This window comes from Spirillospora sp. NPDC048824, assembly GCF_043198455.1.
GTDB lineage: Bacteria > Actinomycetota > Actinomycetes > Streptosporangiales > Streptosporangiaceae > Spirillospora.
Window position 1 is genome coordinate 165,524 of sequence record NZ_JBICUS010000006.1, and the last position, 55,059, is coordinate 220,582.

55 protein-coding genes and 1 riboswitch (2 of these 56 only partly in view) are annotated in these 55,059 nt (G+C 70.9%); of the genes, 27 read left to right on the forward strand and 28 right to left on the reverse strand.

Going from position 1 to position 55,059, the window contains the following annotated elements:
• The 3 genes from ACGFIS_RS13985 to ACGFIS_RS13995 all read left to right on the forward strand — a co-directional run.
• Nucleotides 1-368, forward strand: the 3' portion of a protein-coding gene (locus ACGFIS_RS13985; RefSeq protein WP_392911808.1) for an ATP-binding protein. Its footprint begins 31 nt before the window's first position; 368 of the gene's 399 nt are visible here — the last part of the coding sequence; its start codon lies off the left edge, out of view; its stop codon occupies nt 366-368.
• The gene (locus ACGFIS_RS13990) at nt 347-742 is read left to right on the forward strand and encodes a hypothetical protein (RefSeq protein ID WP_392911810.1); all 396 of its coding nucleotides are present in this window, start codon (nt 347-349) and stop codon (nt 740-742) included. The genes ACGFIS_RS13985 and ACGFIS_RS13990 overlap by 22 nt, the downstream gene beginning before the upstream one ends.
• A 449-nt stretch (nt 743-1,191) precedes the next feature.
• Nucleotides 1,192-1,923: a hypothetical protein gene (locus ACGFIS_RS13995; protein WP_392970972.1), complete on the forward strand. Its 732-nt coding sequence runs from the start codon at nt 1,192-1,194 to the stop codon at nt 1,921-1,923.
• On the opposite strand, the gene ACGFIS_RS14000 is transcribed toward ACGFIS_RS13995, so the two are convergent.
• Nucleotides 1,924-2,238, reverse strand: a complete 315-nt coding sequence (locus tag ACGFIS_RS14000) for a helix-turn-helix domain-containing protein (protein WP_392911080.1) — start codon at nt 2,236-2,238, stop codon at nt 1,924-1,926.
• A gap of 79 nt (nt 2,239-2,317) precedes the next feature.
• Between ACGFIS_RS14000 and ACGFIS_RS14005 the strand changes: the two genes are divergently transcribed.
• Both ACGFIS_RS14005 and ACGFIS_RS14010 read left to right on the forward strand, forming a co-directional pair.
• Nucleotides 2,318-2,413: a hypothetical protein gene (locus ACGFIS_RS14005; RefSeq protein ID WP_392911082.1), complete on the forward strand. Its 96-nt coding sequence runs from the start codon at nt 2,318-2,320 to the stop codon at nt 2,411-2,413.
• 12 nt (nt 2,414-2,425) lie between these two features.
• Entirely contained in the window at nt 2,426-5,500 is a 3,075-nt protein-coding gene (locus ACGFIS_RS14010; RefSeq protein ID WP_392970975.1) for a BTAD domain-containing putative transcriptional regulator, read from the forward strand.
• On the opposite strand, the gene ACGFIS_RS14015 is transcribed toward ACGFIS_RS14010, so the two are convergent.
• From ACGFIS_RS14015 to ACGFIS_RS14025, 3 genes are all read right to left on the reverse strand, one after another.
• A complete protein-coding gene (locus ACGFIS_RS14015) occupies nt 5,482-6,303 on the reverse strand; it encodes an ABC transporter permease (protein WP_392911087.1) in 822 nt (273 codons plus the stop codon). The two genes, ACGFIS_RS14010 and ACGFIS_RS14015, sit on opposite strands and share 19 nt — an antisense overlap.
• A complete protein-coding gene (locus ACGFIS_RS14020) occupies nt 6,300-7,259 on the reverse strand; it encodes an ATP-binding cassette domain-containing protein (RefSeq protein WP_392911089.1) in 960 nt (319 codons plus the stop codon). The genes ACGFIS_RS14015 and ACGFIS_RS14020 overlap by 4 nt, the downstream gene beginning before the upstream one ends.
• Nucleotides 7,260-7,428: 169 nt before the next feature.
• Entirely contained in the window at nt 7,429-7,584 is a 156-nt protein-coding gene (locus ACGFIS_RS14025) for a hypothetical protein (protein ID WP_392970978.1), read from the reverse strand.
• Between the two features lie 316 nt (nt 7,585-7,900).
• Between ACGFIS_RS14025 and ACGFIS_RS14030 the strand changes: the two genes are divergently transcribed.
• A complete protein-coding gene (locus tag ACGFIS_RS14030) occupies nt 7,901-8,593 on the forward strand; it encodes a hypothetical protein (RefSeq protein ID WP_392911093.1) in 693 nt (230 codons plus the stop codon).
• Between the two features lie 81 nt (nt 8,594-8,674).
• Here ACGFIS_RS14030 and ACGFIS_RS14035 read toward each other — a convergent pair whose 3' ends face one another.
• A complete protein-coding gene (locus ACGFIS_RS14035) occupies nt 8,675-9,988 on the reverse strand; it encodes a phosphotransferase family protein (protein WP_392970981.1) in 1,314 nt (437 codons plus the stop codon).
• 102 nt (nt 9,989-10,090) lie between these two features.
• A complete protein-coding gene (locus tag ACGFIS_RS14040; protein ID WP_392911097.1) occupies nt 10,091-10,717 on the reverse strand; it encodes a TetR/AcrR family transcriptional regulator in 627 nt (208 codons plus the stop codon).
• A 174-nt stretch (nt 10,718-10,891) separates the two neighbouring features.
• Between ACGFIS_RS14040 and ACGFIS_RS14045 the strand changes: the two genes are divergently transcribed.
• From ACGFIS_RS14045 to ACGFIS_RS14065, 5 genes are all read left to right on the forward strand, one after another.
• A complete protein-coding gene (locus tag ACGFIS_RS14045; protein WP_392911099.1) occupies nt 10,892-11,473 on the forward strand; it encodes a VOC family protein in 582 nt (193 codons plus the stop codon).
• Complete coding sequence (locus ACGFIS_RS14050) at nt 11,457-12,098, forward strand: carboxymuconolactone decarboxylase family protein (protein WP_392970984.1); 642 nt, start codon at nt 11,457-11,459, stop codon at nt 12,096-12,098. Before ACGFIS_RS14045 ends, ACGFIS_RS14050 begins: the two co-directional genes overlap by 17 nt.
• Nucleotides 12,098-13,252: an acyl-CoA dehydrogenase family protein gene (locus ACGFIS_RS14055; protein WP_392970987.1), complete on the forward strand. Its 1,155-nt coding sequence runs from the start codon at nt 12,098-12,100 to the stop codon at nt 13,250-13,252. Before ACGFIS_RS14050 ends, ACGFIS_RS14055 begins: the two co-directional genes overlap by 1 nt.
• A gap of 120 nt (nt 13,253-13,372) precedes the next feature.
• Nucleotides 13,373-13,750 carry a hypothetical protein gene (locus tag ACGFIS_RS14060; protein WP_392911105.1) on the forward strand — a complete coding sequence of 126 codons (378 nt, stop codon included), beginning with the start codon at nt 13,373-13,375 and terminating at the stop codon, nt 13,748-13,750.
• Nucleotides 13,751-13,884: 134 nt separating this feature from the next.
• Nucleotides 13,885-14,325, forward strand: coding sequence for an ATP-binding protein (locus tag ACGFIS_RS14065; RefSeq protein ID WP_392911107.1), 441 nt, complete (start codon nt 13,885-13,887; stop codon nt 14,323-14,325).
• Between the two features lie 52 nt (nt 14,326-14,377).
• On the opposite strand, the gene ACGFIS_RS14070 is transcribed toward ACGFIS_RS14065, so the two are convergent.
• The 3 genes from ACGFIS_RS14070 to ACGFIS_RS14080 form a co-directional block, all read right to left on the reverse strand.
• Nucleotides 14,378-15,049, reverse strand: coding sequence for a choice-of-anchor P family protein (locus ACGFIS_RS14070; protein WP_392911110.1), 672 nt, complete (start codon nt 15,047-15,049; stop codon nt 14,378-14,380).
• A 42-nt stretch (nt 15,050-15,091) separates the two neighbouring features.
• On the reverse strand, nt 15,092-15,907 hold the full coding sequence (locus tag ACGFIS_RS14075) for a L,D-transpeptidase (protein WP_392911112.1): 816 nt from the start codon (nt 15,905-15,907) through the stop codon (nt 15,092-15,094).
• Between the two features lie 171 nt (nt 15,908-16,078).
• On the reverse strand, nt 16,079-16,630 hold the full coding sequence (locus tag ACGFIS_RS14080) for a MarR family winged helix-turn-helix transcriptional regulator (protein ID WP_392911114.1): 552 nt from the start codon (nt 16,628-16,630) through the stop codon (nt 16,079-16,081).
• A gap of 23 nt (nt 16,631-16,653) precedes the next feature.
• Here ACGFIS_RS14080 and ACGFIS_RS14085 point away from each other — a divergent pair, with 23 nt between their 5' ends.
• Nucleotides 16,654-17,838, forward strand: a complete 1,185-nt coding sequence (locus tag ACGFIS_RS14085; RefSeq protein WP_392911116.1) for a PP2C family protein-serine/threonine phosphatase — start codon at nt 16,654-16,656, stop codon at nt 17,836-17,838.
• Here the strand turns inward: ACGFIS_RS14085 and ACGFIS_RS14090 are convergent.
• From ACGFIS_RS14090 to ACGFIS_RS14105, 4 genes are all read right to left on the reverse strand, one after another.
• Entirely contained in the window at nt 17,822-18,259 is a 438-nt protein-coding gene (locus tag ACGFIS_RS14090; protein ID WP_392911118.1) for a response regulator, read from the reverse strand. The two genes, ACGFIS_RS14085 and ACGFIS_RS14090, sit on opposite strands and share 17 nt — an antisense overlap.
• Before the next feature lie 48 nt (nt 18,260-18,307).
• Complete coding sequence (locus ACGFIS_RS14095; RefSeq protein WP_392911121.1) at nt 18,308-19,945, reverse strand: ATP-binding protein; 1,638 nt, start codon at nt 19,943-19,945, stop codon at nt 18,308-18,310.
• A gap of 122 nt (nt 19,946-20,067) precedes the next feature.
• The gene (locus ACGFIS_RS14100; RefSeq protein WP_392911127.1) at nt 20,068-21,267 is read right to left on the reverse strand and encodes a PP2C family protein-serine/threonine phosphatase; all 1,200 of its coding nucleotides are present in this window, start codon (nt 21,265-21,267) and stop codon (nt 20,068-20,070) included.
• A 141-nt stretch (nt 21,268-21,408) separates the two neighbouring features.
• Complete coding sequence (locus ACGFIS_RS14105; RefSeq protein WP_392911130.1) at nt 21,409-21,960, reverse strand: CGNR zinc finger domain-containing protein; 552 nt, start codon at nt 21,958-21,960, stop codon at nt 21,409-21,411.
• Between the two features lie 85 nt (nt 21,961-22,045).
• Here ACGFIS_RS14105 and ACGFIS_RS14110 point away from each other — a divergent pair, with 85 nt between their 5' ends.
• Together ACGFIS_RS14110 and ACGFIS_RS14115 are read left to right on the forward strand one after the other, a co-directional pair.
• On the forward strand, nt 22,046-22,951 hold the full coding sequence (locus ACGFIS_RS14110; RefSeq protein WP_392911133.1) for an alpha/beta fold hydrolase: 906 nt from the start codon (nt 22,046-22,048) through the stop codon (nt 22,949-22,951).
• Nucleotides 22,952-23,014: 63 nt separating this feature from the next.
• Nucleotides 23,015-23,302 (forward strand): RNA polymerase sigma factor, encoded by a 288-nt coding sequence (locus ACGFIS_RS14115; protein WP_392911135.1) that lies wholly within the window; start codon nt 23,015-23,017, stop codon nt 23,300-23,302.
• Nucleotides 23,303-23,383: 81 nt separating this feature from the next.
• On the opposite strand, the gene ACGFIS_RS14120 is transcribed toward ACGFIS_RS14115, so the two are convergent.
• Nucleotides 23,384-23,695 (reverse strand): hypothetical protein, encoded by a 312-nt coding sequence (locus ACGFIS_RS14120; RefSeq protein WP_392911137.1) that lies wholly within the window; start codon nt 23,693-23,695, stop codon nt 23,384-23,386.
• 422 nt (nt 23,696-24,117) lie between these two features.
• On the opposite strand from ACGFIS_RS14120, the gene ACGFIS_RS14125 reads away from it, so the two are divergent.
• Both ACGFIS_RS14125 and ACGFIS_RS14130 read left to right on the forward strand, forming a co-directional pair.
• On the forward strand, nt 24,118-26,205 hold the full coding sequence (locus tag ACGFIS_RS14125; protein WP_392911139.1) for an RNA degradosome polyphosphate kinase: 2,088 nt from the start codon (nt 24,118-24,120) through the stop codon (nt 26,203-26,205).
• A complete protein-coding gene (locus tag ACGFIS_RS14130; protein WP_392911141.1) occupies nt 26,198-27,121 on the forward strand; it encodes an NUDIX domain-containing protein in 924 nt (307 codons plus the stop codon). The genes ACGFIS_RS14125 and ACGFIS_RS14130 overlap by 8 nt, the downstream gene beginning before the upstream one ends.
• Here the strand turns inward: ACGFIS_RS14130 and ACGFIS_RS14135 are convergent.
• Nucleotides 27,087-28,586, reverse strand: coding sequence for a CHAD domain-containing protein (locus ACGFIS_RS14135; protein ID WP_392911143.1), 1,500 nt, complete (start codon nt 28,584-28,586; stop codon nt 27,087-27,089). The two genes, ACGFIS_RS14130 and ACGFIS_RS14135, sit on opposite strands and share 35 nt — an antisense overlap.
• Nucleotides 28,587-28,909: 323 nt before the next feature.
• Complete coding sequence (locus ACGFIS_RS14140) at nt 28,910-29,368, reverse strand: GNAT family N-acetyltransferase (RefSeq protein ID WP_392911445.1); 459 nt, start codon at nt 29,366-29,368, stop codon at nt 28,910-28,912.
• A gap of 154 nt (nt 29,369-29,522) precedes the next feature.
• Between ACGFIS_RS14140 and ACGFIS_RS14145 the strand changes: the two genes are divergently transcribed.
• Both ACGFIS_RS14145 and ACGFIS_RS14150 read left to right on the forward strand, forming a co-directional pair.
• The gene (locus ACGFIS_RS14145) at nt 29,523-29,852 is read left to right on the forward strand and encodes a WhiB family transcriptional regulator (protein WP_392911145.1); all 330 of its coding nucleotides are present in this window, start codon (nt 29,523-29,525) and stop codon (nt 29,850-29,852) included.
• 129 nt (nt 29,853-29,981) lie between these two features.
• Nucleotides 29,982-30,569 (forward strand): rhomboid family intramembrane serine protease, encoded by a 588-nt coding sequence (locus ACGFIS_RS14150; protein WP_392911147.1) that lies wholly within the window; start codon nt 29,982-29,984, stop codon nt 30,567-30,569.
• Between the two features lie 19 nt (nt 30,570-30,588).
• Here the strand turns inward: ACGFIS_RS14150 and ACGFIS_RS14155 are convergent, their stop codons facing one another.
• The 5 genes from ACGFIS_RS14155 to ACGFIS_RS14175 all read right to left on the reverse strand — a co-directional run bounded on the left by ACGFIS_RS14155 (nt 30,589) and on the right by ACGFIS_RS14175 (nt 35,726).
• The gene (locus ACGFIS_RS14155) at nt 30,589-31,335 is read right to left on the reverse strand and encodes an SDR family oxidoreductase (RefSeq protein WP_392911149.1); all 747 of its coding nucleotides are present in this window, start codon (nt 31,333-31,335) and stop codon (nt 30,589-30,591) included.
• A gap of 74 nt (nt 31,336-31,409) precedes the next feature.
• A complete protein-coding gene (locus tag ACGFIS_RS14160) occupies nt 31,410-32,879 on the reverse strand; it encodes a hypothetical protein (RefSeq protein ID WP_392911151.1) in 1,470 nt (489 codons plus the stop codon).
• An 81-nt stretch (nt 32,880-32,960) separates the two neighbouring features.
• The gene (locus ACGFIS_RS14165) at nt 32,961-33,746 is read right to left on the reverse strand and encodes a sporulation protein (protein WP_392911153.1); all 786 of its coding nucleotides are present in this window, start codon (nt 33,744-33,746) and stop codon (nt 32,961-32,963) included.
• Between the two features lie 139 nt (nt 33,747-33,885).
• Nucleotides 33,886-34,212 (reverse strand): DMT family transporter, encoded by a 327-nt coding sequence (locus ACGFIS_RS14170; protein WP_392911155.1) that lies wholly within the window; start codon nt 34,210-34,212, stop codon nt 33,886-33,888.
• Nucleotides 34,213-34,244: 32 nt separating this feature from the next.
• Nucleotides 34,245-34,307: riboswitch (guanidine-III (ykkC-III) riboswitch) on the reverse strand.
• 81 nt (nt 34,308-34,388) lie between these two features.
• Nucleotides 34,389-35,726 (reverse strand): UDP-glucose dehydrogenase family protein, encoded by a 1,338-nt coding sequence (locus ACGFIS_RS14175; protein ID WP_392911157.1) that lies wholly within the window; start codon nt 35,724-35,726, stop codon nt 34,389-34,391.
• Between the two features lie 301 nt (nt 35,727-36,027).
• On the opposite strand from ACGFIS_RS14175, the gene ACGFIS_RS14180 reads away from it, so the two are divergent.
• Complete coding sequence (locus ACGFIS_RS14180) at nt 36,028-37,863, forward strand: acyl-CoA dehydrogenase (RefSeq protein ID WP_392911159.1); 1,836 nt, start codon at nt 36,028-36,030, stop codon at nt 37,861-37,863.
• A 56-nt stretch (nt 37,864-37,919) separates the two neighbouring features.
• Here ACGFIS_RS14180 and ACGFIS_RS14185 read toward each other — a convergent pair whose 3' ends face one another.
• Together ACGFIS_RS14185 and ACGFIS_RS14190 are read right to left on the reverse strand one after the other, a co-directional pair.
• Nucleotides 37,920-39,812 carry a heavy metal translocating P-type ATPase gene (locus tag ACGFIS_RS14185; protein ID WP_392911162.1) on the reverse strand — a complete coding sequence of 631 codons (1,893 nt, stop codon included), beginning with the start codon at nt 39,810-39,812 and terminating at the stop codon, nt 37,920-37,922.
• A gap of 134 nt (nt 39,813-39,946) precedes the next feature.
• Nucleotides 39,947-40,630, reverse strand: a complete 684-nt coding sequence (locus ACGFIS_RS14190; RefSeq protein WP_392911164.1) for a Crp/Fnr family transcriptional regulator — start codon at nt 40,628-40,630, stop codon at nt 39,947-39,949.
• Nucleotides 40,631-40,764: 134 nt separating this feature from the next.
• On the opposite strand from ACGFIS_RS14190, the gene ACGFIS_RS14195 reads away from it, so the two are divergent.
• Nucleotides 40,765-41,001: a heavy-metal-associated domain-containing protein gene (locus ACGFIS_RS14195; RefSeq protein ID WP_392911166.1), complete on the forward strand. Its 237-nt coding sequence runs from the start codon at nt 40,765-40,767 to the stop codon at nt 40,999-41,001.
• Nucleotides 41,002-41,079: 78 nt separating this feature from the next.
• Here ACGFIS_RS14195 and ACGFIS_RS14200 read toward each other — a convergent pair whose 3' ends face one another.
• Nucleotides 41,080-42,933 carry a class I SAM-dependent methyltransferase gene (locus ACGFIS_RS14200; protein WP_392911168.1) on the reverse strand — a complete coding sequence of 618 codons (1,854 nt, stop codon included), beginning with the start codon at nt 42,931-42,933 and terminating at the stop codon, nt 41,080-41,082.
• Nucleotides 42,934-43,283: 350 nt separating this feature from the next.
• Here ACGFIS_RS14200 and ACGFIS_RS14205 point away from each other — a divergent pair, with 350 nt between their 5' ends.
• The 3 genes from ACGFIS_RS14205 (at nt 43,284) to ACGFIS_RS14215 (ending at nt 45,308) form a co-directional block, all read left to right on the forward strand.
• Nucleotides 43,284-44,714: an OmpA family protein gene (locus tag ACGFIS_RS14205; protein ID WP_392911170.1), complete on the forward strand. Its 1,431-nt coding sequence runs from the start codon at nt 43,284-43,286 to the stop codon at nt 44,712-44,714.
• A 17-nt stretch (nt 44,715-44,731) separates the two neighbouring features.
• Complete coding sequence (locus ACGFIS_RS14210) at nt 44,732-44,968, forward strand: hypothetical protein (RefSeq protein ID WP_392911172.1); 237 nt, start codon at nt 44,732-44,734, stop codon at nt 44,966-44,968.
• 88 nt (nt 44,969-45,056) lie between these two features.
• Nucleotides 45,057-45,308 (forward strand): DUF6458 family protein, encoded by a 252-nt coding sequence (locus tag ACGFIS_RS14215; RefSeq protein WP_392911174.1) that lies wholly within the window; start codon nt 45,057-45,059, stop codon nt 45,306-45,308.
• 73 nt (nt 45,309-45,381) lie between these two features.
• Here ACGFIS_RS14215 and ACGFIS_RS14220 read toward each other — a convergent pair whose 3' ends face one another.
• The 4 genes from ACGFIS_RS14220 to ACGFIS_RS14235 all read right to left on the reverse strand — a co-directional run bounded on the left by ACGFIS_RS14220 (nt 45,382) and on the right by ACGFIS_RS14235 (nt 50,754).
• Complete coding sequence (locus tag ACGFIS_RS14220; RefSeq protein WP_392911176.1) at nt 45,382-46,842, reverse strand: dihydrolipoamide acetyltransferase family protein; 1,461 nt, start codon at nt 46,840-46,842, stop codon at nt 45,382-45,384.
• Nucleotides 46,814-47,791, reverse strand: a complete 978-nt coding sequence (locus ACGFIS_RS14225) for an alpha-ketoacid dehydrogenase subunit beta (protein WP_392911178.1) — start codon at nt 47,789-47,791, stop codon at nt 46,814-46,816. Before ACGFIS_RS14225 ends, ACGFIS_RS14220 begins: the two co-directional genes overlap by 29 nt.
• Nucleotides 47,788-48,918: a pyruvate dehydrogenase (acetyl-transferring) E1 component subunit alpha gene (gene pdhA / locus ACGFIS_RS14230; RefSeq protein WP_392911180.1), complete on the reverse strand. Its 1,131-nt coding sequence runs from the start codon at nt 48,916-48,918 to the stop codon at nt 47,788-47,790. Before pdhA ends, ACGFIS_RS14225 begins: the two co-directional genes overlap by 4 nt.
• A gap of 216 nt (nt 48,919-49,134) precedes the next feature.
• On the reverse strand, nt 49,135-50,754 hold the full coding sequence (locus ACGFIS_RS14235; protein ID WP_392911182.1) for a hypothetical protein: 1,620 nt from the start codon (nt 50,752-50,754) through the stop codon (nt 49,135-49,137).
• A 95-nt stretch (nt 50,755-50,849) separates the two neighbouring features.
• On the opposite strand from ACGFIS_RS14235, the gene purS reads away from it, so the two are divergent.
• The 4 genes from purS to purL form a co-directional block, all read left to right on the forward strand.
• Nucleotides 50,850-51,092: a phosphoribosylformylglycinamidine synthase subunit PurS gene (gene purS / locus ACGFIS_RS14240; RefSeq protein WP_392911184.1), complete on the forward strand. Its 243-nt coding sequence runs from the start codon at nt 50,850-50,852 to the stop codon at nt 51,090-51,092.
• A gap of 199 nt (nt 51,093-51,291) precedes the next feature.
• Complete coding sequence (locus tag ACGFIS_RS14245; RefSeq protein ID WP_392911187.1) at nt 51,292-51,732, forward strand: ATP-binding protein; 441 nt, start codon at nt 51,292-51,294, stop codon at nt 51,730-51,732.
• 100 nt (nt 51,733-51,832) lie between these two features.
• Nucleotides 51,833-52,513: a phosphoribosylformylglycinamidine synthase subunit PurQ gene (gene purQ / locus ACGFIS_RS14250; RefSeq protein WP_392911189.1), complete on the forward strand. Its 681-nt coding sequence runs from the start codon at nt 51,833-51,835 to the stop codon at nt 52,511-52,513.
• Nucleotides 52,510-55,059, forward strand: partial view of a phosphoribosylformylglycinamidine synthase subunit PurL gene (gene purL / locus ACGFIS_RS14255; protein WP_392911191.1) — the 5' portion only. The gene runs 912 nt beyond the window's last position; only the first 2,550 of its 3,462 coding nucleotides appear in the window; it begins with the start codon at nt 52,510-52,512; its stop codon lies beyond the right edge, outside the window. The genes purQ and purL overlap by 4 nt, the downstream gene beginning before the upstream one ends.

Genomic DNA, 55,059 nt, shown 5'->3' on the forward strand with positions numbered 1-55,059 from the left:
CGGCGCTTGTCCTGGAGCCGAATGATCGGGCGCCCGCGTTGGCGCGGCGCTACCTGACCGAGCGGTTTCGTGAACTCGGGCACGCCGACGACTTCGTCGGCCGCCTCGTCGTTACCGAGCTGGTTACCAACAGCTACCAGCACGTGGGATTCGGGCACATCGTCGTCCGCATCCAGCCCGACCCAGGCGAGCCTCTCAGCGTCATCGAGGTGTGCGACGAGGGGCCGGAACTCCCCGTCATCGGACATGCGGACGACGACGCCGTCACCGGACGCGGCCTTCTGCTCGTGGCCGAACTCGTCCACGACTGGGGCGCCCGCCCGCTCGAGGAGGAAGGCAAGGTGACATGGGCTCGCTGCGCCCGCTGAACGTCCAGCATCACGTCCTTCGGTGGCGGACCTTGCGCGGGCGTTCCACTGCGATCCGCTACCTGGACCTGCTCACCGTTGCGGCCCAGGCCAAGCGATACCGGTGCGTCAAGCTCTATCAGGCCGACGACCTGCCCACCCGTCCGCCCGTCCTGTGGGTGTTCGCATTCGGGGTGGACGATCATGTCCGGGTCGCCGTCACCGTCCACGCCGTCCCCGGTGGCACCTGGGGCTACTACCAGGCCGGACGTGGCAAGCATGGCTACCTGGCGCCCTGCGGCGACACCAAGTACGCCGCCGATCAGGTCGACGGCCTCCTCAAACACCGCATGTACCCCGCTACCTGGAGCGCGCCACCGGAGGTATCACGGTGAACGTCGCCTCTCCCGGTGTCCGGTTGGAGCACCTGGGACTGGACGTCGACATTGACCGGGCGCTTGACGACCTGCGCCGCTCCTTCCCCAGCGTGTGCTTTTGGTACGGGGATTTCAGCGGCTCGCTTTGGGCGCTGCTTCCCGACCGGCTTGTCGAAGCCAGGACCGCCGACGACCTGGCTCGCCAACTCCGCGCCGCTCTCGCGCCGCGTCCCCAGGCGATGTGCCGTCCTGGACCGGCCACTCGCAGGCCGGACGGTAGTTGGGCCACCCCGTCTCGGCGCTCCGTCCGCCGGCGCCGTCGCAATTTCGGGCTCCTCTTGAGCGCGGTGTTCCGTTTCGCGGCGAGCACCTGTTGAGAACCGCGTGCGTTCACCGGCAGGTAGAGTTGCCGACTCTCGTCGAATGCTCTGGGGGACGGAACAGTGGGCGGAAACGGGGAAGCGGGCTTGCGGCAACAGTTCCACGACGCCTCTGGTCCGGGTGACGCATGGCTTTCACCACGCCTGCAGATGACCTTCCGGCCCGCGGCGTCGCCGATCCGCGATCCGCTTGCGAAACTGGGTGGGCAACCGGTGTGGTCGGACGGTTGCCACTGGCCGTTGTCCGCCGCGTACGGCACCCCCATGATGTTCGTCGGCCAGTTCCCGGTCCCGGGTGTTGAGAAGCGGATGGCCTACCTGTTCGTCACCGATAACGACGGCACCGTGTCCTCTTTTAAGGCCGAGGGCGGGGAGAACGCACTGCTTGTCCAGCCCGGTGGCCGGATCCCCGAGTTCCTGACCGTCACCGACGCGGAGACCGGTCCCTCGCTATGGCGGCGCGGCGCGAGTTGGGACGAACACGTGCCGGTCGAGCTGCTCATCGCGACGTCCCTGCTGGATCCGGCCGAGGAATGGGTGCTGGAAGAAGAGATCGCCCAATGGGAAGCCGAACGTCGCGGCGAATTCATTGATCTTCCGGATACCGAGGTCTTCTCGCCGCGCAGTTACATCGGAGGCAGGCCCAACTTCTGGCAACCCCGGATAGAGGTGCCGTCGCCATGGCGATTCTTCTTCCAGATCCACGGCATGGAGGGATGGGACGGCGAGCCGTACGCGCTGAACTTCGGCGGTGGCACCGGCTACGCGTTTGTGAGCCCTGACGCGTGCGAGGGGCGCTTCTACTGGGACTGCGTGTGATCAGTCGAAAGCACGATCGTGAACCGCCCGAACTCTGCCGATGACAGGTAGGCCGCCGAGGGCCTCGACGTAGCGGGCAACGGCGTCGACGGTGGAGACCTCGCCCCGCTCGATCTGGGACACGCGGCTCTTGGTCACACCCATCCGGTCGGCCACCTCGCTTTGCGACAGGCCGATGGCCTTGCGCCGCTCCGCGAGCCGGTGCCCATCGATGTACGCCTGATTGCGCCTGCGGGCCTCGGCCACACCCTGCTCGCCACCGGCGCCCGCAACGACATCGGCTCGCACATCGCTCCACTTGGGAAAGTTCGTCATCGTTCCCGCCCCTTCACGCTCTCTAGCTCCACATCATCCACACCTCGGAGGCCCACGGGCCGGGATAGACGCCGGTGTCATGCGAGCCGCCGAGGGCCTGGCTCGCCGGGTCATCGGCATGGGGCACGGGAAGGACGGGTTCGTCCGCGTCACCGAACTCCTGTGCCGCCGCTGACACTATGTACGTATGCGGGTTGAGGTCCTTGGGCCGTTGGTCGTGACGGACCGGGGTGAGGACGTCGTGGTCGGCGGGGCACGGTTGCGGGTGCTGCTGATCAGGCTGGCGCTGGAGGCGGGGCGGACGGTCACCGTCGACGCCCTCGTTGAGGCGGTCTGGCCGGACGGCGGGCCGGGGGATCGGGTGCATGCGTTGCAGGCGCTCGTTTCGCGGTTGCGGCGGTGCCTGCCTGCGGGACGGTTGACGTCGGTACCCGGGGGCTACGCCTTGGACGCCGAGGCCGTCGACGCCTCGGAGTTCGAGCGGCTCGCCAGGGACGGCGGCAGGACGCTGAGGGAAGGGGACGCGAAGCTCGCGGTCTCGCAGTTGCGGGAAGCCCTCCGCCTTTGGCGCGGGGACGCCCTGGCGGATGCGGCCGGTGTGCCGTTCGCGGACGCGGCGGCCGTCCGGCTGGAGGCGCTGCGGGTGTCGGCGATCGAGGACCGGGTGTCCGCCGAGCTCGCCGTCGGCGCCGAGCCGGGACCCCTGGTGGCGGAGCTGGAAGAGTTGGCGACGTCGCATCCGTTGCGTGAGCGGGTGCGCGCCCTGCAGGTCGAGGCGCTGCACCGGGCGGGGCGGTCCGCCGAGGCGCTGGCGCTGTTCGAGGAGTTCAGGGGCGTCCTGGCGGAGGAGCTGGGCACCGATCCGGGGCGCGAGCTGCAGGACGCCTACCTGGCCGTGCTGCGGGCCGTCCCCCGGCAGCGGGCGCGGGGGAATCTGCGGGTGCCGCCGACCAGCTTCGTCGGCCGGGAGGACGAGCGCGCGTGGATCGCGCGGCGGCTCTGGGAAGGGCGGCTCGTCACGCTCGTCGGGGCCGGGGGGTCGGGAAAGACGCGGCTCGCGACCACGGTCGGGGCGGAGCTGGCCGGGCGGTTCCCAGGCGGGGTGTGGCTGGTGGAGCTCGCGGCGGTCGATGATCCCGAAGAGGTGCCCCGGGCCGTGGCGGACGTGCTCGGCCTGCGGGACGGCACCAAACTCGTCGAGGCGCTGTCCGCCGACGACACGCTGATCGTCCTGGACAACTGCGAGCACGTCGTGGAGGCGGCGGCCCGCCTGGTGGACGACCTGCTCGGCACCTGCCCCAGCCTGCGCGTCCTCGCGACGAGCCGGGAACGTCTCGGCGTCGGCGGTGAGGCGCTGTGCCCGGTGCCGCCGCTGGACGTCCCCGAGGAGGGCGAGTCCGGTATGGCGTCCTCGTCGGTCGAGCTGTTCGCCGAACGCGCCCAGGTCGTCCGGCCCGGGTTCACGGTCACCGGGGACAACGTCGCGACGATCGGCGAGATCTGCCGCCGCCTGGACGGCCTGCCGCTGGCGATCGAACTGGCCGCGGCCCGGATGCGTTCGATGTCGCTGGACCAGCTGGCCGCCCGCCTCGACGACCGGTTCCGCCTGCTGACCGGCGGAAACCGTGCGGCCCTGTCCCGGCACCGGACGCTGCGCGCCGTCGTCGCGTGGAGCTTCAACCTGCTGGACGACACCGAACGCCGGTTCGCCGCCCGGCTGTCGGTGTTCCCCGGCACGATCACCCCGGAGAGCGCCGCCCGCGTGACCGGCCACCCGGACGCCCTCGACGTCCTGGACTCCCTCGCCGACCGGTCGCTGCTCCAGGTCGTCGAAGGTGCCGAGCCGAGGTTCCGGATGCTGGAGACGATCCGCGAGTACGGGAGGGAGCGGCTGGCCGAGGCGGGGGAGACCGGCGAGGTCCGCGCAGCGCACCTCGCGTGCTTCCTGGACCTCGCGGAACGGGCCGAGCCGCATCTCCGCCGCCCCGAGCAGCCGGAGTGGTTCTTCCTCCTCGCGGCGGAACGCGACAACCTCGTCGCCGCGCTGCACCACGCCGTGGAGGCGGGCGACGGCGGGTCGGCCGTCCGCCTGGGTGCGGCGCTGGCCACGTTCTGGATGATCCTGGGCGACCACGCCGAGGCGGCCCGCAGGCTGCGGCTCGCGCTGGAGGCACCGCGCCCGGAACCCGTCCCGGAGGACGCGGAGGCGGTCGCGCTGGGCGGTTACCTGTTCAACACCGTCATGGCCGGCGGCGGCGCGCGTGACGACCCGTTCATCGGCGAGAAGGGCCGGGACTCGGCGCATCCTCTCGCCGCGTTGATCGATCCCGCCATCGCGCTGCTCACCGACGACACCGCGCGTGGTGTGGCGGCGATCGATCGCCGGTTGCCCGAGCGCGACCCGTGGACGAGGGCGATGCTGCATCTGATGCGGGCGATGCTCAACGGCAACAGCGGCGAAATGGACGAGGCCTACGCCGACATCGCCGTCGCCCAGGCCGGATTCCGCGAAGCCGGGGAACGGGTCGGCCTCTCACTCGCGCTCGTCTTCATGGCCGAGGGGCGGACCGTCAGGGGAGAGTTCGGCGAGGCCGTCGCCGCGCTGGAGGAATCGATCGAGCTGCTGCGCGAACTGGGCCAGGACAATGGCGCCGTCATGCAGCGGGTCATGCTCGCGGTGACCCGCGCCCGGTTGGGCGACGTGCAGCGGGCGCGGGACGAACTCGCCGCGATGATCGTCCCGGGGGCCGGCACCCCGTCCCGCCACCTGGTGTCCGTGCGGCTCGCCCTGGGCGACCTCGCCCGCCACGCCGGTTCCGTGGACGAGGCGCTTGAGCACTACGCGGCCGCCGGACGTGAACTCGACCGCGTCCCGTCCTATCCGCAGTACCGCTCGCTGCTGGAGACGGCGCGGGGGCAGATGGCGATCGACCGCGACGACCCGGACGCGGCGCGGCGGCACCTGCGCAACGCCCTCACCCTCGCCGTCGACGCGCCCGACATCCCGATCGCGGCCGTCGCCGGCTACGCGATCGCCCGGCTGCGGGCCGCCGCCGACCCGGAGACCGCGGCGGAGATCCTCGGCGCCGTGTCCGTCCTGCGCGGCGCACCCAACGCGCACAACCCCGACGTCGTGCTCGTGACCCGGCCGCTGAGCCGGGCGCTGGGCGAGCACGCCTACCGGGCCGCCCATGCCCGCGGCGGACGACTGGACGTCCCCGGCGCGCTCGCCCTGCTGGACGATCAGCTCCGGCGCCGGTAGGTGTACACGGCCAGGGGGCAGAACACGACGAGGAACACCGCCGACCACAGCAGCGTCATCGCCGCCGGATCGGCGACCGGGCCGCCGGTCAGCAGTCCCCGCGACGCGTCCACGGCGTCGCTGACCGGGTTGACCTCGACCCACGCCTGCAGCCACCCCGGCAGCGTGTCCGCCGGGACGACCATGTTCGTGCCGAACGCCAGCGGGAAGATCCCGAGGAACGCCACCGTCTGCACGACGACCTCCTCCTTGATCAGGACCCCGATGAGGACGTTGATCCAGCCCAGCGAGAAGCCCAGCGCCGTCGCCAGCGCGGCCGCCGCCACCGCCGACAGCGGGTCGGTCTCCACCCGGAAACCCAGCACGTAGCCCGTGGCGAACAGCACGGCCGCCGCGACGACGTAGCGGATCAGGTCGCCGAGCACGTTGCCGACGAGCGGCACGGAACGTCCGATCGGCAGGCTGCGGAACCGGTCGAACACGCCCTTCTTGACGTCGGTGTTGATGCTGAGCCCGGTGGACAGCATCCCCACCAGCAGCATGGTCATCACCAGCACGCCGGGGAAGATGTAGCGCAGGTACTCCTGCGTGGACCCGGACACCGCGCCGCCGAACAGGTACACGAACAGCAGCAGGAAGATGATCGGCATGAACAGCGCGTCGAGGAGCAGCCCGGGGTTGCGCCTGGTCTTGGTCAGGCTCCGTCCCGCGAGCAGGAGGCTGTGCCGCACCAGCCGGTGACGGCGCCTCGGACGTGCCTCATCCCGCACGGCCAGGCCGGATTCGAGAACGATGTCGCTCATGCCGCCGCCTCCTCTTCTTCCGTGCGGTGGCCGGTCAGGGTGAAGAACACCTCGTCGAGGCTGGGCAGCCGGAGCGACAGCTCCGTGGCGCCGATTCCGGCGGCGTCCAGGCGCCGGACGGCCTCGGCGAACACGTGCTCCCCGTCCCCGGTGACCGGCACGCTGATCACGTCCCTGCGCAGCGACTCGGCCTCCCGTCCCGACACCGCGTTCAAGATCGCGGCGACTTCGATGAGCCGCGCCGGGTCACGCGGCCGCACCGTGATCGTCTGGCCGCCCGCGATCCGCTTCAGCTCGGCGGGCGTGCCGGCCGCGATGACCGTTCCCCGGTCGATGACGGTGATCTCGTCGGCGAGCGCGTCCGCCTCCTCCAGGTACTGCGTGGTCAGCAGGACAGTCCCGCCGCCGTCGGTCATCGACCGGATCAGCCGCCACGCCTCCTCCCGCTTGCCCGGATCGAGGCCGGTCGTCGGCTCGTCCAGGAAGATCACGGCGGGTCTGCCGATCATGCTCGCGGCCAGGTCGAGCCGGCGCCGCATCCCGCCGGAGTAGGTGGAGACGCGGCGCCCGGCGTCCCCGGTCAGCTCGAACCGCTCCAGCAGATCCGCCGCCCGGGCCTGCGCCTCCGTCTTGCGCATGTCGAGCAGCCGCGCGATGAGGACGAGGTTCTCCGTCGCGGTGAGGTCCTCGTCGACCGACGCGTACTGCCCCGTCAGCCCGATCAGTTCCCGTACCTTGGCCGCGTCCCGGACCACGTCCAGGCCGCACACTTCGGCCCTTCCCGCATCGGGCCGCAGCAGCGTCGCCAGGACCCGGACCGCAGTCGTTTTCCCGGCGCCATTGGGCCCGAGGACGCCGAGTACCGTCCCCGGCCGCGCGGCCAGTTCCACCCCCGCGAGCGCGGTCGTCTTCCCGAATCGTTTGACCAGGCCATCGGCCTGAAACGCGTAACTCATGCCCCGAGGCTGCCGCCCCCCGCTCACAAACCCCTCACACGGCACGAATCACCTGGTCAGGCAGGGAGGGGAATGATCGCCCCCCGCGAAAAGAGGCCCCTGGGCACATCAAGCAAACGAATCCGGCGGCGGCCCTCCCCCTGGCCGCCGCCGGACTATCACCGGATCATCACTTCAGGTCGAACTTGACCTTCTGCCCGTCCGACGATGTGACCCTGATCTGGACGCCCCCGACCTCGGCGCTCTGCCCCACGGGGATCTCGGTCGGCGCCGAACCGCCCGCCGACACCGTCATTCCCCGGTCGGTGATCTCTGTGACCGTCACGTTCGTGTCGTTGATATCGAGAGTCTGACCGGCACCGGACACGGTCACGTGACACTCGCCATTGCTGCACGAGTACGAGTTGCTCTGGCATCCGCTGAGCGTCAGCGCACCCGCGACCACGAGAACGGCCAGAACCGGGACGGAACGGAGCAAAGTGCCCTCCTCCTGTTGAACACGGTGTCAAAGGAATAGATGCACCAAACCACCTTTTGGTTCGCCGCCCGAACGATGAACCGTCCTGTCCAGATCGCGCCGGTCACAGGCCGGCGAACCGATCACGAGGCCGTTCGTCGGTCGCGACTGCTTGAATGCGGCCATGACCGCCACAGATCTCGCCCACCGGCTCCCCTCCATCGCGGCCGTCCGGACGCTGAGCCGGTCCTTCGCCGTCCTGGACGCGATCCTGAGCCCGAACGGCCACGCCACCTACACCTTCGACAGCCGGTGGGCCGGACACCAGGAACTCGCCTCGATGGACAACGGCAGCGGCGACGAGTACTCGATCGTCTTCACCCCCGCCGGCGCCTTCATCCGCGGGTTCGACCACGAGTCCCCGATGAGCCCTTACGCCGACGAGGACTACGAGCTCTGGCCCGGCCTGGTCGAGTCGATCCCGGAGCAGTTCGCCGAGCAGGCCACCGAACCGGCCTTCTGCCATCACGGGGACACCGAACCGTTCCTGGCGGCCACGGTCTGCCTGTGGCGCCTGCATGACGATTCGGCCTGGCGAACCGGAGACATCGAGTTCCCACCGCAGGAGCAGAGCACAGACCCCGACGGATCAGACTGGCTGTTCGGCCTCCTGGCCGAGGGCACTCCGGAGGCCTACCGCGCCTACGCCACCGACTACTTCGAGGTCTCCCTCGACTCCGCCGCCGTCGGGGAGGTCTTCGAACACCGCCCCCTGACCACCGACCTCGTCCGGCGCATCAACCCGCACACCGACCTCGCCTCCCTGACCGAAACACTCGACACCATCGGCTACCCCTTCACCGAGGTGCGTGCATAGTCAGCGCGGACGGGGCCGAGTCGACGCCTTTCCAAGTTCGTCATTCGATAGTGAACTTGACTGTCCGGCCGTCCACGGAGCTTAGCCGGGTAGGGAGAGGTGGGCGGGGTTGGCGACGGTGAGTTTGTCGATGATCGAGGCGCGTACCGCGGCCACGACGTCGTCCCGCCGGTCGTCGAGGGTGGCTTCGCGGATGGCCGTGGCCAGGTCGGCGTCGGTTTCGCAGTCCAGCTTCCGCAGGCGGTCGAGGTGCGCGGCCTTGTGGGTTTCGCCCAGGAGGAGTTCCCGGCGGGCTATGCCGAGGGCCGCCGCGGCCACGCGGGCGTGGAAGCGGAGGCGGTCGTCGGGCTGCTCGGCCTGGATCAGGAACGCGGCGACGGCGTCTATGAGGGTGGACGCGCCAGGGCGGTCATGGGGCGCGTTGTCCGGGGTGGGGGCCGTTTTCAGCGGGTCTTGGACGGTCATCGGTTCGGTGAGGCCCAACGCCAGGAAGAGGTCGTGTTCCTGTTCGCAGACCTTCCGGCCCAGGACGGCGTACTCGATGGACAGGTCGGTGCCGCTGAGGTAGCGCTCGGCCTGGTGGCGGCACAGGATCGTCCAGCGGAGGGTGCCGTAGACCTCCCACCAGTGGAGTTCCTCAGGGGTCGGCGGGGTGCCGCCGGCGGCGGCGTAGCCGTCCAGGAGGTCTTCGCGGGGGCCGAAGCCGCCGACGGGGTGAGGGGAGCCGAAGCGCCACGCCTTCACGCACAGCCAGCCGAGGTCTTCGGCCGGGTCGCCGGTGTGGGCGAGTTCCCAGTCCAGGACGCCGGTCACGCCGGACGGGTCGATCATCAGGTTGCCGTTGCGGAAGTCGCCGTGGACGACCGTGCGGCGGCCGGACGCGGGCGGGCGGTTCTCGTGCAGCCACCGCAAGGCCAGTTCGACGGCGGGACGCGGTTCGTCGAACTCCTCGTAGTAGGCGGTGAGCGCGGTGAGCGGGTCGTCGTCGGGCAGGCCCGGGACGGGTGACATCGTGTGGAGCCGGGCGAGGATGGCGCCGAGGTCGCGGGCGAGGCGGCCCCGGACGGGTGCGAGGCGCTCGTCCCGGAGCAGGCGGCGTGGGATCGTCTCGCCGGACAGGCGTTCCATGATCAGGTAGGGGGAGCCGTCCAGGTCGGGGCCGTGGTCGACCAGGTGGGGGACGGGGACGCCCGCGGACGCGGCGGAGGCCAGGAGGGCGGCCTCGCGGGCCATCGCCTCGGGGTCGGGGGACGCGGGCGGGTCGCGGCGCAGGATCAGCGGGCGGCCGTCCGCGTCGAACGACCAGGTTTCGCGGCTCGCCCCGCCCGACAGGCGGACCAGATCCGACACGGCCGCGCCGAGGCGTGCGGCGAGCGCGGCGTCCAGCCCGGTCATGCGCGGGCCCGCAGGGTGTCTTCGACGTTGAAACGGTCGGCGAGTTCCACGAGTCTCCCTTGAGGTCGGCGGCGGCAAGGCGGCAGGGGCGAGGCGGCGGGGTCAGGTCGGCAGGCCGAGGGCACGGATGCTGAGGGTGTCGAGGGTGTCCAGGAGGCGGTCCGTGTGGGCGTCCTCGTCGCCCTGGACGAGCCACAGGTACAGCGAGTGGTCGACCATCGCGGCGAGCGCGCGGGCGGTCATCTCCGGGTCGACGTCGGACGGGACGATCCCGGCGCTCTGCCAGCGTTCGATGGCCTTGGCGGAGCGGCTCCAGGACACGGCACGGTGCTTGCGGCGCATCTCCTGGAACTCCACGTTGAACGTGGCGACCTGCTCGATGATCGCCATCATCCTCGCGTTGCGCCGGTACGCCTCGTAGTAGGCGCGGTTGACGCGGCGGATGCGCGCGGCGGGGGACGGGCCGGTGACCGGGACGAGGTCGCGGTCGATCATGTCCTGGAAGAGCCGGTCCGCGACCTCCAGGAACACCGCCTCCTTGGACGGGAAGTAGGTGTAGAAGGAGCCGTAGGCCACCTTGGCGTGCCGGGTGATGTGCGCGACGCGGGTCTCGAGGAAGCCGCGCTCCTCGAACACTTCCCGCGCGGCGGCGATGACGCGTTCCCGGGTCCGGGCGCCGCGCTCGGTGCGCGGCCCCTGCTGACCTCCTGGATCATCCCCGCTCCGCATGGCCGTGGATCCTTTCGCCCGGGTTGACAGACCGACGTTCGCAGGCAGAGTATCCGAGCATCCGAATAAATTGATATGACTGTCAAGTCAACTCTGGGAACCGTGATGGGTGACCGCGCGGCGTCGCGGGCAAGGTCCTGAACACGATCTTCGCCTCGTCCATAGGGAGGTCTCATGACCGGCGGGAACACCGAGTTCGAGCTCGGTGGCATCAACCACCTGGCGCTGGTGTCGTCCGACATGAAGCGCACCATCGACTTCTACTCCGGCGTCCTCGGCATGCCGCTCATCAAGACCCTGGACCTGCCGGCCGGCATGGGCCAGCACTTCTTCTTCGACTGCGGCGGCGGCGACTGCGTCGCGTTCTTCTGGTTCCCCGACGCCCCCGACGGCGTCCCCGGGATCTCCGCGCCGAAGGGCCGCCCCGAGGAGGGCGAGCTGATCAGCGCGGTCGGGTCGATGAACCATGTCGCGTTCCACGTCCCGACCGACAAGTTCGACGACTACCGCCGCCGGCTGAAGGAGAAGGGCGTCAAGGTCAGCCCGGTCCTGAACCACGACGACAGCGAGTTCGGCGTCTCCCGCGACGTGAACGAGGGCGTGTTCGTCCGGTCGTTCTACTTCCAGGACCCGGACGGGATCCTCCTCGAATTCGCCTGCTGGACGCGCACGTTCGGCGACTCCGACGTCTCCCACGAGCCCAAGACCGCCGCCGACCGCACCATTGCCAAGGAGAAGCATGCCGCGACTGCGTGAAGTTCCCCGCGCCGAGGTCACCGACGAACAGATCCTCTTCTTCTACGACCGTCTGTTCGGCCCCGACCGCGACCCGGCCGTCGACCACGGCACCGCGACCGGCTCGCCCGGTGACTGGTGGACGGTCTTCGCGCAGTCCCCGGACGTGTTCCGGCACGCCGTCAAGGGCTTCGCGCTGTACCGGAACGCCGAACTGGACCCCGTCCTCCGCGAACTCGGCCAATGCCGGGCCGGGTGGGCGCGCGGGAGTCAGTTCGTCTTCTCGCAGCACTGCAAGCAGATGCGGGCGCTCGGCATGGCCGAGGAGAAGATCGAGGCGATCCCGCACTGGCAGACGGCCGACTGCTACTCGCCGCTGGAACGCGCCGTCCTCGCCTACACCGACGGGCTCGTCCTGGACAGCGGCCGGGTGGCCGACGCGGTCTTCGACGTCCTCAAGGAGCACCTGTCCGACAAGGAGATCCTCCAGCTCACCTACATCACCTGCATGTACGACATGCACGCGACGATGTCGCGGGCGCTGCGGCTGGAGTTCGACGACCGTCCGGAGCCGATCGTCGAGGTCGCGGCGCCCGAGGGCTACGGCGACCGCGACATCTCCGCCGACCTGACCGGGGACCGCTGATGCTGTTCCCCGTGCCGGACCGGGTCCGGGACGTCCGCGACGCCGTCCACGCGTTCATGACCGAACGCGTTGAGCCCGCCGAACCCGCCCTCAACGGCGGCGACCGCGAGAAACTCGGGGAGCTTCAGCGGGAGGCCAAGGACGCCGGCCTCTGGGCGCTCGGCCACCCCGCCGAACTCGGCGGCGGGGGCCTGCCCTTTCTCGACTACGTCTACGTCAACGAGGTGCAGGGACGCTCCGAATGGGGCCAGCTCGCCCTCGGCACGTTCACCCTCCAGGACTCGCTCATGCTGCACAAGTACGCGAGTCCGAGCTGGCGTGAGCGCTACCTGGCGCCGCTGGTCGCGGGCGAGGTGTGGCCGAGCTTCGCGATGACCGAACCCGACTTCGCCGGCTCCGACCCGACCCAGCTGCAGACGAAGGCCGTCCTGGACGGCGACCACTGGGTCATCAGCGGCCGCAAATGGTTCACGACGGGCGCGGCGAACGCCGCCTACACCACCGTCATGTGCCGCACCGAGCCCGAGGGGACGGCCCCGCACCGCTCCTTCAGCATGATCGTCGTGCCGACGGACACGCCCGGTTACCGCATCGTCCGGGAGACGCCCGTCCTCGGCATGAACGGCGGGCACTACGAGGTCGCCTACGACGACGTGCGCGTCCCCGCCGAGAACCTGCTCGGCCCGCGCGGCGACGGCTTCGTCATCGCCCAGGACCGCCTCGGCCCCGGACGGATCTTCCACTGCATGCGCTGGCTCGGCCAGGCGCAGCGGGCATTCGAGCTCATGTGCGCCCGCCTCGGCACCCGCGTCGCCTTCGGTGAGCCACTCGCCGCCAAGCAGCTCATGCAGCAGCACGTCTTCGACTCCTACACCGAGATCCAGGCGTCCCGGCTGCTGACCCTCCAGGCCGCCGAGCGGATCGACGCGGGCGACCAGGCACGCATCGAGATCGGAACCATCAAGGTCGCCGGCGCCCGGATGCTGCACAACGTCGTCGACCGCGCCATCCAGGTCCACGGCGCCGCGGGCCTGACCGACGACACGCCCCTCTCCCGGATGTACCGCCACGCCCGCGAAGCCCGCCTCTACGACGGCCCGGACGAGGTCCACATCCAGAGCACGGCCCGCCGCATCCTCCACAAGATGACCTGAGGCCAGGCCGACTCGCGTCCCAGCTCACCCGGTGGGCCGGTCCGGCGTCCAAGGTCAAGAACGCGTCATTGACGTCAGGGTGGCTTGACGTCCGAGGTCCATGATGTTGAGACTTGGGGCATGGTCACTCCGGATGGAATCGAACGGGACATCACGCTGACGACTGCGGCGGGGCGGTACGACGAGCTGTGGCTGCGGGACGCGGTCGGGGAGGAGCCGCTCCGGCGGGAGGAGGTGCTGGAGATGCTCGCGCTCGGGGAGGTGATCGCGCGGAAGGCGGTGTACGGGCGGCAGCTCGCGGTGCGGTCGGCGCGGTCGGCCGGGGCGTCGTGGACGCAGATCGGGGCGGCGCTCGGGGTCAGCAAGCAGGCTGCGTGGGAGGCGCACGGCCGGTGGATCGACGACCAGGCCGAGCAGCATCGGCGCAGTGACCACCAGGGGCTGGACGAGGAGCAGATCGCGGCGGCGCGGCGGCTCGCCGGGCGCGCGGACGAGTAGGCCCGGTGAGCAAGCGGGCGGACGCGGAAGTCGCGGGGAAAGGGCGTCCCGGTGGCCCGTGTTTTTCTGGTGGCTTGAGTTTCTTCTGAAGATCAGCGGGAAATCTGGCTGCTAGAGGAACGGAGGCGATTGGCATGGAGGTCGTTCTCGAAATGACCCTGCCGAGGAACGCCGAGAGCGCTCCGCTGGTACGGCACACGCTCGATGCCTCGCTGCGCGGGCTCGGGGTCGCCTCCGAGATCCGTGCCGATATCGCGCTCGCTCTGGGTGAGGCGTGCGCGAACGTCATCCAGCACGCCGAGAACGGAATGGAATATGAGGTCCGGGCGCGGATGGACGGGGCGAGATGCGTCGTGGAGGTCATCGACGGGGGCGCGGCGAACGGCGTCGGCGTCGCGGTGGCCGGCGACGAGGCCGACGGGGCCGGCGGGTGGGAGAGCGCCGTGACCGCGCCGCTGGCCGAGCACGGGCGGGGACTTCAGCTCATGCGGGCGTTCACGGAGGAACTGCACATCGCCGATCGCGTCCACCGTGAGGGCGCGATCGTGCATTTCGAGAAGTCGCTGGCGAGCTGACGGCGACGGCCCGGAGGGGGTACCCGCCGGGCCGCCGCGTCGAGGACGTTCGTCAGCCGGTGACCGGAAGGTCGTGCTCGACCGGCGTCGGGGCGGGCGCCTCGGACGGGGTCTCGGACGGGCCGGCCTGGCCGCAGGTGGCGGACGCGATCCTGACCGTCGCGGGCTTGCCGGGCAGTGGCACCTGGAGTTCCATCGCGGTGACGCCGAGCCGGCCGTCGGCCATGCGCTGCTGCTTGTTGAGGATCAGCGAGGCGCGGCCGAGGCCTTCGATGTCGACGGGGACGGTGGTGTTGGGCGGCGGCGAGGCGTCCAGGCGCTTGCCGGCGATGACGGCGCGGGCGAGGTGGGCCGAGCCCCGGCCGCCGTCGCATCGCGCGGAGACCGCGCTGGCCATGAGCTTCGCGGCCGGGACGGCGACCCGCGCGACGGTCGAGCGGGCACGGGCGGCGGACGCGGTGACGTCCAGCGCGGACGCCTGGACGAGCTTGGTGTGGTTCTCGCGCAGCAGGCTCTTGCTGACCTCGCCGGTGGTGGACGAGACGGCGGGCACCGGTGGGACGGAGACCGGTCCGGCGACCGTCAGCCCGTACGCGGAGCCTTCGGAGCCGTGCGGGGCGGCGGCGAGGGCCGTGGTCGCGGCGGTGGCCGTGACGGGGGCCAGCAGTCCGGTGGCGAGCAGTCCGGTGGCGGTGAGCCGTCCGACGGCAGTGCTGTAACGCATGATGGTTCTCCGATTCTTGGGATCTGAGGCGTGTCCGGCAGGTCAGCCGTTGATGAACACCAGGGACCCGAGCGGGACCCGTGACAGGGCGTCGAGCGCGTCCTCCGGCACCCGAACGCAGCCGTGCGTGACGGCCTTGCCGAACACGGAGGCGTCGGGCCAGCCGTGCAGGGCGACGGTGCCGGGACCGCCGCCGAAGGTGTCGAGGGTGGCCGAGTGGGTGCCGAGCGGCAGGACGATCGGGCTCGGCGACGTCTTCTTCCGGGCGAGCGTGGCCATGAGGAACGTCCGCCCGGACGGTGTCGGGGTGTTCGCGCCGCCGATCGCGACCTTCCACCGGCCGACCTGCCGCGCGGACTTGAGCAGCGTGAGCTGACGTTCGGCGAGGTCGACGCGGATGGCGTAGGACGTGTGCGCGGTCCGCAGCGGCCCCGCACCGGAGATCCAGCCGCTCGCCCGGTTGGGACGGCTCGGCAGGAGCACCCGCCGCCAGCCGCCCGAGGTCTCCACCACGGGGACCCAGGTGGGGCCGCCCAGCTGCTCGGTGGGAAGGGTGGCGACGCGGCGCCCGTCCGGCCGGTCGTGCACCGGAACCGGTTTGGCCGGGTGCAGGACCAGGCCGTCGGTGGCGCCGTCCGGCGCCGGGTCCCTCGGGGCACCGGAGACGGTGGTGAACGTGGTGGCCTCGGGGACCTTGGACGCCGCGGCCTCGCCGCCCGCCGCGTCCCCGCCCTTCGCCGCCGCGCTGGGCGACGCACCGCCGCATCCGCCGAGCAGCAGCGCGGCGGCCGCCGCCGGGATCAGGCCGGCGGCGGTGACGGCGCGGCGGGAATGCCGCGGGACATTTGTGGTCGCCATGAGGCGCGATATTAGCGGGACAGGGGGCGCCCACATCGAGAATGGCGGAAAATTGACGCGGAGTCGCTCGCGGAAATGGCGATATTCTCCGACTTTCTAGAAATTCTGCCAAGTCTCGGATTATCCGGCAAACCGGATCATTGCGGCGGTTCGGGCAGGCGTGGAGGGGGATCAGGCGGGCATGGAAAAGGAACCGCCGTCGGCCCCCGGCTTCGAGGCCGCCTCATGGAACTCGCCGAGCCCCCACAGCAGCGCCGCCCGCGCGGGCGCCGGCATCGACGCCAGCACCCGGGCCAGGTCCTCGCGCCGCCGCAGCCGGACCCGGTCGAGCAGCGCCTGCCCGTCCGCGCTCAGCCGCACCGTGACCTCGCGCCGGTCCCGGCCGGAGTCGCGGGTCAGCAGCCCGGACGCCTCCAGCCGGTCGCACAGCCGGCTCGCCGAGGACACCAGCGCGCCGAGCTCCTCCGCCAGCCGGCTGACGTTGACCGGCCCGCGCTCCACCACGAACAGCGCGCGCAACTGTGTCGACGGAACGGGTACATCGGGGGCACTGTGCGCACGCGACCAGACGTTCATCAGGGTGGAGGCCGCGTCATCGAGCGCGGCCGCGGACTCCGCGGCGTCCTCACCCGACGTGGCCACCATGCCCTCCACTGTTACATACGACGTCGCCGACGGCATCCGCAGCTGCCACAGGGCCGTCCAGTTCTCCAGGTGGCGCACGCTCCTACCAGGCGAGGAAGCCGATGCATGACGAACCAGCGGACAAAGAGTTCCAGGCCATCGCGCAGGGCATCTGGGCGGCTGCCCCGCACGAGCTCATCGACATCGCGAACGGGCTCATCGGACGGTACGCGAACGGGGTCGACGCCGAAGTCATGCTCATCGACTACCGGCAGGCGTTCCTCGTCCCGACCGGCCCGGGGCACGAGGACGTCCCGGTCGACAACACCGCCCCCGGACGCGCGTTCGCTTCACGGCAGACCGTCCGGGAACGGCAGGACGAGGACGGCGGCCGCCGCGTCCACGTGCCCCTGACCGTGCACGGCGAACGCCTCGGCGTGCTCAGCGTCCGCCTCCCGGACGGTGCCCCGCCCTGGCTGGAGGAGTTCGCCGCCGTCCTCGCCCGCGCCATCAAGATCGCGGACCAGGGCACCGACCTGTTCCGCCGCATCCGGCGGCGGACGCGGCTGACCCTCGCGGCCGAGATGCAGTGGGACCTGCTGCCCGCCCTGTCCTGCGACGGCGCCGAGTTCCACCTCGCCGGGCAGCTCGAACCCGCGTACGCGGTGTGGGGCGACAACTTCGACTGGGCCGCGTCCGGGGAGCGGCTGACGCTGACGGTCAGCAACGGGATGGGGTCGGGGACGGACGCGGCGGCGCTCACCCACCTCGCGATCAGCGCGCTGCGCAACGCGCGGCGGTCCGGCGCGGGCATCGCCGAGCAGGCCGCGCTCGCCGACCAGACGGTCTTCGCGCGGCACCGCGGCGAACGGCACGTGGACACGCTTCTGCTGGACTTCGAGCTCGCCACCGGGCGCGTCAGGGTGACCGACGCGGGTTCGCCGAGGATTCTCCGCATGCGGGGGAGCGCGACCGACGGCGTCGGGTTCGAGGCGCAGATGCCGCTCGGGATGTTCGGCGACACCCGGTACGTGACGGAGGAGTTCGCCGCCGAGCCGGGCGACCGCCTGGTCATCGTGAGCGACGGGGTGCACACCGCCTTGTCGCCGGCGGGCGAGCCGTATGGAGAGTCCGCGCTGATCCAGGCCCTGCGCGCCACCCGGCTGCAGGAGCCGCCGGAGGCCGTCCGCACCATGGTCCGGCATTTCGTCGCCTACCACGAGGAGACCGAACCGGCCGACGACGCGGTGATCGTCTGCATCGACTGGGCCGGACGCGGTGAACCGCCGGTCAGCGCGGAAGCTTGACCACCGTCACGAAGAAGTCGTCGATCCGGCGGACGACGGAGATGAACTGCTCGAAGTCGACCGGCTTGGTGACGTAGGCGTTGGCGTGCAGGTTGTAGCTGCGCAGGATGTCCTCGTCGGCCTCGGACGTGGTGAGCACGACCACGGGGATGCGGCGCAGGTCCTCGTCGTTCTTGATCTCCTGGAGCACCTCCCGGCCGTCCTTGCGCGGCAGGTTGAGGTCGAGAAGTACCAGGTCGGGACGCGGGACGTCCGCGTACTCGCCGTCCCGGCGCAGGAACGCCATGGCCTGCTCGCCGTCGTTGACGACGTGCAGGGTGTTGTTGACCTTGTTGTGCTCGAACGCCTCGACGGTCAGCAGGACGTCGCCGGGATCGTCCTCGACGAGCAGGACCTCGATGGGGTGCGGACCGTTAGGCATGTGCGTGTCCTTGCTCGGTGTCTCGGGTGTGGCGCGGCGATGTCATCGCTATGCGTCCGTGCCGGGTTTCGCGTGTGTTCGTGCGGGGTCGGCGGGCAGCGTCCAGTGGAAGACGGTGCCGGGGTCGCCGTCGCCGTCGCCGGTGCCGGGGCCGAGCCAGATCCGGCCGCCGTGGAACTCGACGATCTTCTTGCAGAGGGCCAGGCCGATGCCGGTACCGGCGTACGCCTCGCGCGGATGGAGCCGCTGGAAGATCAGGAAGATCCGGTCGGCGTAGCGGGGCTCGATGCCGATGCCGTTGTCGGCGCAGCGGAACTCCCACTCGTCCCCGGTCCGCCGGACGTCGATGGTGACGCGGGGCGGCGCGTCCTCGCGGCGGAACTTGATCGCGTTGCCGAGGAGGTTCTGGAAGAGTTGCGTGAGCTGCGTGCGGTCGCCGCGCACACGCGGCAGGTCCCCGACGTCGACCTCGGCGCCGGTCTCCTCCCGCAGGGCCGCGACGTTGTCCAGGGCTTGCTGGACGACCTCGTTCAGATCGACCGATTCCTCCGGACGCGACATCCGGCCGACCCGGGAGAAGCTCAGCAGGTCGTTGATGAGCGCCTGCATGCGCTTCGCGCCGTCGACGGCGAACGCGATGTACTGCCGCCCCCGCTCGTCCAGCTCGTCGCCGTACCGGCGTTCGATCATCTGGCAGAAGCTCGCCACCTTGCGCAGCGGCTCCTGCAGGTCGTGGCTCGCGACGTAGGCGAACTGCTCCAGTTCGGAGTTGGAGCGGCGCAGCTCCTCGGTCTGCTCATCGAGCTGCCGGGTCTTCTCGACGGTGGCCCGCCATTCGTCGATGATCCGGTCGCGCATCGCGTCGATGATCACCGCGAGTTCGTTGATCTCCGCCGGGCCGGGGACGTCCAGCGGATGTGCGAAGTCGCCCTGGGCCACCGCGCGGACCCGTGCGGTCAGCGAGGACATCGGGGTCAGCACGGTCCGGCGGATCAGCACGGCGAGCGCGAGCGCGGCCGCCACGACCAGGGCCAGCGCGGTGACCGTCGACCACAGCATCGTCCTCGCGCGGGCACGGAGCGTGTCGGCGGCCCGGTCGTGCAGCCGGGTGATCCCGGCCTGCAGCGGGGACATGTCGCCCCGCGCCTGGTTGAGCAGCTGCCGTGCCTGCCGGCTCTCGACACGGCCGAGGCCCTGGGCGCCCGGCCCGGCCGCGACGTCGTCGGCGAACGCGGTCCGCCATGCCCGTGAATCCGCGACCGCCTTGTCCAGGAGACGAAGGACGTCCCCGCTGCCCGGCACGTCCGCCAGAAGTTCGTGCATCCTGGCGGCGGACGTCCGTTCCCGCCGGACCGCCTCCCGGTACTCGGTGAGCTGCTCCTGGCCGCCGTCCAGCGCGTAGTCGCGGATGGCCCCGTCCTGGGTCGTGAGCGCGGACGAGAGCCGGAACTGCTCCAGCGCCGCCGGGTCGACCTTGTTGACGAGGACGTCCCGCGCCTGGTTGTTCTCGTGCAGCGCCGCCCCGGCCTGCGCGAACGCGAGGAGAAGCAGCAGCCCGAGGACGACCGAACCCCAACGGTAGATCTGGACGAGCCGCATGCGGCTCATCCCGTGCGCCTCCGGGAGATCCGCCGCCGGCAGTACGACGGCCGGCCCGGCGATCCTCGGCTTCCGCCCGGTCTCCACGACCGGCGGCGGCTCCGCGGGCAGTGGGGAAGACCCGCCCGCGCGGGATCCGCCCACGGGAGATCGGCCCACGGGAGATCGGCCCGCGGGAGGCTTGTCCGGGCCGGGGCGGTCCGCGGTCATCAGCCGCCGCCCCGGCTCAGCAGGAGCACGGCCAGGTCGTCGGACAGGACGTCCCCGTTCAGCCGCTCGGCTTCGGCGATGAGCCCGTCGACGAGCACGTCACCGCGCTGGCCGTCCCCGTGCGCGGTCGTCGCCAGCTCCACCAGGCCGGCCAGGTCGAGGTGCTCGCCGTCGTCGCCGGCGTACCCCTCGATCAGCCCGTCGGTGTAGAGCAGCAGCCCCCACGAGTCGCCGAGGTCGAGGTCGACCGCGGGCCAGTCCGCGCCGGGGATCAGCCCGAGCGCGGGGCCGCGCGGCTCGTCCGGGATCGGCTCGACGCCGCCCGGGCCGAAGAACAGCGGGCACGGATGCCCGGCCCGGTACAGCTTGGCGCCGCGCCGGTCGGGGGCGATGGTCAGCATGCACACGGTCGTGAAGATCTCATCGCCCCACCGCTCGTGTTCCAGGACGGCGTCGAGCGTGTCGAGGAGCCGCGGCCCGGTGTGCCCGGCGAGGACGAGCGTGCGCCACGCCATGCGGAGCCGCACCCCGAGGGACGCCTCGTCCGCGCCGTGCCCGCTGACGTCGCCGATGACCACGTGGACGGTGCCGTCCTCGGTCTCCACGGTGTCGTGGAAGTCGCCGCCGAGCAGCGCCCGGTCGCGTCCCGGCCGGTACCGGGTGTGGTGGCGCAGGGTCGTGTCCTTGAGGATCGGGACGGGCAGCAGCCCGCGCTCCAAGCGGGCGTTCTCCCGGCTCAGCGCGCGCGCCTCCACCAGTTGCCGCTCGGACTCGTCGGCGCGCTTGCGCTCGATCGCATAGCTGATCGCCCGGGTGAGCAGCGCACTGTCCACGTCCTGTTTGACGAGGTAGTCCTGGGCGCCGGCGGCGACGGCCTCGACGCCGACGTGGGCGTCGTCGAGACCGGTCAGCACGAGGACGGCGATGGACGGCGCGTGGGCGTGCATCTGGCGCAGCGCGTCGAGGCCCCGCGCGTCCGGCAGCGACAGGTCGACGATGACGCACTGGATGTCGGGCCGCAGCGCGTCGAGGGCCTCCCTGAGCGTGGTGGCGACGGTGATCCGCACGCCGGGCTGGGCTTCGGCCAGCAGTTCCTCGAACAGGAACGCGTCGCCGGGGTCGTCCTCGACGAGAAGCAGGTGGGGGGAGCCGGCCACGCCGAGGAGCCGCTCCGCGCCGCGACTGTGCATCGCGGTCATGAATCAGCCCCCTTGGCACGACCATTGAGCATGGCAGACGGGCGGTTGTTTGCCATCGAGCAAATGTTAAGGGCACTCGACTGATGTGGTGCACCCTGGTTCCGGTGTATCGCCCGAAACGGATCCTTTCGTCCGGTCAACCTACTTGTGCCGTTCGTAGTAGCGGGCGACGCGCATGCGATTTCCGCAGCGGGCCGCCGAGCACCAGCGGCGGCGGGGGTGCGCAGGCAGGAAGAGCATCGTGCAGTCGGCGGCCTCGCAGGACCGGATCCGGCCGATCGCGGGGTCGGTGAGGAGCGCGACGGCCGCCTCGGCGAGGTGCGCGGCGAGGCATACGCCGTAGGGGCCGGTGCGGTCGGCGGTCGCGGTGACGGCCGTTCCGTCCCAGGCCGGCCGCTTGATCGCGGGCGCCCGCCGCTGGGCGTCGGCGAGGCCCTCGAGGGACGCGGTGGGCGGCCGCTCGCCCTTGCGTGCGTGGTCGATGGCGGCGGCGGCGTGGTCGCGGACGGCGTGGACCGGCGCGAGGTCGTCCACGGTGAGCGTTCCGGGTTCCGGCTGCGGTACGCGGTCGCCCTGGAGGGCCAGCCAGGCGGCGAGCCCGTCCGGTGTGGAGATCAGGTCGGCGCCGGCGGGGCGGGTGTTGACCAGGTCCAGCGCGGGCGGCTCACCGGTCAGCGGGACGAGCTGGTTCATGGCCCTAATGCTACCTGTCCGTGTTGACACATTAGGTGGCCGCGGGTTAGGACTAATGCATCTTCCTGCCTTGGAGGCATGTGACATGACGTTCCCCGTACTCGCCCGCACCGCACACCGCCACATCGACGTCGACGGGATCCGGGTCTTCTACCGCGAGTCGCTGCCCGAGACGCCCGACGCGCCCGTGCTGCTCCTGCTGCACGGCTTCCCGTCCGCCTCGCACCAGTTCCGGCGCCTGATCGACGTGCTCGGGGGGCGCTATCGGCTGATCGCCCCCGACTACCCGGGATTCGGGCACAGCGACGTCCCGGAACCCGCGTCCACCGGCGGGACGTTCGCCTACACCTTCGACGGGCTCGCCGACGTCATGGAGGGGTTCGTCCAGGGCCTCGGCCTGGACCGCTTCGCCATGTACGTGTTCGACTTCGGGGCGCCGGTCGGGTTCCGGCTGGCCCTGCGGCATCCCGAGTGGATCGCGGGCCTGGTCGTCCAGAACGGCAACGCCTACGAGGAGGGGCTCTCGGAGGGCGCCCGCGAGTTCATCGCGTTGCGCCCGGAGACGGAAGGCGCGGAGAAGACGATCCGCGACCTGCTGACGCTGCCGTCCACACGCGGCCAGTACGAGGGCGGGACGGCCGACCCCGAACTCGTCGCCCCCGACGGCTGGACGCTCGACCAGCACTTCCTCGACCAGCCCGGCCGGACCAGGCCCCAGATCGACCTCGCCTTCGACTACCACTCGAACGTCGAGCGGTATCCGGAGTGGCAGGCGTGGCTGCGGGAGCACACCCCGCCCACCCTCATCGTGTGGGGACGGAACGACATGTTCTTCCCCGAACCCGGCGCCCGCGCCTACCTGCGCGACCTCCCCGACGCCGACGTCCACGTCCTCGGCACCGGCCACTTCGCGCTGGAGGACGGGCTTCCCGAGATCGCCCCGCTCATCGCGGACTTCCTCGACACGGTCTTCCCGCGAACACGCGCGTAACGATGGCGCTCCCCGGGCCACTACCTGGTGACGTGGACATCCGGACGGACAGAGGAGCAGCCGGTGCCAGATGAGGCCCCCGATGAACGGCGCTTCACGGCGATCTACGACGAGTGCCGCCAGCGCGTGTGGGCGTTCGCCGTCAGCCGCGCCGGGCGGCAGGTCGCGGACGAGGTGGTGAGCGAGACCTTCGCCATCGCGTGGCGGCGGCTCGCCGACGTCCCCGACCCGGCGCTGCCGTGGCTGCTCGGCGTCGCGCGGAACGTCCTGCGCGACGGCCACCGCGCGGACGTGCGGCGTGAGTCGTTCGCCACGGTCGGCACGGAATGGACCGACTCGGCCCCGCGGTGACCCGTTTATGGGAAGGGGCGGCGCCCGGCCGGTGCCGTCCCTTTCGCATGGCCGCGGCGAGTGTTAGTGGCCGGGTTGTGATCAGGCGCTTTTCGGAGCGTGGCGCGCGGTTCTCTGTGCGGCCCTGCGCTGGGCGGCGGTCGCCCTCGCGCGGTTGAGGCTTTCCCTGACCTTGGCGGCGCCGCGCGTCGCGGTCACGGTGTCCTTGGCGCGGCCGGCGTAAACCGCGAGGACCTCCGCGACGGGCGGCGGCTGCCATTCCTCCTTCGAGACGATGGGCACGACGGGCAGGACGGGCACGGTGGTCGCGGCGGAGTTTCCAGGCACGGGGACGAGCGCGAGATGCGATTGGCAGTGCGGGCACTGCACCCCCGGGTGGGTGTCTCTGCTCATAACTGGAATCATTACCCAAGGGTCTGACAAAACAAGTGCCCCGCCCTTTCGGAGTGATCCCCGGTTATGCGTTCGGCCGCGCCGCAGAACAGCAGCCCCGCGATCCACCCGGGCACCCAGAAGCACGAAAGCCCCACCCCCGCCCGAACTCCAGCCCCCCTGGCGGGTCTCCAGGGATCGTCCCCCTGGAACGACACGGCACGAGCCGGGCGACCGCAGCGACACGACACCAACCGAGACGGTCACAACAACCGCAACCGTGTCGTGAGGATCGACCGGCTCGTGACGGGGGTCCCAGGGGGTCGCCCCCCTGGGAAACAAAGTGTGAGCAGCGGGAACCCCGGGCATGATCGAAGTGTCGGATACTTGGGCGATACCGCCGAGTTCGACTCTCGTTCATCTTGCTCAGGGAAAATACGGGTATGACCGTCAATCCAGGACAACTCCCCCATCAACGCGCCGAAGCGCTCCCGGACGACCGCTTCCTCGACAGGGAGGAGAGCTGGCTCAGATTCAACCAGCGCGTCCTGGAGCTCGCCGAAGACCCCGGCCTGCCGCTGCTCGAACGGGTTCGGTTCCTGTCGATCTTCTCCAGCAACCTGGACGAGTTCTTCATGGTCCGCGTCGCCGGCCTCGCCCGCCGGATGGCGACCGGGCTCGCCGTCCAGTCCGCCAGCGGCCGGCAGCCCCGCGAGGTCCTCGAACGCACCGGTGAGGTCGCGCACGAGCTGATGGGGCGGCACGCCGCCTGCTTCCGCAACGGGATCCGCCCCGCGCTCGGCGACGAGGGCATCGACATCCTGCGCTGGGACGAGCTGGCCGAGACGGAGCGGGAGCGGCTGCGGCGGCTGTTCCGCGACCGGATCTACCCCGTCCTCACCCCCCTCGTCGTCGACTCCGCGCACCCGTTCCCCTACATCTCGGGCCTGTCCCTCAACCTCGCGGTGATCGTCCGCGACCCGGAGACGGACGCGACGATGTTCGCCCGCGTCAAGGTCCCGCCGCTGCTGCCGCGCTTCATCGAGGCGTCGTCCGACCGGTTCACGCCGCTGGAGGACGTCATCGCGGCGCACCTCGGCCAGCTGTTCAGCGGGATGGAGGTCGTCGAGCACCACGCGTTCCGCGTCACCCGCAACCAGGACCTGGAGATCGACGACGACATCAGCGAAGGCCTCCTGCAGGCCCTCGAACGCGAGCTGCTGCGCCGCCGGTTCGGCCCGGTCGTCCGGCTGGAGGTCGAGGAGTCGATCTCCGAGGGCGTGCTCGACCTGCTGACCGACGAGCTGGCCGTGGACGAGGGCCAGATCTACCGCGTCGTCGGCCCCCTCGACCTCGGCGGCCTCGCGTCGATCGCCGACCTCGACCGCCCGGAGCTGAAGTACCCCCCTTTCGTCCCGTCCAAGGAGGCGCTGCCGGAGGACGCGAGCATTTTCAGCGCCATCCGTGAACGGGACGTGCTCGTCCACCACCCCTACGACTCGTTCACCACGAGCGTCCAGCGGCTGATCGAGGACGCCGCGACCGACCCGCGCGTCCTGGCGATCAAGCAGACGCTCTACCGGACCAGCGGCGACTCGCCGATCGTGGACGCGCTGATGAACGCCGCCGAGGCCGGCAAGCAGGTCGTGGTCGTCGTCGAGCTGAAGGCCCGCTTCGACGAGCGCGCCAACATCGCCTGGGCGCGCAAGCTGGAGACGGCCGGCTGCCACGTCGTCTACGGGTTCGTCGGGCTGAAGACGCACTGCAAGCTCGCGCTGATCGTCCGGCAGGACGCCGACGGCCAGCTGCGCCGCTACTGCCACATCGGCACCGGCAACTACCATCCGAAGACCGCACGCCTCTACGAGGACTTCGGGCTGCTCACCGCCGACCCCGAGGTCGGCGAGGACGTCAGCGCCCTGTTCAACCACCTCACCGGCTACTCGCGGCAGAACTCCTACCACCGGCTGCTCGTCGCGCCGAACAGCCTGCGCTCGGGGCTCGTCCAGCGGATCGACCACGAGATCGACAACCGGCGGGCCGGGCATCCCGCCCGGATCCGGATCAAGTGCAACTCCCTCGTGGACGAGGTGATCATCGACGCGCTGTACCGGGCGTCGCGGGCCGGTGTCCCGGTGGACGTCTGGGTCCGCGGCATCTGCGCCGTGCGTCCGGGCGTGCCCGGCCTGTCGGACACGATCCGGGTGCGCAGCGTCCTCGGCCGGTTCCTGGAGCACTCCCGGGTGTTCGCGTTCGAGAACGGCGGCGAACCCGAGGTGTGGCTCGGCAGCGCCGACCTCATGCACCGCAACCTCGACCGCCGCGTCGAGGCGCTCGTCACCGTCACCGACCGGGTCCAGCGGGACGAGCTGCTGTCCCTCATCGACCAGGCCATGGACGACGGCACCGACGCGTGGGCGCTCTCCGGCGACGGCACGTGGACGCGGCTCACCGCCCGTCCGGGCGAGACCCTTCAGGACATCCAGACCCACCTGGTCAAGAGCCGGCGGTGGAGGACCGTCGATGGCTGAGCGCGCCACCCCGCCGGGCCCCGGGGTCATCTGGGCCGCCGGTGCGCTGCTGTGGCGCGACGGGCCCGAGTTCGCGGTGATCCACCGTCCCCGCTACGACGACTGGTCGTTCCCGAAGGGCAAGGTCGACAAGGGGGAGCATGTGCTGCGGGCCGCCGTCCGCGAGATCGAGGAGGAGACCGGTATCGTCCCCCGCCTCGGCCGCCGCCTGCCCACCAGCACCTACCCGGTCGGCGACCGGAACAAGCGGGTCGACTACTGGGCGGCCCGCCCCGCCGCCGAGGCCGCCGCCGCCTTCGCCCCGAACGACGAGGTGGACGAGCTGGTCTGGCTGCCGGCCGGCGAAGCCGAGGACAGGCTCAGCTACCTGCACGACATCGACCTGCTCCACGAGTTCCTGCGCGGCCCCCTGCACACCTCGCCGCTGGTGATCCTGCGGCACGCGTCCGCCGGGGAGAAGAGCGACTGGCGCGACGCCGACGAACTGCGGCCGCTGGACGCCGCGGGCCGCGCCGAAGCGGCCCGCCTCGCCGGCCTCTTGTACGCCTACGGCCCCGCACGGCTGATCAGCTCCGCGACGGCCCGCTGCCTGGAGACCGTCCTGCCCTACGCGCGCCGCACCGGCGCGTCCATCGTCACCGACCCGGCGTTCACGGTCGGCGACACCGGCCCCGGCAAGGCGACGGACAGGCTGCTGTCACTGGTCGCGGACGGCGTCCCCACCATCGTGTGCACTCACGGCGAGGTCGTCTCCGAACTCGTCACCGCCCTGTGCAGGGAAACGGGGGAGAAGGTCCCGGACGACCCGGGCCTGCGCAAGTCGGAGTTCTGGGCGGCGCATCTCGCCGGCGGCTCGATGCCCGCCCTGGAACGTCACACCGTTAGAACGACGGCCCCAGAGTCTGCGACCAGGTAGTCGACAGGCGGTCTCGTGCCCCTTCGGCCTGGCACCGTTCCCGCCCGTACAGGACGCCCAGGGTGAACGCCTCCTCCGGGACCCTGGTGCGCTTGGCCGCCGCCCCCAGATGCTCCATGGCGATCACGCCGTCCTGGTAGCCGCCGAGGACCTCCTGGATGCGCTTGGCGTCCTTCACCACCCGCTTCGCGGCCACACCCAGCACCGGAACCGCCAGCTCCGCCGCGTACCGCGCCCGCTTGGCCGACTTGCGGGTCTCGTGCTGCGCGACCTCGGGATCCTTCGCGCCCTTGATCGACGCGTAGTCCTTGGCCATGCGGTCCCACGCCCGCGTGACCAGATCGGGCAGCTCCTTGCGGGCCTTCTTGTCCGCCGCCTCCACGACCAGCGGCGGCTCGGCGATCAGCTTGTCGAGCTCGTCGAGCAGCGCGAAGTACCGCGGCTCCTTGAGTGAGGTGTTCATCCGCCGGTACGCGGCGCGTTCCCGCCGCTCCAGGTCGTCCAGCAGGAACGCGGGGGCCTCCGCGAAACGCATCCGGAGCACCTCGAGGTCGCGCACCTCACCGAGGACGGCGGCCAGCCACCGCAGCTCCTGCCCCAGCGGCGCGGTCCGCGCCGGGTCCAGGACGGTCCGGTAGCTGCGCAGAGCGCTCCTGATCCGCCGCGTCGCCACCCGCATCCGGTGGACCGCGTCCTCCTCGCCCAGCCGCGCCTTCGGGTCGAACGCCACCACGGCCTCGACCTGCTCGGCCAGGTAGGCCAGGACGACATCCCCGGTCGTGATGGACGGCCCCTTCCCGTTGGACGCCGCCGCCGCGATCCGCGACCTCGCCGCCGCCCGCGCCGCCGCGGACACCGACGGCACGACCGCCTCGCCCAGCAGCCGCCCCAGCTTGGACGACGACCTGCCCTTCTTGGCGCCGCCCTTCCGGAGCCGCTTGCCCGCCGCCTTCAGCAGCTCGGCCGGGCCGTCCCTCAGCTCGACCTCGATCTCCCGCCACCGCTCGGTCTCCGCGCCGTCCCCGCCGCCCCGGCCGGTCACCAGGTCGTCGGCGACCTCGGCCAGCTCGACGCCGTCCTGCCCGAGCAGCCGGACGACCGTCCGCCGCGTCTCCAGCGTCGCGACGGGGCACAGCTCCGCCCCGCGCGTGTACACCGCGACCAGCCCCGCCAGCCGCGGGGGGACGATCAGCGGCCGCCCCAGCGGGGCCCGCAGCTCCTGCCTGCTGTCCGGCCCGGCCGGCATCTTCAGATGCCACCCCGCGTCCGGGCCGCCGCGCCTGCGCCGCAGCGTGATCCCGTGCGCCGCCAGCCGCAGGTCGGCGGTGTCGAAGTAGGTGGCGTGCAGCTCGTGGACCTCCGGCTCCCCCGCCGACACCACGCCCGGCAACCCGTCCAGCTCCGGCAGGACGAAGTCGGCGGCGGCGTCGTACTTCTGCTCGATCTCGAGATGCCTCTCGGCCACGCTCAGCTCCTCCAAGACGACCCGGCAACCACGCACACCCAGGTGACAAGCATTTCACGCCCGCATGAACAACAACAGAAACCTTGCGGTCAAGCCTTTGCGCCTGGCATGCGCGGCTGCGAACACCGGTGCCCTGGGACACCGGCCACACCCTCATCAACGCGGAGGGGTTAAACGCCGAAATCTACGCCATTGCGCTCCTCCGTCTGACCAGCCACCCACCAAAGAAGATCGCCCCCACGGCCGGACGCGCCATCACCGCCGGCACACTCCGCCGGGCCGGGCCGAGGCGAGCTCTCGCCGCCGGTAGAGGCTGGTCGCCGTCAGATGTCGCGGAGGTGGTACTTCATGCCCATGTGGGAGGGGCGGAAGCCGATCTTCTGGTAGAAGCGGATGGCGGCGGGGCGCTGGCGGTCGGTGGTGAGCTGGACGACGCGGCAGCCTCGGGCGCGGGCCTGGTCGATGGCCCAATTGATCATGTCCTGGCCGACGCCGAGGCCGCGTTGCTCTGCGGCCACGCGGACGCCTTCGATCTGGGCGCGTTCGCCGCCGGTGTAGGTGAGGCCGGGGATGAAGGTCAATTGGAGCGTTCCGGCGATGTCGCCGCCGACCTCCGCGACGATCAGGTTGTTGTTGGGGTCCTTTTCGATCGCGGTGAAGGCCGTGAAGTAGGCCTCCGGGATCTCGTCCCCGGGTGTTTCGCGGGTGGCTCCGAGGGGATCGTCGGCGAGTAGTCGGACGATCTGGGGCAGATCGGCCACCGTCGCCTCGCGGAAGGTCACTTCTTGATCACGCTGCACACCTCCCAGGTTATCCGCACGGTAACTTGCAACGTTCACGAACGTCTTGTAGTACTACGAGTCGTAGTACTACGTTGAGTGGAGACCACCCCGAGCCGAACTGCCGGTGGTCTCGTCGCCGCGCAGGGAGAAGCCAATGCACATCAACGAGAACGAGGATCACTGGAGCGACCACGCCATCTGTCGCGGTGCCGATCCGGACCTGTTCTTCCCGATCGGCTACTCGGTACCGGTGCTCCAGGCTCAGGAGGACGCCGCCAAGGCGATCTGCGCGAACTGCCCCGTGAAGGCCGAATGCCTCGCGTGGGCGCTGCGGGTCGGCGAGCCCGACGGCATCTGGGGCGGCACGACCCCGGAGGAGCGCCGCCACCTGCGCCGGACGGCCGACGCTCCCGCACGGCGTCCCCTGCCCGTCATCGTCGTCCGCGGGGACGCGTCCGAGTCGGAGCACGCGTCCGCCGCCTAGGGGCCTCGCAGATCGCAGCGCGCATCCGTCCAATATGCCGGAGGCGGCGCGGGAAGCCCGGGTCAGGGGCACCTTTGGGCCGTCCCGCGCGTTGACTGTGCAGGGTCGTCGAGACTTACGGTGGCTGATATGAGCTATGTCCCCGACCGGCAGCGTTCCGAAGGGCTCGCCAAGCACGGCGCTCGCGCGCTCTCCTCGGCGGTCCTGATCGGGTCCGTGACCGCGCTGATGTGGGTGCTGGAGGCGTTCGACTACACGGCGGGCGGGTGGCTCGACCGGTTCGGCATCCAGCCCCGGGACGTGAACGACCTGCCCGACATCTTCACCGCGCCGTTCATGCACGGCGGGTTCGGGCACCTGATGGCGAACACGGTCCCGTTCCTCATTCTCGGGTTCATCGCGGCGGCGCGGGGAATCGCCAAGTTCCTGGCCGCCAGCCTGATCATCATCGTGGTCGGCGGGCTCGGCGTGTGGTTCACCAGCTCCGCCAACACGCTCGGATCCAGCATCCTGATCTTCGGCTTCTTCGGCTACCTGGTCGGACGCGGGATCTTCGAGCGGCGGCTGATCGACATCGGGATCGCCGTCGCCGTCGTGGCCGTCTACGGGACGATGCTGCTCGGCGTCATCCCGGGCGACCCCGGCATCTCCTGGCAGGGCCACCTGTTCGGGCTGATCGGCGGTGTGCTGGGCGCCTGGTTCCTGCGCCGGAGCTGAGTCAGGCCCGCAAGCCGGATCAACCGGGCCGGACGGTGACCTCCGAGACGACCGCGTCGCGGGACGTCTCCAGGGCCGACACCAGCACCCGCGCCACGGTCGCGGGCGCCGCGAAGTCGTCCTCGGCGTAGGGGTGGCCTTCCTGGGCGCGTACCCTCCGCTGCATCTCCGTCGCCGTCCGCCCGGGGTAGACGGTCGTGACGCGCAAGGCCGGTTCTTCGGCGCGCAGGGAGTCGGCCAGGGCCCGAAGGCCGAACTTGCTCGCCGCGTATGCCGACCACTCAGGGTTGGCGCGCAGACCGGCGGTCGAGTTCACGAAGACGACGTGGCCCCCGGCGGCGCGTAGCGCGGGCAAGAGCAGCCGGGTCAACTCGGCCGCGGACACCAGGTTGACCGAAAGGTGCTCGATCCACTCGTCCGCTTCGGTGTCCGCCACCCGTGCCAGGTGCACCATGCCCGCAGTGTGGACGACGCCGTCCAGCCGCGCGGGTACGCCGGCCATGGCGAGGGCCGCCTCGATGCGCCGCGGCTCCGTCAGGTCCAGCGGGATCGTGGTGATGGACGCGCTCCGCGGCGGTGAGGGGACCGCGCCGGGGTTGATGACCTGTGTGGCCGCGTTCGCGCCGCCGCGCAGGGACTTGGCCAGCCCGTCGAGGCGGTCGGGCGAGCGTCCGGTGAGGATGAGGTCATGCCCGCGCTCGCGCAGCAGTTCGGCCACCGCGGTCCCGATGCCGCCGGTCGCCCCCGTGATCAGATACGTGCCCATGAGGTTCCATTCTGGTTGATCCTCGACCTCGGTGGACGCCCGGGGCGTCCCTTTGGTTCGGGTTCGGGTGGGGCTCAGCGCGAGCCCGTGCTGGGTCGCAGGACCCGTGCCGTCCCGGCGATGAGCGCGGTGGCCAGGACCCAGCCCGTCGTGACGAGCCCGTACGCCACCCAGCGGGACCAGTTCACGGCGTCGTAGGACAACTGCTGCCCGAACGTGTCGAGCGGGATCAGCAGGTCCAGGGTGTAGATCAGTGCGTGGAACGCCGGCAGTTCGTCACGCGGCTTGACGGGACGCGGATTCTCGATCGAGAACACCGTCGTCCCGAGGGCCAGCAGCGCCGCGAACCACGCGAACGCCAGCCAGGGCCGGTAGCCGAAACCGACCGTCCAGTCCAGGAGGTGGTTCCATGCCTTGCCGACCGGGTTCAGCCTGCGGCGGCGTGCCCGGAGTTTGGCGAGCTGCACCTTGCGGGCCAGGTCGTCGTGGCCGATGTCGTGGTACCAGGCGGCGAGCTGCTCGTACGGCTGGAGATGGAACTCCTTGTCGCGGGACACCCAGCTGAGGCGGTCCTTGAACTCGGCGCCGCGCAGCGTCTCGTACGTCATACCGTTCAGGTACAGCTCGTCCGGCCACACGGACGGATGGTCCATGATCAGGTCGATCCGGGAGTACGACAGCGACACCCGGCCCTTGATCTGCTCCTCGGGCCACAGGAGCAGCTCGTCGGCCTGGATGTGGCTGGCATGCAGCGCCATCCGGGCGGGGTCGCCGGAGTCGAGCCGGGCGCGGGAGAAGGACAGGATGCCGTTGAAGCGCCCGCTGCGCAGCCGGACGGTGCCGAGCGCGGTGAACCCGCGGCTGAACTCGGCGGCGTCCTCGACGACCATGTTCTGGGCGTCCAGCGCGAGGCGGCCGGGGTTGGCGAGGGTGGTCCCCTCCATGAACAGCCCGCCGTTCATCCGGGCCCCGACGAACCGCACCCCGCCGGTGATCCGCGCGTCCCGGATGAAGGTGCCGACCTCGACGACGAGTCCGCCGCTGAACAGCGCCCACTTGTCCGGCTCGGACGCGGTGATCGTCGTCCCGTTCATCCGCAGGCCGCCGGCGAGCTGCGCACGCGGCAGCCTGACCTCCCCCTCGATCTCCGACCCGGACAGGCTGAGGTAGCCGTCCGCCCGCAGGCCGCCGCCGTCGAAGCCGGGCATCCAGCACCTGGCGAACCGCAGCTCCCGTGTCCCGGCGTTGGAGAAGTCGGGCTCCTCGACGATGCGGCAGTCCTCCAGCCGGAGTTCGTACTCGACGGAGCCGCCGGAGATGTCCATCCGCCCCATGATGTAGGCGCCGCGCAGCCGCACGGCCGCGACGGCTCCGGGACGCGGGTCCTGCGCGCCGAGAAGGAGCCGGGTGATGATCTCGGCGCGGACGATCCGGTCGGGCAGCGGGCCGGCGGGACGGTCGTCGCCGAGGACGACGGTCTCGCCGGTGGGGAACGCGGCCCAGAGGCGTCGTTCCGCGTCGTTCAGTCCGGGGGGCTGGGGCACGGAAGATCTTTCTACGCGGAGATCCCCTCCGCGAGCAAATGTCGCGGAGGGGATCGGGTCGGCCGTCGGGTCGCCGGGGGCTTAGAAGAAGCCCTTGCGGCGCCCGGCGTCCTGCAGGAAGCCGCCGAGCTGCTGCTCCCAGTCGGTGTTGTCGACGCTCGCGTAGTCGACGGTGAACCGGCTGAACGCGTCGCGCCCCTCGGTGAACGCGCCGCCGCGCTTGTCGAGCTCCAGCACGACCTCCATCGACTGCGGGTAGGACACGAACGTCACTTCGAGCTGCTTGATGCCGCGCGCGTACTGCCCCGGAGGGAAGAACTCGATCTCCTGGTAGAACGGCAGCTCCTGGTGCACGCCCCAGATGCGGCCCTTCTCGCAGTCGGCGTTGCGGAACTGGAAGCCGAGGTTGGAGAACGCCGCGAGGATGCGCTCCTGCGCGGGCAGCGGGTGCACGGCGATCGGGTCGAGGTCGCCCGGGTCGATCGCCCCCGCGACCTCCAGTTCGGTCGCGAGTCCGACCGTGGTGCCGCGCAGCGGCTGCCCGTACATGTGGGTGAGCGGTGCCTCCCACGGGATGGCGAACTGGAACGGGAGGCTGTGCCTCGCGCCGTCGTCCAGCTCGAAACTGCCGGCCACCCGCAGTTTGGCGTACTCCAGGTTGGAGGTGTACTCGTTGTCGCCCGACTCGACCTCGACCCTGGTGCGCAGGGCGAGGTTCACCGACTTGATGTCGGAGTCGTGCTGGCCTCCGATGATGGTGACCTCGCCGGTGATGGTGCCACCGGGCCTGGTGTTCGGGTCGTGCAGGATCGTTTCGATCGACGGGCCGCCGATGCCCATCGCCTGGCGCAGCTTCTTGAAGACCAAGATCCGTCCTCCCGTGTTCGAGCACCCCGGGCGCTCTCCGTCCCGTGCGTCCGGGCACTCTCATCCCATAGACGCCGTTACCGGAGATTACGTTCCTGGATATCGTCGTGACCTGCGAATCGCCGGGTTGGTCGGCTTTTCAGTGGCCGCCGGCGCCCGCCAGGTTGAGGCCGATGACCCCGATGACGATGAAGGCCAGCGCGGTGATCTTGGCCACGGAGACCTGGTCGCCCATGACCAGCATGCCCAGTGCGGCGGTTCCGACGGCTCCGATGCCGACCCAGACCGCGTAGGCGGTGCCGACGTCCAGGTTCTTCAGGGCCAGGCTGAGCAGGCCGAAACTGGTCACGGCGAAGACGAGGAATCCGGCGGACGGCAGCGGCTCGGTGAAGCCCTTGCCGGCCTTCAGGCACAAGGCCATCGCGACCTCGAATAGACCGGCGACGATGACGAGGATCCAGGCCATGGTTCTGCTCCCGGTAAGCGAGACGGTTGTTGCACGCGTCGTCTTCGCCTGCCGGGTACGACGCACCTCGTCCGGGAGGACCACGGGCCCTCACCACGGAGAACGGCCCCGGCGCGCAGGGTGTTCCCTGCCCGGCGGGACGCCGGGACGCCTGGACGCCGGGACGCCGGGAAACGTCAGGATCGGCCGAGTGCGCGGTACTCCCAGCCCGCCGCGCGCCAGTGCGCCGCGTCCAGGGCGTGGCGGCCGTCCACGATGCGCTTGTGCCGGACGACCTCGGCAAGCGCCTCCGGCTCCACCTCCCGGAAGACCGACCATTCGGTCAGCAGGACGACGACGTCGGCGTCCTCGGCCACGTCGAACGCGCTGTCGCCGTACCGGAGTTCGGGGAAGGCGCGGCGGGCGTTGCCGAGTGCCGCCGGATCATGGACGCGGACGTCCCCGCCGAGGCCGTGCAGGGTGTGCGCCACGTCCAGCGCGGGCGCGTCGCGGATGTCGTCGGAGTTGGGCTTGAACGCGGCGCCCCACGCGGCGATCCGCTTGCCGGCGACGGTGCCGCCGAGCACCTCGCGGACGAGGTCGACGGTGCGGGCGCGGCGGCGCCGGTTGATGTCGTCCACCTCGCGCAGGAACGACACGGCCTGGCCGACGCCGATCTCCTCCGCGCGGTGCGCGAAGGCGCGGATGTCCTTGGGGAGGCAGCCGCCGCCGAAGCCGAGGCCGGGCCGGAGGAACTTGCCGCCGATCCGGTCGTCGAGGGCGAGGGAGTCGGCGAGGTCCTTGATGTCTGCGCCGACGGCCTCGCAGACCTCGGCCATGGCGTTGATGTAGGAGATCTTGGTGGCGAGGAAGGAGTTGGCGGCGACCTTGACCAGTTCGGCGGTGGCGAGGTCGGTCCGGATCACCGGTGTGCCGATGTCGAGGACGGGTTTGAACGCGGCGCGCAGCCGCTCGTCCGCCCAGTCGGAGGCGACGCCGAACACGAGCCGGTTGGGACGCATGGTGTCGTCGACGGCGTAGCCCTCGCGGAGGAACTCGGGGTTCCAGGCCAGTTCGACGCCGGTGCCCGCGGGCGCCAGTTCCTGGACGACGCCGGTGAGGCGCTGCGCCGTCCCGACCGGCACGGTGGACTTGCCGACGACGAGGGAGCGGCGGCGCAGGTGCGGGGCGAGGGAGCGGACGGCGGCGTCGACGTAGGACAGGTCGGCGGCGTCGGAGTCGGGGAGCTGCGGCGTCCCTACGCACAGGAAGTGGACGTCGCCGAACTCGCCGGCCTCCGCGTAGGAGGTGGTGAAACGGAGGCGCCCGGAGTCGAGGGCCTTGGTGAGCAGCTCGGGCAGGCCGGGTTCGAACATCGGGACCTCGCCGGACGCCAGCCGGGCGATCTTGCCCGGGTCGGCGTCCACACCGAGGACCTCGAACCCGAGCACGGCCATGCAGATGGCGTGCGTGGCGCCGAGATAGCCGGTGCCGATGACGGTCAGTCTCGGGGCCTCGGCATCCCCCTGTTTCATGCGCACCTCCCTTGCTTCGCGGTGGTTTCGCTGCGCCCGATCCTCCCACCGGCGGTCCGCGGCCCGTAGGCGGGTGTCCGTGCCGGGCGACTGCCCTGCGTGGACGCCGGACGTCCCGCCATCGTGTGAGCGGGATCACGCGGGGGGTCCGGACGTGATATCGATATGGCCTCCCTCTCCGGATTGGGGTGGTTGTCACGGGTTACCAGCGGGTAGCATGATGTTGAGTTACTAGCGAGTAAAACCAGTCAGTAGTAGACGCGCGGCGCCGCCGGGCCCGCAGGACCAGACGGAGTCTCGAATGGGGCACTACAAGAGCAACCTCCGGGACCTGGAGTTCAACCTCTTCGAGGTGTTCAGGCGCCAGGACCTCCTCGGCAGCGGCCCGTACGCCGACCTCGACGAGGACACCGCGCGCAGCATCCTGGACGAGATGAAGCGCCTGGCGGAGGGCCCGCTCGCGGAGTCCTTCGAGGACGCCGACCGCAACCCGCCGGAGTTCGACCCGGCCACCGGCGCCGTGACGATGCCGGAGAGCTTCAAGAAGTCGTACAAGGCGTGGATGGACGCCGAGTGGTACCGCCTCGACCTCGGCCCCGACTTCGGCGGCACCGGCGCCCCGCGCTCCCTGACCTGGGCGGTGGCGGAGCAGGTGCTCGGCGCCAACCCCGCCGTCTACATGTTCTCGTCCGGCCCCAGCTTCGCCCAGATCCTCTGGCGCATCGGCACGCCGGAGCAGAAGAAGTTCGCCGAGCTGGCCCGTGAGCGGCAGTGGGGCGCCACGATGGTGCTGACCGAGCCGGACGCCGGCTCCGACGTCGGCGCCGGCCGCGCCAAGGCCGTCGAGCAGCCGGACGGCACCTGGCACATCGAGGGCGTCAAGCGCTTCATCACCTCGGCCGAGCACGACATGTCGGAGAACATCTTCCACCTGGTGCTCGCCCGCCCCGAGGGCGCCGGCCCCGGCACCAAGGGCCTGTCGATGTTCCTCGTCCCCAAGTACATGGTGGACGTGGAGACCGGCGAGCTGGGCGAGCGCAACGGCGCCTACGTGACCAACGTCGAGAAGAAGATGGGCCTCAAGGTCTCCACGACCTGCGAGCTGACCTTCGGTGAGAAGCACCCGGCCGTCGGCTACCTGGTCGGCGGCGTGCACCAGGGCATCAGGCAGATGTTCCTCGTCATCGAGCACGCGCGGATGATGGTCGGCACCAAGGCCATCGCCACCCTGTCCACCGGCTACCTGAACGCGCTCGAGTACGCCAAGGAGCGCGTGCAGGGTGCGGACATGACGCAGATGACGGACAAGACCGCCCCGCGTGTGACGATCACCCACCACCCGGACGTCCGCCGCAGCCTCATGACGCAGAAGGCGTACGCCGAGGGCATGCGGGCGCTGGTGCTGCTCGCCTCGTCCTACCAGGACGCCGTGCAGATCGCCGGGCACGAGGGCCGCAAGGACGAGATCGCCGAGAAGATCAACGACCTGCTGCTGCCGATCGTGAAGGGCTTCGGCTCGGAACGCGCGTACGCCCTGCTCGGCGCCGAGTCGCTGCAGACCCTCGGCGGGTCCGGCTTCCTGCAGGACTACCCGATCGAGCAGTACATCCGCGACTCCAAGATCGACACCCTGTACGAGGGCACCACCGCGATCCAGGGCCAGGACCTGTTCTTCCGCAAGATCGTCCGGGACAACGGCGAGGCGCTCAAGGTGCTCACCGGCGAGATCAGGAAGTTCACCGAGTCCGAGGCCGGCAACGGCCGGCTGAAGAACGAGCGGGCGCTGCTCGGCCGCGCCCTGGACGACGTGCAGGGCATCATCGACCCGATGGTCGGGTGGGCGCTCGGCTCGATGGAGAACCCGAAGGAGCTCTACAAGATCGGGCTCAACTCGTCCCGCCTGCTGATGGCCCTCGGCGACCTCATCGTCGGCTGGCTGCTGGCCCGCCAGGCCGAGGTCGCCCTCACCGCCCTCGGCGGCGGCGGCGTGTCCGACTCCGACAAGGCGTTCTACAACGGCAAGGTCGCGTCCGCGCAGTTCTTCTGCCAGACCGTCCTGCCGCGCCTGGCGGCCGACCGCGCCACCACCGAGTCCACCACCCTGGACCTGATGGAACTCCCCGAAGAGTCCTTCTAGCGCCAGAGGCCGGCGGCCGAGGGGGTGCTTTCCCTTCGGCCGCCTCTGTCGTCGGGTCACGATGCCAGCCGGTCAGGATCCCGGGCCTCGGACCGGTGCGGCGTCCGGTCGGGCGTGCCGCCCGCGGTCCGGGGCGTGCCGCGGCGGCGCAGCAGACGCATCGCGTTGCCGATGACCACCAGGACCGAGATCTCGTGGACGAGCATCCCGATCGCCATCGTGACACCGCCCAGAAGGACGCCCGCGAGCAGGGCGCCGACGGTGCCGAGGGCGATGAAGATGTTCTGGCGCATGACCGAGACGGTGCTGCGGGCCATGGCGATGGCCCGGGGCAGCTTGGACAGGTCGTCCTTCATCAGGGCGATGTCCGCGGTCTCGATCGCCACGCCCGTTCCCGCCGCGCCCATCGCGACGCCGATGTCGGCGGTGGCCAGGGCGGGGGCGTCGTTGACGCCGTCGCCGACCATGGCGACCACGTGCCCGCGGGCGCGCAGGCCGGCGACGGCCTCCAGCTTGCCCTCCGGCAGCAGCTCCGCACGGACCTCGTCGACACCGACCTGCCCGGCGACCGCCTCGGCGACCCGCCGGGTGTCCCCGGTGAGCATGACGACCTTCTTCACACCGGCGGCGTGCAGGTCGGCGACCATCCGCGCCGCATCGGAGCGGACCCGGTCCGCAACGGCGACGACACCGGCCGGACGGGCGTCCACGGCCACGACCATGGGGGTCCGGCCCGCGGCGGCGAGCTCGTCGACCACGCCGGCGATCACCGCGGACGTGACCCCCTCGTCCTCCAGAAGGGCCAGGTTGCCCACCGCGACGCGGTGCCCGTCGAGGGTCGCGACGATGCCCTTCCCCGGCACCGGCTCGGTGGCCTCCGGCAGGCCGGTGATGTCGAGCCCCTCGCCGCGCGCCGCGTCGACGATCGGACGGGCCAGCGGATGCTCCGAGCCGGCCTCGGCGCGGGCCGCCCAGCCGAGCACGTCCGCGCGGCTCCACGCCGCGCCGAGGGGCACCACGTCGGTCAGGTACGGGCGGCCTTCGGTCAGCGTGCCGGTCTTGTCCAGCGCGACGGCGTCGATCCTGGCGGAGGTCTCCAGATACTCCCCACCCTTGATCAGGATGCCGTCCTTGGCGCCGCGCCCGATGCCGGCGACGATCGCGACCGGTATGGAGATGACCAGGGCGCCGGGGCAGCCGATGACCAGCAGCGTCAGCGCGAGCACGGCATCGCCGGTCGCCAGGCCGAAGGCCAGTGCCAGAGCGATGACCGCCGGGGTGTACCAGGACGAGAACCGGTCCATGAACGCGGCGGTGCGCGCCTTGGCGTCCTGGGCCTCCTCGACCCGGTGGATGATCCGGGCCAGCGTGGTGCCGGCACCGACGCCGGCGGCCCGCACCTGGAGGAAACCTCCCATGGAGACGGTTCCGGCGTACACCTCGTCGCCGGTGGTCTTCTCCACGGGGATCGACTCACCGGTGATCGACGCCTCGTCCAGCGCCCCCGTGCCGCCGGTGACCTCACCGTCGACCGGAACCCTGGCACCGTTCTTGACCAGCACCTCCTCCCCGACCGCCACCGAGGCGGCGGGCACCTCCACCTGCTCACCGCCGCGGAGCACCACGGCGACCTCGGGGGCCACCGCGACCAGCTCGGCCAGGGCCGATCTCGTCCTGCTCAGCGTCGCGTTCTCCAGCGCGTGTCCCACGGCGAACAGGAACGTCACCGCGGCCGCTTCCCAGTACTCGCCGATGATCACCGCGCCGATCGCGGCCACCGAGACCAGCAGGTCGATGCCGACCACGCGGACCATCAGGGCACGGGCCGCCTTGACCGCGATGCCCCATCCGGCCACCGCCGCCGCCGCGACCATCAGCGCGTCACCGAGCGCGTCCGCGCCCGACGCGGCCGAGGCCGCGAACGACGCGACGATCAGGAGGCCGCTCACCAGCGGCACTCTCCACCGCCAAGAACCCATCCGACTCAACTCCTCACAACGCCCTGTCAACGTCTGCCTCCGACGCTAGGCCGGGACGCCTTGACGTTCCTTGACGCGGGTCAAGCCGCTCAGGGGCGGAACGGTCAGCGGGGCACGGCCGCGTGATCGAGAGCCTCGACGTCGAGGATGACGACGTCGCGGCGGCCGCGCAGTTCGATGACACCGTCCGCGGACAGGGCGGCGAGGGAGCGGCTGAGGGTCTCCGGCGTCGTCCCCAGGTAGGCGGCCACGTCCTTCTTCGCCATCGGCAGCCGGACCGCGGGGACCCCGTCCCGCACATCGGCCGGCAGGTCGAGCAGATGGGCCGCGATACGGGCGGTGACGTCGCTGGAGGTGACCGCGGCGAGCAGCCGCTCGACGGAGGCGAGCCGGTCCGACAGCGTGCGCAGCATCCGCCGGCCGATCTCCGGGTGGTCGTGCAGCAGCGGCGAAAGGTCACGATGGTCGAACGCGCACATCCGGCTGTCTTCGAGAGCGACTGCGAAGTGCTCTGGCCGGTGACCCGTGAGGAAGGCCCGCTCGCCCACCACGTCCCCCTCGGACGCCGTGCGCAGGATCTGCTCATGGCCGCTGGCCGCCACGTGGCTGATCTTGAGGCGCCCACTGTGCATCACCAGCAGGCGGGACGCTCCGCGCTCCGGGGCGAGGACGGTCTCACCCTTCGTCACGGACACCGGGCGAGCGAGGCCCGCGACCTCGATCTGCTCCGCACGGGTCAGTCCCTGGAAGATCGGGACACGGGTCACGCACAGGTCGTCCTCGGCCATGATGCCAGCTTGCCACGCAGCGCCCCCGGGCCTGCGGGCGCTTGATCCACGTCAAGGAATCCGGCGTCCCGGTTGCCTACGGTGAAGCCGTCATCAAGAGAACGGACCGGCGAGTAAGAAGGGAAACCGGGACCATGAACGCGACAGCGAACACCACGACGACCATCCTGCGAGCCGAGGGCTTCTCCTGCCCGTCCTGCATCAACAAGATCGAGAAGCAGGTCGGCCGGCTCCGCGGCGTCGAGTCGGTGAAGGTGCACTTCGCCTCGTCCAGGGTCGAGGTCGTCCACGACCCCGCGGAGGCCGGCACCGACGAACTGGTCGCCGCGGTGAAGAAGGCCGGGTACGTCGCCCGCCCCACCGCCTTCTGACCCGACGTGGACGCGACACCCGCCTCGGCTCGGCCACCGGGGCGAGATCGCCGAATGGTCGGCCGGGCGACGGTGCCATCAGGCCGCGGGCACCTTCCGGGCGAGGATGCGGTAGGTGTTGCTGCCGCGCCGGAACGGCATGATCAGCAGGTCCAGCACGGTCGCCGCGGTGAGCAGGGGAAGGCCGACCAGCTGGCCCGCCGTGATGCGGGCGTACTGCCGGACGCCGGGCCGGTGCGGGCTCCGCCACGGATGCTCCAGGTCCACCCCGATCAGGTTGATCAGGCAGGCGGCACCGCCCCCGAGGTCGCCGCCGCGGCGCGCCTCCCGGCGGTGCACGGCGACCACCTCCATGCCCCGCTCGCGAAGGGCCCGCTCGAGGTTGCCGATGGGGATCAGGTGGAGGTGCTGCGGCGGCAGGTACGGCAGGTAGAACGTGCGCAGCAGCTTCGCGAACGGGGACTCCGGGTCCGGCATCTCCAGCAGGAAGAGCCCCTCGGGGGCGAGGACCTTGGCGGCCAGGTCCAGCTCGGCCAGCGGGTCGGCGGTGTGCTCCAGGTAGTGGTTCATGCTGATCACGTCGTAACGGCCGGCCATTTCGGGTCCGAGGTCGAAGAACTGGCCGTTGTAGGCGCGGTCGATCCAGCCGCGGCGGACGGCCTCCTCGACGCCGGTGCCCATGTCCAGTCCGTCGAACGCGGTCTCGGGGAGCACGGTGCGGGCTACGCGGCAGAAGTGGCCCTTGCCCGTGCCGACGTCCAGCCAGCGGTAGGGCGTGCCGAGCCGCTGCACCATTCGGGCGCGTGCGAGGTAGTCGCTGTTGGTGGAGCTGAGGATGAGTTCGGTCGTCTGCTCGTTGAGCCCGTCGTAGGCGTCGCGGTAGTAGAAGTCCAGGCCGTCCGGGGTCAGCCTGGGGTTCTGGAAGATGTGCCCGCACTGCTTGCAGCGGTCCAGGGGGAACCGGCCCGGCTTCCCAAGGATGACGTCCCGGGTTACCACGTGGCGGGTGAGCTCGGCGGATCCGCACCACGGGCATTCGGTGCACCGCTCGCCCTGGAAGCGCTCGACGCCCGCCTCGATCTCCTTCCAGTACCACTCCCGGGCGCGTTCCCGGCGGTCCAGCAGGCGCCGTTCCCACCTGGTGCGGGGCGCGCGCAGCGTCCGCCAGATCGACAGCGGCGTGGCGACCGGGCGGGTCCAGGCGGCCAGGTGCAGGTCCGCGGGAGCCAGCGGGGTCCGGGCGAACACGATGTAGGGGCTCAGGCAGTAGAGCAGGACGAGCCCGAGTCCCCAGCGGACGTCGATCAGTAGGCTGGACAGCACGAGCAGGTAGGCGGCCCCGGCGAAGTAGGACGTCTGCGGCAGCGCCACCGAGGGCGGCAGCGACAGCGCCAGCGAGCGCAGCCAGGCCCGCCGCTGCCCGGTCCGGTCGACGGCGTGGAACGGGGCGACCACCATGTCCGCGGACTTGACGTAGAACCGGAGCCGTCCCGTGGTCTCGCCCATCTCGCCGGCGTCGAGTCCGGTGGGTTCGGCGGAGCCGGGCAGGGGGATGTCGGAGCGTTCCAAGGAGGTCTTCGCTCGCTGGAAGGCCCCCGTCTCCAGCAGCACCGTGTAACCGGCGCCCCGGCCGAGCCCGAACCACTGCCCGCGGTAGGACCGCGGATCGACGTGGCGTACCAGGTCGAGAGCCTGCTCCACCGGCAGGTCGGACGGAACCAGGTCCAGCATCCCGATCCCGCCCCGCCGGGCGTGCTCGGCGGCGGCCTGAAGGACGGGCGCGGGGACGTCGGCGTCGGTGGCCGTGACGGCCGTGAATCCGTCAAGGGATCCTTTTGAGGCGGACAGCGTGGACAGGCCGGTGACCCTGCGGCGCATGCGCAGGCCGTTGGCCAGGACCCCGCCCATCACCGCCCAGATCAGCCAGACCACGGGGCATCCAGAGAGAACGGGGTGTGCAGGGCGGCGCACGCCGCGCTGAGCCGCCCGGCGGACGGCGTCGAAGTTGAGATCACGGTCTGTGAGCGTATGCGGTTTTTGCCACGCTGTGTCAGGCGACAGCGATGTGTAAGGACTCCACAAGATCTTGTCACTTCTTCGGGACATGCGATGACGCCCTGTTACAGCCCGGCCGTATCCCCAAACGCCGCGTGTGCCGCTCGCAAGCCGGCTGACCGGTCCAACGCACCGGAGGTGCCCTCCGCCGGGATCTGGCGGGGTGCGTCCGGGGTGACTACTCTGGCCCCCGTCCCCCGCCCGTCCTTCCCCCCGACGGATGATCGATGCGCCGTGCCCTGCCCCTCGCCGTCTCCTTTTCGGGGTTGCTGCTCCTTGCCGGCTGCGGCGGCGGTGGTGAGGCGGAGAAGGTCGATCCGCCGACGGCGGGGGTCGTCGGCTCGGCCCGTCCCGCGAACGCCGGGGGAGGGTTCGCCAAGGAGGGCTGGTTCGGCGGGGCGGACGGGCTGCACGCGCGTGTTCAGATCAAGGGTGTCGAGCGGCAGGGCACCAAGTCGGTGTTGCGCTACAGCGTGACGTCTCTGGATTCGTCCACGAAGTCCGTCGCGTTCGCCATCAGGCTCCTCGACCCGGTCGGACGCCTGCTCTACCGGCCCACCGGGTCCACGAGCGGGGACGGGTTCGCGCCCGGTGCGACCCGTGAGATGGCCGCCGAGTACCCGGCCATTCCGGCGGGCGTCGAGAAGGTCACCGTGCTCACGCCGGGCACGGCGGGGGAGTTCACCGGTGTTCCCGTGACCGGCACCGGCGACGCGGCCGCCGCGGCCTCGGCCCGGCAGCGCGGCAATCCCGCCGACCTGTACGACATCACCGAGGGCGAGATCAAGGACGTCGCGTCCAGCGGCTCGTGGGTGACGGTCGACCTGCACACCGACGTGCTTTTCGCCACCGGCTCCGCCGAACTGTCCGGACGGGCCAAGACCGTCCTGGACCAGGCCGCGCAGGAGATCAAGGCGAAGGCCATGAGCCCCCTGACGTTCGAGGGGCACACCGACGGCGAAGGCGGCGACGCCGACAACCTGAAGCTGTCCAAGGAGCGCGCGGAGGCCGTGCTGAAGGAGATGAAGTCCCGGCTCGGCGACGGCTACACCTACACGTCGCGCGGCATGGGCGAGGCGGAGCCGGTCGCCGAGGAGGGCGGCGCGGACGACGCCAAGGCGCGCGCCCGCAACCGCCGCGTCGAGATCACCTACCAGGTGAAGCGGCCGCCGGCGGGGTCGCCGAGCCCGTCCGCGATCCCGGGCCGTGGCGCCGCTCCCGCCGGGTTCCGGGCGGACGACGGCGAGACGGTCGCCAGCCGCTACGGACGCTTCGGTGAGGCGAAACGGCGCCTGGACGTCAAACCGTTCTACCGGGACGGCGCCTACATCGTCGCCGTGTTCGACATCGTGAACGAAGGGCCCGGCACGACGCCGCCCGACGCCTCCTACGCGCACAAGGACTATCCGGGAGGCGTGTTCACCTCCTTCTCCATCCAGGTGCCGGGTGACCAGACCGTCTACCGAGCCGTCCGGATCGGGCCCGCGTCGCCGGACGCCGCCGGCGCCTACGCCGACCCGGGACGCGCCGTTTTCCGGACGGAAATGAACCAGCCGGTCCGCGGCTTCGTCTATGTACCAGCGCCATCGGGGGACATCACGTCCGTCGTCTTCAATGGTGGCCCTTTCGGAAAGGTCGACAAGGTTCCAGTCTCGTAGTGGAGGAGATCCACCACATGCGTGCCGCTCCCAGCCTTCTCCTCGCCCTCTTCTGCGTCCTGTTCGGTTCGCTCCTCGCGTTCACGATCGACGACGAGACCAACTCCGACGCGTGGATGCTGCAGATCTTCGGCGTGGTCCTCATCGCCGGGGGCGCGCTGGGACTCCTCGTGAGCCTGATCGCCACCTGGAACGCCCGACGGGCCGGCGAGGGCGACGACCCCGTCCCGGGCGGGGACGGGCTGTCGCGGTGACCTACCTGCCGCCCGTTCGACGTGTGACCGGCGATCCGAACGGATAGTTAAAGAGCACGGCTACGGATCGTCTGGCGGAGGTCATCGCATGGGTGTCGGCGTCAGTGTTTTCACGATCACGCTCGGACTGATCCTCAAGTTCGCGATCAGCCCGGACGCGATGACGGACCCGGTGGACATTCACGTCATCGGCGTAATTCTGATCATCGTCGGCGGGGTGTCGTTCGCGCTCCAGTTGCTGATGATGTCGCGTACGGGTGGGCAGCAGCGCGGCCCGCGGTTCCAGGAGAGGCGGGACGAGCGCACCTACGACGGAGAGAACAACCCGCCCGTCCCCTGAACGCTCGCCCCCGAAGAAGTGGGGCCGGTGCCGCCTGCACGGCACCGGCCCCACGATTCCGTCGATCCCTGAGTTACCCCCAGGCGAGCATGCGGATCGGGTCCTCCAGCATGTCGCCGACGTCGCGGAGCACCCGCGACCCCAGTTCGCCGTCCACGATCCGGTGGTCGAACGACAGCGACAGCGTGGTGACCTTCCGGATCGCCAGCTCGCCCTCGTGCACCCACGGCATGTCCCGGATCTGGCCGAACGCCAGGATCGCGGCTTCACCGGGCGTGAGGATCGGGGTGCCGGTGTCCACCCCGAACACGCCCACGTTGGTGATCGTGATCGTTCCGTCGGACAGGTCGGCCGGGGACGCCTTGCCCGCCCGCGCCTTCTCCGCCAGGGCGTTGATCGCGCCGGCCAGGCCGGGCAGGTCGAGGTCCTGCGCGTCCTTCACCTTCGGGACGATCAGGCCCCGGTCGGTGGCCGCCGCGATCCCGAGGTTCACGTACCGCTTGACGACGATCTCCGCGCCGGACCGGCCGTCGCCCGACGGGTCGTCCACCCACGTGGAGTTCACCTGCGGGTTCCGCGCCACGGCCGTGAGCAGCGCCCGCGCCACCAGCAGCAGCGGCGACACCTTCACGTCCGCGAACTCGGGCAGCTCGCGGAGCCGTTTCACGGTCTCCATCGTCCGCGTCACGTCGACCTGGAGGAACTCGGTGACGTGCGGCGCGGTGAACGCCGAGCCGGACACCGCCGCCGCGGTCGCCTTGCGGACGCCCTTGACCGGCATCCGCTCCTCCCGCGGCCCCGCCTGGACGGGAACCCGCGGCGCCTCCGCCGCAGCCTGGGCGGCGGCGACGTCGTCGCGCGTGATCGACCCCTGCGGGCCCGACCCGGTGACGGTCGCGAGGTCGATGCCGAGGTCCTTGGCCATTTTCCGGACGGGCGGCTTCGCCAGCGGCAACCCGTTGTCCACAGGCTGTGGACGAGGAGCCGGCGGAGCCTGACGTGCCGGAGCCGGTGCCGGAGCCGGGGGCGGTGGCGGGGGCGCTGCCGCCGCCGGCGGTGGCGTTCCGTTCGTCGACTTGCGTTGGCGGCGCTTGGTCGCGCCCTCCTTGACCCCGTACCCGACGAGGACGGGCTGCCGCTTCGGGGGCTTCTCCGGGGACACCATGCCCGGCTCCTCGACGCGCGGCACGCCATCCCTCTTGATCGCCGCCGCCTGCGCGGGAGGTTCGGACACCGGCGTCGCCACGGCGCCGTCCCCGTCGGCGTCCACGGAGATGATCGGCATGCCGACGTCGACGGTCTCGCCCTCGGCGACCAGCAGTGCGGTCACCACGCCCTCGAACGGGCAGGGCAGCTCCACGATCGCCTTCGCCGTCTCGATCTCGACGATGGTCTGGTTGATCTCGACCGTGTCACCGGGCTGGACGTGCCATTTGACGATCTCGGCCTCGGTCAGGCCCTCGCCCACGTCCGGCAGCTTGAAGGTCTTCGGCTGGCTCACCGCGTCACCACCCGAAGGTCCGGTCGACGGCATCCAGGATGCGGTCGAGGTCGGGCAGGTAATGGTCCTCGATGCGGGACGGCGGATACGGCGTGGAGAACCCGCCGACCCTCAGCACCGGCGACTCCAGCCGGTAGAAGCACTTCTCGGTGATCCGCGCGGCCAGTTCCGCGCCGAACCCGTTGAACACCGGTGCCTCGTGGACGACGACGCAGCGTCCCGTCCGGTTCACCGACTCCACCACGGTGCCGATGTCGAGCGGGTTGAGCGACCGCAGGTCGATGACCTCCAGCGACCGTCCCTCCTCGGCGGCCGCGGCGGCCGCCTCCAGGCACGTCTTCACCGACGGCCCGTAGGCCAGCACGGTCACGTGCTCGCCCGGCTGGACGACCCGGGCCCGGTGCAGCGGCGTCCAGTCGGCGGACTCGGTGTCGACCTCGGCCTTCTCCCAGTACCGCCGCTTCGGCTCGAAGAAGATCACCGGGTCGGGGGACGTGATCGACTGCTGGATCATCGAGTACGCGTCCGCCGGGTTCGAGCACGCCACCACGCGCAGGCCGGCGGTGTGCGTGAAGTACGCCTCGGGCGACTCCGAGTGGTGCTCCACCGCCCCGATGCCGCCGCCGCACGGGATCCGGATGACGACCGGCAGCGACAGCGTGCCGAGCGACCGCATCCGCATCTTCGCGAGCTGCGTGATGATCTGGTCGGCCGCGGGGAACACGAACCCGTCGAACTGGATCTCGCACACGGGCCGGTAGCCCCGCAGCGCCAGCCCGATCGCCGTCCCGACGATGCCCGACTCGGCGAGCGGCGTGTCGATGACCCGCTCCTCGCCGAAGTCCTTCTGCAGCCCGTCGGTGATCCGGAAGACCCCGCCGAGCTTCCCGACGTCCTCGCCCATCATGAGGACCTTCGGGTCGTTCTCCATGGCCTTGCGCAGGCCTTCGTTCAACGCCTTGCCGAGGGTCAGGGTGGTCACTTCGCCTCCTCCTCGAACGAGGCCAGGTAGGCGGCGAACTGCTCCTGCTCCTCGGTCATCATCGGATGCCGGTCCGCGTACACGTGGTCGAACATCGACAGGGGTTCGGGGTCCGGCAGCGCCAGGCACGCCTCCCGCAGTTCCCTCGCCATCTGCTTGGCCTCGTCGTCGACCTTCTCGAAGAACCCCGAGTCCGCCAGGTCGCTCCGCACCAGGTACGCCTTGACGCGCTCGATCGGGTCCTTGAGCTTCCACGCCTCCTCTTCGGCCTTCAGCCGGTAGCGCGTGGGGTCGTCCGTCGTCGTGTGGGCGCCCATCCGGTACGTGTACGCCTCGATGAGGGTCGGGCCCTGTCCCGTCCTGGCGTTCTCCAGGGCCTTCCTGGTCACGGCCAGGCAGGCGAAGACGTCGTTGCCGTCCACCCGCAGGCCCGGGAACCCGAATCCCTGCGCCCTCTTGTAGAGCGGAATCCTGGACTGCCGTTCGAGCGGTTCCGAGATGGCCCACTGGTTGTTCTGGCAGAAGAACACGATGGGTGCGTTGAACACCGAGGCGAACACGAACGACTCGTTCACGTCGCCCTGCGATGTCGCCCCGTCCCCGAAGTACGCGATCGTCGCGCCCGCCGACGACGTGCCCAGCACGCCGTCCCGCTGGATGCCCATCGCGTACCCGGTGGCGTGCAGCGTCTGGCTGCCGATCACGATGGTGTACAGGTGGAAGCCGTGCTCGGCGGGATCCCACCCGCCGTGGCTGACGCCCCGGAACAGGCCGAGCAGCCTCAGCGGCTCCACGTCCCGGCACCACGCCACGCCGTGCTCCCGGTACGTCGGGAACACCATGTCGTGATCGGACAGAGCGCGTCCTGACCCGATCTGCGCCGCTTCCTGCCCCAGCAGCGACGCCCAGATGCCGAGCTCGCCCTGGCGGGTGAGCGCCACGGCCTCCAGGTCGATCCGGCGCACGATCACGAGATCGCGGTACAGATCGCGGACTTCCTCGGCGCTGAGGTCCAGGGGGTAGTCGGGATGCTCGACGCGCTCGCCCTCGGGGGTGAGCAACTGGACGAGCTCTGGCCCGGCGAGCTCGGGGGTGCCGGGCGCACCGCGCACGGAGTCGATCGTCATCGATGACACTCCTCGTTCGGGGCCGCCGCGCGGGATCGCCGCACGTCCGGCCGATGTCAACGACCTTGGGCCCCGGTAAGGGACAAAAGCCGCTTATGCCATCGTGGCAGACATCACACCTCGCGATGCAAGTCCGCCACCGAGGTCCCTACCCTTAGGCACATCCCCTGACCCAAACGTGATACACGCCACCGCGCCGACACCGGGCAGGCCGGCTCATTCGCGGGAGAGGGCCCGGGTGGCTCCGGCGGCGACCGTCAGGCCGAGGAGCAGGCCGGCCGTGACGATGAACATGGCGATCCACTGGTAGACGCCGTCGGGGGCGAAAACCCTCTCCTGACCGAGGTCGCCGATGGGCAGGATCAGGTCGAGCGTGTAGATGAACGCGTTGAAATGGGGGCTGTCGTCACTGTTCAGAATGGCGGGCTTGTGGAAGGAGAAGATGATCGTCCCGAAGGCGAGCAGGCCGACCAGCCAGCTCGCCGCACGGAACGGGCGGTAGCCGTAGCCGACCAGGCCGTCCTGCAGCCAGCCGACGATCTTGCGGGGGAAGCCCTGGGTCTTGCGGCGGTCCCGGGCCTTGGCGAGCAGGACCGAACGCCCGTCGGAGTCCAGGCCGAGGGCACGGTAGGTCTGGGCGAGGCGCTCGTAGGGCTGCGGGGCGTAGCCGTCGGTGTCGCGGTGCAGCCAGTCGAGACGTTCACGTGCCGTCAGCGGCGGTTCGAGCGTCTCGTACTGCAGGCCGTCCAACTGGAGGCGCTCCGGCCAGGACTTGGCGTCGTCGCGCAGCAGGTTGACACGGGCGTAGGACAGGTCCGCGATGCCGTGGATCGGCTCGGCGGTGCGCAGCAGGAGTTCCTCCGCCTGGATGCGCTGCACGCTGAGCGCCGTCCCCTCCTCGTTCCGCAGCCGGGCGTCGCGCAGGCTGAGCTGGCCGGTGATGCGGGCGCCGGCGAAGCTGACGGCGCCGACCGCGCTGAAGCCGTCCGAGCAGTAGACGTCGGTCTCCACACCCAGGTCGTCCGCGTTCAGGGCGGTGCGCTGGGGGGCCGACAGGCGTGCGCCCACGAACGACAGGTAGCCGCCGACGCGGGCGCCCCGGAGCCGGATCTCGCCCTCCGCGGAGAACCCGCCGTCGCAGAACACGTTCGCCGCCACGTCCAGGCGGCTGGCGTACAGGGCCGCGCCGGACGGGTTGTGCAGCCGCGCACCCCGGAAGATCAGCTGGCCGCCGACGCGGGCACCGGGCAGCCGGACCTCCCCGTTGGCCGCGAAGCCCTGGTCGCAGTACACGTTCGCCTCGACGGCGAGGCGGTCGGCGAGCAGCGCGTCCCCGCCCGGGTTGCTCAACTGCACGCCCGACATGTTGAGGATGCCGGTGATGTTCGCGCCGTCCAGCCACAGGCCCCCGGAGATGCGGCTGCCCTCCAGCCACAGATGCCCGTCGACCCTGGTACCGGACGCGATGAGGCCCGGCAGGCGGCAGCGCATCAGGTGGACGCTGTTCATGCTCGCCCAGTACAGATGCGGGGCCTCGTCGAATGAGCACGAGGTGAGCGCCAGCGGGACGCCGACCTCCGCGTGCCCGAGGTTCAGCGAACCGGTGATGCGGGCGCCGCCGAGCCGGACGGCGGCGACCTGACCCGGCTGGGGCTCCACCGCGCCGACGAGCAGGGCGACGAGGACCTCGGCCCTGACCGTCCGCTCACGACCCCACCGGTCGGCCTGCCCGAGGTCGTCGTAGGCGGGGTCGCCGGACGACAGGTCGACGGATTCGCCCTTGGGGAAGGCCTCCCAAAGGCGGCGTTCCGCGGGGGTGAGGTCCTCGATGTTCATCGGGCTGCTCCGGGGGTGCGGGTGGTCCGTGATGGGCAATGGTGCCGTACGCTTCAGGATCGTAAGGAAAAGCGCAGACCAGTGAGGGGGCGGTCGTGGCGCGTGTCGTCGTCGACGTCATGCTCAAGCCGGAGATCCTGGACCCGCAGGGGCAGGCGATCGCCCGCAAGCTGCCGCAGCTGGGGTACGACGGGGTGGTGGCCGTCCGGCAGGGCAAACGGTTCGAGGTGGAGGTCGAGGGAGAGGCCGACGAGGCCGCCCTGGAGCAGGTCGGCAAGATCGCCGAGACGCTGCTGGCCAACCCCGTAATCGAGAACTTCGAGGTCCGCGTTCTCTAGCCGGAAATGGCATGGAATGCCGTTCTGGTACTGGATGGAGTGGCGCGTTCCACGGCGTTTTCCCGCAACGACCCGTGAGTATAGCGATTACGGAAGTTTCCGCCGGGGAAGTGTTAGCTGCGTCGAGTCGTCGAGCACGCTCCGGGGACCGGGGGAACGGCCAGGAAGCCCGGGGCATGGACGAGGTGTCCGGGTGGATATGAGGTTCTCGCTCTCGCTTCCGCGCGAGGCGCTCACCATCCCGGTGATCAGGCGGGTGGTCGGGGACGCGCTGCGGGGGCTGGGCGTTTCCGACGACTGCGTCGACGACGTGCTGGTCGCCACCTCCGAGGCGTGCACGAACGTCGTCCAGCATGCCCGCGCCGCCGGTGAGTACAAGGTCACAGGACACGTGGACGAGGGCGTCTGTGTGCTCAAAATCATGGACCGGGGCCGCGGGCCCCGGCCGGCCCCCGAGGATCGGGGGGTGATGAGCGAGTCCGGCCGCGGGATCAGGATCATGCGGGCTCTGGTGGATGACCTGGACATCGACACCTCGCCCGACAGGGGCACCGTCGTTCACCTGCGAAAGCGGCTGAGCTGGCGGGACGAGGCCCTCGTCCGGCGCCTCGACCGCAAACTCATCCACAGCGCCGGGTAGATTGGTAGGCGCGCGCGGGGGAAAACGACGCGCAGCGGGGTGATCGGCGGAGGAGATACCGCCCGTCCCGGCCGCCCCTCATTTCGGAGGAACAGAAGAGATGGATGCTGCCCGGGTCGGGGTCATCACCTTCCCCGGTTCTCTCGATGACAAGGACGCCGCACGTGCCGTGCGGCTGGCCGGCGCGGAGCCGGTCGCCCTCTGGCACGGCGACCATGACCTGCAGGGAGTCGACGCTGTCGTCCTGCCCGGCGGGTTCTCATACGGGGACTATCTGCGTGCCGGGGCGATCGCCCGGTTCGCGCCGCTGATGTCGGAACTGGTGGCCGCCGCCGAGGCGGGCCTGCCGGTCCTCGGCATCTGCAACGGCTTCCAGGTGCTGTGCGAGTCGCACCTGCTGCCGGGCGCGCTGCTGCCGAACGCCGGCCTGCACTTCGTCTGCCGCGACCAGCGGCTGCTGGTGGAGAACGCGGACACCGCCTGGACGACCGAGTACCGGGAGGGCCAGGAGCTGGTGATCCCGATCAAGAACCGGGACGGCCGGTACACCGCCGATCGGGAGACACTGACCGAACTGGCCGACACCGGCCGGATCGTCGCCCGCTACCTGGACCTGAACCCCAACGGCTCCCTCGATGACATCGCCGGGATCTGCAACGAGGCCGGCAACGTGGTCGGGCTCATGCCGCACCCCGAGCACGCCGTGGAGTCACTGACCGGCCCGTCCACCGACGGGCTCGGCTTCTTCACCTCCATTGTCAAGAGACTGGTCAACGCATGAGCGAGCAACCGCCACACGCCTCCGGGCGCGCCACCCGGGAATCCTCGGACGAGCCTTCGATGGAGTGGCTCGGCGAGCTCAAGTCCGACGCGGACGACCCCGAACTCGAGCCGGTCGACCACTCGGTCACCCAGGCCTTCGAGGCCATGCTCGACGAGGCCAAGCCCGCCGCGAAGCCGGCCGCCGCTCTGCCCGAACCGGCCGCCGTCCAGCCGCAGCCGGTGGCGCGGCCCGTCCCGGGCGTCCAGCCGCAGCCGTCCATCCAGGTCGACCCGACCGTCCAGGCCATGCTCAGGACGGCCCAGCCGGGTCCAGCGCTCGGCGGCCCGGCGCTCGAAGCCGGGCCCGCCGAAGGGCCGGCTCAGGAGTTCGCGCGTGCCCTGGCCGAGGAGCGCGCCGCCGGCGACCCCGCGTCCACCTTGGCGGACCCGACGCTCACCACGCCCGACCTGAACGGCTACACCGCCCCGCCCCTGCCGACGGACCCCGGCACCAGCCCGCGGCCGGTGGCCGGCCCCGGCACCGGCCCGCAACCCGCCGTAGGCCCCGGCACGGGCCCGCAACCCGCAATCGGCCCGGGCACCGGCCCGCAGCCCGCTGTAGGCCCGGGAACGGGCCCGCAGCCCGCCGTAGGCCCCGGCACGGGCCCGCAGCCCGCAATCGGCTCAGGGACCGGCCCCCAGCCCGCTGTAGGCCCGGGAACGGGTCCGCAGCCCGCGGTCGAGGCTCAGCCGCCTTTCAGCCCTCCGTTCCCGCCCGGCCCGGGCACAGGCCCCCAGCCCGCGGTAGGGACCGGCACGGGCCCGCAGTCCGCCGTTGAGGCTCAGCCGCCCTTCAACCCTCCCTTCCCGCCCGGCCCCGGCACAGGCCCCCAGCCGACGGTCGGCCCCGGAACGGGCCCGCAGCCCGCCTTCCGCTCCGGAACGGGCCCGCAGCCCGCCGTCCGCCCCGGCACGGGCCCGCAGCCTGCGATCGGGGGCCCGGGGACGGGCCCGCTGCCCGCTGTCCGCCCCGGGTCGGGTCCGCAGCCCATGATCGGCCTGAACACGGGCCCGCAGCCGCCCGTCCACGGCGACGGACGCGGCACCGGCCCGCAGCCCGCCGTCGGCCCCGGAACCGGCCCGCAGCCCGCGCTGGGCTTCGGGACGGGCCCGCAGCCCGCCATCGAGACGTCCGCCCCGGTTTACCCCGGTACGGACACGGTGGCGATCGCCGCCGCGTCCCCCGAGCGCCCGCAGCCGTACGCCGAGCTCGGGATGAACGACGAGGAGTACCGGCGCGTCCGCGACATCCTCGGCCGCCGTCCCACCTCCGCCGAGCTGGCGATCTACTCGGTGATGTGGAGCGAGCACTGCTCGTACAAGAGCTCCAAGGTGCACCTGCGCCAGTTCGGTGAGAAGGCCCCCAAGACCGACAAGCTGCTCGTCGGCATGGGCGAGAACGCCGGTGTCGTGGACGTCGGCCAGGGCTGGGCGGTCACCTTCAAAGTCGAGTCGCACAACCACCCGTCCTACGTGGAGCCCTACCAGGGCGCCGCGACCGGTGTCGGCGGGATCGTCCGCGACATCATGTCGATGGGCGCCCGGCCGATCGCGGTGATGGACTCCCTCCGCTTCGGCCCGGCCGACGCCCCCGACACCCAGCGCGTCCTGCCCGGCGTGGTGGCCGGCGTGGGCGGCTACGCCAACTCGCTCGGCCTGCCCAACATCGGCGGCGAGACCGTCTTCGACGCCTGCTACGAGCAGAACCCGCTCGTGAACGCGCTGTGCGTCGGCGTCCTGAAGCACGAGGACATCCAGCGCGCCGTGGCCCCCGGCCCCGGCAACAGGGTGATCCTGTTCGGCGCTCTGACGGGCCCGGACGGCATCGGCGGCGCGTCCGTTCTCGCGTCGGCGACGTTCGACGAGGAGTCGCACCAGAAGCGGCCGTCCGTCCAGGTGGGCGACCCGTTCATGGAGAAGCTGCTCATCGAGTGCTGCCTGGAGCTGTTCAACGAGGACCTCGTGGTCGGCATCCAGGACCTCGGCGCCGCCGGCGTGTCCTGCGCGACGACGGAACTGGCCGCGGCCGGCACCGGTGGCATGCACGTCGACCTCGACGCCGTTCCGCTCCGCGACGAGACGCTCCTCCCCGAGGAGATCCTCATGAGCGAGTCGCAGGAGCGCATGATGGCGGTGGTCACGCCCGACAAGGTCGACCGCTTCATGGAGATCTGCGGCCGCTGGGAGATCCCGGCGACCGTGATCGGGACGGTCACCGACACGCGCCGGCTGGTCATGACGTGGCGGGGCGAGACGATCGTCGACCTCCCCCCGACCACCGCCGCCGACGAGGGCCCGGTGTACGAGCGCCCGATGCAGCCTCCGCACGACCTCGGGACGCTGCAGTCCGACACGCCGGGGCGCCTCACCCGCCCGTCCAACGGCGACGAACTGCGCCGCACCGTCCTGTGGCTGGCCGGGTCGCCGAACCTCGCGAGCAAGACGTGGGTGACGTCCCAGTACGACCGCTACGTCCTCGGCAACACGGTCATGGCCATGCCGGAG

Coding starts and splice junctions, on each gene's coding strand:
- ACGFIS_RS14045 (WP_392911099.1), top strand. CDS start 10,892: ATGACCGGCGGGAACACCGAGTTCGAGCTCGGTGGCATCAACCACCTG.
- ACGFIS_RS14055 (WP_392970987.1), top strand. CDS start 12,098: ATGCTGTTCCCCGTGCCGGACCGGGTCCGGGACGTCCGCGACGCCGTC.
- ACGFIS_RS14065 (WP_392911107.1), top strand. CDS start 13,885: ATGGAGGTCGTTCTCGAAATGACCCTGCCGAGGAACGCCGAGAGCGCT.
- ACGFIS_RS14215 (WP_392911174.1), top strand. CDS start 45,057: ATGGGTGTCGGCGTCAGTGTTTTCACGATCACGCTCGGACTGATCCTC.
- ACGFIS_RS14075 (WP_392911112.1), bottom strand. CDS start 15,907: ATGGCGACCACAAATGTCCCGCGGCATTCCCGCCGCGCCGTCACCGCC.
- ACGFIS_RS14060 (WP_392911105.1), top strand. CDS start 13,373: ATGGTCACTCCGGATGGAATCGAACGGGACATCACGCTGACGACTGCG.
- ACGFIS_RS13990 (WP_392911810.1), top strand. CDS start 347: ATGGGCTCGCTGCGCCCGCTGAACGTCCAGCATCACGTCCTTCGGTGG.
- ACGFIS_RS14120 (WP_392911137.1), bottom strand. CDS start 23,695: ATGAGCAGAGACACCCACCCGGGGGTGCAGTGCCCGCACTGCCAATCG.
- ACGFIS_RS14105 (WP_392911130.1), bottom strand. CDS start 21,960: ATGAACCAGCTCGTCCCGCTGACCGGTGAGCCGCCCGCGCTGGACCTG.
- ACGFIS_RS14235 (WP_392911182.1), bottom strand. CDS start 50,754: ATGAACATCGAGGACCTCACCCCCGCGGAACGCCGCCTTTGGGAGGCC.
- pdhA (WP_392911180.1), bottom strand. CDS start 48,918: ATGACGATCGACTCCGTGCGCGGTGCGCCCGGCACCCCCGAGCTCGCC.
- ACGFIS_RS14085 (WP_392911116.1), top strand. CDS start 16,654: ATGCATGACGAACCAGCGGACAAAGAGTTCCAGGCCATCGCGCAGGGC.
- purQ (WP_392911189.1), top strand. CDS start 51,833: ATGGATGCTGCCCGGGTCGGGGTCATCACCTTCCCCGGTTCTCTCGAT.
- ACGFIS_RS14170 (WP_392911155.1), bottom strand. CDS start 34,212: ATGGCCTGGATCCTCGTCATCGTCGCCGGTCTATTCGAGGTCGCGATG.
- ACGFIS_RS14090 (WP_392911118.1), bottom strand. CDS start 18,259: ATGCCTAACGGTCCGCACCCCATCGAGGTCCTGCTCGTCGAGGACGAT.
- ACGFIS_RS14040 (WP_392911097.1), bottom strand. CDS start 10,717: ATGCGGAGCGGGGATGATCCAGGAGGTCAGCAGGGGCCGCGCACCGAG.
- ACGFIS_RS14150 (WP_392911147.1), top strand. CDS start 29,982: ATGAGCTATGTCCCCGACCGGCAGCGTTCCGAAGGGCTCGCCAAGCAC.
- ACGFIS_RS14130 (WP_392911141.1), top strand. CDS start 26,198: ATGGCTGAGCGCGCCACCCCGCCGGGCCCCGGGGTCATCTGGGCCGCC.
- ACGFIS_RS14100 (WP_392911127.1), bottom strand. CDS start 21,267: ATGACCGCGATGCACAGTCGCGGCGCGGAGCGGCTCCTCGGCGTGGCC.
- ACGFIS_RS14195 (WP_392911166.1), top strand. CDS start 40,765: ATGAACGCGACAGCGAACACCACGACGACCATCCTGCGAGCCGAGGGC.
- ACGFIS_RS14050 (WP_392970984.1), top strand. CDS start 11,457: ATGCCGCGACTGCGTGAAGTTCCCCGCGCCGAGGTCACCGACGAACAG.
- ACGFIS_RS14070 (WP_392911110.1), bottom strand. CDS start 15,049: ATGCGTTACAGCACTGCCGTCGGACGGCTCACCGCCACCGGACTGCTC.
- ACGFIS_RS14020 (WP_392911089.1), bottom strand. CDS start 7,259: ATGAGTTACGCGTTTCAGGCCGATGGCCTGGTCAAACGATTCGGGAAG.
- ACGFIS_RS14010 (WP_392970975.1), top strand. CDS start 2,426: ATGCGGGTTGAGGTCCTTGGGCCGTTGGTCGTGACGGACCGGGGTGAG.
- ACGFIS_RS14005 (WP_392911082.1), top strand. CDS start 2,318: ATGCGAGCCGCCGAGGGCCTGGCTCGCCGGGTCATCGGCATGGGGCAC.
- ACGFIS_RS14015 (WP_392911087.1), bottom strand. CDS start 6,303: ATGAGCGACATCGTTCTCGAATCCGGCCTGGCCGTGCGGGATGAGGCA.
- ACGFIS_RS14155 (WP_392911149.1), bottom strand. CDS start 31,335: ATGGGCACGTATCTGATCACGGGGGCGACCGGCGGCATCGGGACCGCG.
- ACGFIS_RS14110 (WP_392911133.1), top strand. CDS start 22,046: ATGACGTTCCCCGTACTCGCCCGCACCGCACACCGCCACATCGACGTC.
- ACGFIS_RS14220 (WP_392911176.1), bottom strand. CDS start 46,842: ATGCCGTCGACCGGACCTTCGGGTGGTGACGCGGTGAGCCAGCCGAAG.
- ACGFIS_RS14035 (WP_392970981.1), bottom strand. CDS start 9,988: ATGACCGGGCTGGACGCCGCGCTCGCCGCACGCCTCGGCGCGGCCGTG.
- ACGFIS_RS14000 (WP_392911080.1), bottom strand. CDS start 2,238: ATGACGAACTTTCCCAAGTGGAGCGATGTGCGAGCCGATGTCGTTGCG.
- ACGFIS_RS14205 (WP_392911170.1), top strand. CDS start 43,284: ATGCGCCGTGCCCTGCCCCTCGCCGTCTCCTTTTCGGGGTTGCTGCTC.
- ACGFIS_RS14145 (WP_392911145.1), top strand. CDS start 29,523: ATGCACATCAACGAGAACGAGGATCACTGGAGCGACCACGCCATCTGT.
- ACGFIS_RS14125 (WP_392911139.1), top strand. CDS start 24,118: ATGACCGTCAATCCAGGACAACTCCCCCATCAACGCGCCGAAGCGCTC.
- ACGFIS_RS14210 (WP_392911172.1), top strand. CDS start 44,732: ATGCGTGCCGCTCCCAGCCTTCTCCTCGCCCTCTTCTGCGTCCTGTTC.
- ACGFIS_RS14030 (WP_392911093.1), top strand. CDS start 7,901: ATGACCGCCACAGATCTCGCCCACCGGCTCCCCTCCATCGCGGCCGTC.
- ACGFIS_RS14190 (WP_392911164.1), bottom strand. CDS start 40,630: ATGGCCGAGGACGACCTGTGCGTGACCCGTGTCCCGATCTTCCAGGGA.
- ACGFIS_RS14175 (WP_392911157.1), bottom strand. CDS start 35,726: ATGAAACAGGGGGATGCCGAGGCCCCGAGACTGACCGTCATCGGCACC.
- ACGFIS_RS14245 (WP_392911187.1), top strand. CDS start 51,292: ATGAGGTTCTCGCTCTCGCTTCCGCGCGAGGCGCTCACCATCCCGGTG.
- ACGFIS_RS14180 (WP_392911159.1), top strand. CDS start 36,028: ATGGGGCACTACAAGAGCAACCTCCGGGACCTGGAGTTCAACCTCTTC.